At 39.1% G+C, this 57,671-nt stretch carries 48 protein-coding genes, 1 other RNA gene, 7 pseudogenes and 1 other annotated feature (1 of these 57 running past the window's edge); of the genes and pseudogenes, 10 read left to right on the plus strand and 46 right to left on the minus strand.

The window, feature by feature from the left end:
- Positions 1 to 284 precede the first annotated feature (284 nt).
- The 8 genes and pseudogenes from LFLEISCH_RS04170 to lepA all read right to left on the minus strand — a co-directional run bounded on the left by LFLEISCH_RS04170 (position 285) and on the right by lepA (position 10,003).
- Positions 285 to 1,043: a 16S rRNA (uracil(1498)-N(3))-methyltransferase gene (locus LFLEISCH_RS04170; protein WP_007473330.1), complete on the minus strand. Its 759-nt coding sequence runs from the start codon at positions 1,041 to 1,043 to the stop codon at positions 285 to 287.
- Between the two features lies 1 nt (position 1,044).
- Positions 1,045 to 1,986, minus strand: coding sequence for a 50S ribosomal protein L11 methyltransferase (gene prmA / locus LFLEISCH_RS04175; protein ID WP_007473332.1), 942 nt, complete (start codon positions 1,984 to 1,986; stop codon positions 1,045 to 1,047).
- Between the two features lie 69 nt (positions 1,987 to 2,055).
- Positions 2,056 to 3,192 (minus strand): molecular chaperone DnaJ, encoded by a 1,137-nt coding sequence (gene dnaJ / locus LFLEISCH_RS04180; RefSeq protein ID WP_007473334.1) that lies wholly within the window; start codon positions 3,190 to 3,192, stop codon positions 2,056 to 2,058.
- A gap of 120 nt (positions 3,193 to 3,312) precedes the next feature.
- Complete coding sequence (gene dnaK, locus LFLEISCH_RS04185; protein WP_007473336.1) at positions 3,313 to 5,160, minus strand: molecular chaperone DnaK; 1,848 nt, start codon at positions 5,158 to 5,160, stop codon at positions 3,313 to 3,315.
- 36 nt (positions 5,161 to 5,196) lie between these two features.
- The gene (gene grpE, locus LFLEISCH_RS04190) at positions 5,197 to 5,763 is read right to left on the minus strand and encodes a nucleotide exchange factor GrpE (RefSeq protein ID WP_007473338.1); all 567 of its coding nucleotides are present in this window, start codon (positions 5,761 to 5,763) and stop codon (positions 5,197 to 5,199) included.
- A 42-nt stretch (positions 5,764 to 5,805) separates the two neighbouring features.
- Positions 5,806 to 6,842 (minus strand): annotated as a pseudogene (gene hrcA, locus LFLEISCH_RS04195) (heat-inducible transcriptional repressor HrcA).
- A gap of 148 nt (positions 6,843 to 6,990) precedes the next feature.
- On the minus strand, positions 6,991 to 8,118 hold the full coding sequence (gene hemW / locus LFLEISCH_RS04200) for a radical SAM family heme chaperone HemW (RefSeq protein ID WP_007473344.1): 1,128 nt from the start codon (positions 8,116 to 8,118) through the stop codon (positions 6,991 to 6,993).
- A gap of 58 nt (positions 8,119 to 8,176) precedes the next feature.
- A complete protein-coding gene (lepA, locus tag LFLEISCH_RS04205) occupies positions 8,177 to 10,003 on the minus strand; it encodes a translation elongation factor 4 (RefSeq protein ID WP_007473346.1) in 1,827 nt (608 codons plus the stop codon).
- 239 nt (positions 10,004 to 10,242) lie between these two features.
- On the opposite strand from lepA, the gene rpsT reads away from it, so the two are divergent.
- Positions 10,243 to 10,494, plus strand: coding sequence for a 30S ribosomal protein S20 (rpsT, locus tag LFLEISCH_RS04210; protein WP_007473348.1), 252 nt, complete (start codon positions 10,243 to 10,245; stop codon positions 10,492 to 10,494).
- 81 nt (positions 10,495 to 10,575) lie between these two features.
- Here rpsT and holA read toward each other — a convergent pair whose 3' ends face one another.
- The 12 genes and pseudogenes from holA to LFLEISCH_RS04270 all read right to left on the minus strand — a co-directional run bounded on the left by holA (position 10,576) and on the right by LFLEISCH_RS04270 (position 20,212).
- Positions 10,576 to 11,616, minus strand: a complete 1,041-nt coding sequence (gene holA, locus LFLEISCH_RS04215) for a DNA polymerase III subunit delta (RefSeq protein WP_007473350.1) — start codon at positions 11,614 to 11,616, stop codon at positions 10,576 to 10,578.
- A 23-nt stretch (positions 11,617 to 11,639) separates the two neighbouring features.
- Positions 11,640 to 13,778, minus strand: a complete 2,139-nt coding sequence (locus LFLEISCH_RS04220; RefSeq protein ID WP_040504760.1) for a DNA internalization-related competence protein ComEC/Rec2 — start codon at positions 13,776 to 13,778, stop codon at positions 11,640 to 11,642.
- A gap of 224 nt (positions 13,779 to 14,002) precedes the next feature.
- Complete coding sequence (locus tag LFLEISCH_RS04225; protein WP_007473354.1) at positions 14,003 to 14,473, minus strand: ComE operon protein 2; 471 nt, start codon at positions 14,471 to 14,473, stop codon at positions 14,003 to 14,005.
- Between the two features lie 61 nt (positions 14,474 to 14,534).
- On the minus strand, positions 14,535 to 15,128 hold the full coding sequence (locus LFLEISCH_RS04230; protein WP_007473356.1) for a helix-hairpin-helix domain-containing protein: 594 nt from the start codon (positions 15,126 to 15,128) through the stop codon (positions 14,535 to 14,537).
- An 86-nt stretch (positions 15,129 to 15,214) separates the two neighbouring features.
- Positions 15,215 to 15,946 carry a class I SAM-dependent DNA methyltransferase gene (locus tag LFLEISCH_RS04235; protein WP_007473358.1) on the minus strand — a complete coding sequence of 244 codons (732 nt, stop codon included), beginning with the start codon at positions 15,944 to 15,946 and terminating at the stop codon, positions 15,215 to 15,217.
- Between the two features lie 14 nt (positions 15,947 to 15,960).
- Positions 15,961 to 16,317, minus strand: coding sequence for a ribosome silencing factor (rsfS, locus tag LFLEISCH_RS04240; RefSeq protein WP_007473360.1), 357 nt, complete (start codon positions 16,315 to 16,317; stop codon positions 15,961 to 15,963).
- Positions 16,318 to 16,320: 3 nt separating this feature from the next.
- The gene (yqeK, locus tag LFLEISCH_RS04245) at positions 16,321 to 16,896 is read right to left on the minus strand and encodes a bis(5'-nucleosyl)-tetraphosphatase (symmetrical) YqeK (RefSeq protein WP_007473362.1); all 576 of its coding nucleotides are present in this window, start codon (positions 16,894 to 16,896) and stop codon (positions 16,321 to 16,323) included.
- Positions 16,886 to 17,454: pseudogene (locus LFLEISCH_RS04250) on the minus strand (nicotinate-nucleotide adenylyltransferase). The gene yqeK and the pseudogene LFLEISCH_RS04250 overlap by 11 nt, the downstream one beginning before the upstream one ends.
- A 14-nt stretch (positions 17,455 to 17,468) precedes the next feature.
- Positions 17,469 to 17,759 (minus strand): ribosome assembly RNA-binding protein YhbY, encoded by a 291-nt coding sequence (yhbY, locus tag LFLEISCH_RS04255; protein ID WP_007473368.1) that lies wholly within the window; start codon positions 17,757 to 17,759, stop codon positions 17,469 to 17,471.
- A gap of 10 nt (positions 17,760 to 17,769) precedes the next feature.
- Positions 17,770 to 18,579: a shikimate dehydrogenase gene (gene aroE, locus LFLEISCH_RS04260; RefSeq protein ID WP_007473370.1), complete on the minus strand. Its 810-nt coding sequence runs from the start codon at positions 18,577 to 18,579 to the stop codon at positions 17,770 to 17,772.
- A 14-nt stretch (positions 18,580 to 18,593) separates the two neighbouring features.
- Positions 18,594 to 19,694: a ribosome biogenesis GTPase YqeH gene (yqeH, locus tag LFLEISCH_RS04265; RefSeq protein ID WP_007473372.1), complete on the minus strand. Its 1,101-nt coding sequence runs from the start codon at positions 19,692 to 19,694 to the stop codon at positions 18,594 to 18,596.
- Positions 19,691 to 20,212, minus strand: coding sequence for a YqeG family HAD IIIA-type phosphatase (locus LFLEISCH_RS04270; RefSeq protein ID WP_007473374.1), 522 nt, complete (start codon positions 20,210 to 20,212; stop codon positions 19,691 to 19,693). Before LFLEISCH_RS04270 ends, yqeH begins: the two co-directional genes overlap by 4 nt.
- A gap of 176 nt (positions 20,213 to 20,388) precedes the next feature.
- On the opposite strand from LFLEISCH_RS04270, the gene LFLEISCH_RS04275 reads away from it, so the two are divergent.
- On the plus strand, positions 20,389 to 22,191 hold the full coding sequence (locus LFLEISCH_RS04275) for a M3 family oligoendopeptidase (RefSeq protein ID WP_007473377.1): 1,803 nt from the start codon (positions 20,389 to 20,391) through the stop codon (positions 22,189 to 22,191).
- Positions 22,192 to 22,226: 35 nt separating this feature from the next.
- Here LFLEISCH_RS04275 and LFLEISCH_RS04280 read toward each other — a convergent pair.
- The 7 genes and pseudogenes from LFLEISCH_RS04280 to LFLEISCH_RS04310 all read right to left on the minus strand — a co-directional run bounded on the left by LFLEISCH_RS04280 (position 22,227) and on the right by LFLEISCH_RS04310 (position 27,060).
- Positions 22,227 to 22,933 (minus strand): annotated as a pseudogene (locus LFLEISCH_RS04280) (5'-methylthioadenosine/adenosylhomocysteine nucleosidase).
- A gap of 53 nt (positions 22,934 to 22,986) precedes the next feature.
- Positions 22,987 to 23,631: a YrrS family protein gene (locus LFLEISCH_RS04285; protein WP_007473378.1), complete on the minus strand. Its 645-nt coding sequence runs from the start codon at positions 23,629 to 23,631 to the stop codon at positions 22,987 to 22,989.
- A gap of 36 nt (positions 23,632 to 23,667) precedes the next feature.
- A complete protein-coding gene (greA, locus tag LFLEISCH_RS04290; protein ID WP_007473380.1) occupies positions 23,668 to 24,147 on the minus strand; it encodes a transcription elongation factor GreA in 480 nt (159 codons plus the stop codon).
- A 188-nt stretch (positions 24,148 to 24,335) separates the two neighbouring features.
- A complete protein-coding gene (udk, locus tag LFLEISCH_RS04295; RefSeq protein ID WP_007473382.1) occupies positions 24,336 to 24,968 on the minus strand; it encodes a uridine kinase in 633 nt (210 codons plus the stop codon).
- Positions 24,965 to 25,606 carry an O-methyltransferase gene (locus LFLEISCH_RS04300; protein ID WP_007473384.1) on the minus strand — a complete coding sequence of 214 codons (642 nt, stop codon included), beginning with the start codon at positions 25,604 to 25,606 and terminating at the stop codon, positions 24,965 to 24,967. Before LFLEISCH_RS04300 ends, udk begins: the two co-directional genes overlap by 4 nt.
- A gap of 31 nt (positions 25,607 to 25,637) precedes the next feature.
- A pseudogene (gene mltG, locus LFLEISCH_RS04305) lies at positions 25,638 to 26,713 on the minus strand (endolytic transglycosylase MltG).
- Between the two features lie 146 nt (positions 26,714 to 26,859).
- Positions 26,860 to 27,060, minus strand: coding sequence for a hypothetical protein (locus tag LFLEISCH_RS04310; protein ID WP_007473390.1), 201 nt, complete (start codon positions 27,058 to 27,060; stop codon positions 26,860 to 26,862).
- A gap of 164 nt (positions 27,061 to 27,224) precedes the next feature.
- On the opposite strand from LFLEISCH_RS04310, the gene LFLEISCH_RS04315 reads away from it, so the two are divergent.
- Positions 27,225 to 27,851: a DedA family protein gene (locus tag LFLEISCH_RS04315; protein WP_007473392.1), complete on the plus strand. Its 627-nt coding sequence runs from the start codon at positions 27,225 to 27,227 to the stop codon at positions 27,849 to 27,851.
- 45 nt (positions 27,852 to 27,896) lie between these two features.
- Here the strand turns inward: LFLEISCH_RS04315 and LFLEISCH_RS04320 are convergent, their stop codons facing one another.
- The 6 genes from LFLEISCH_RS04320 to LFLEISCH_RS04345 form a co-directional block, all read right to left on the minus strand.
- Positions 27,897 to 28,202, minus strand: coding sequence for a DUF1292 domain-containing protein (locus LFLEISCH_RS04320; protein WP_007473394.1), 306 nt, complete (start codon positions 28,200 to 28,202; stop codon positions 27,897 to 27,899).
- 13 nt (positions 28,203 to 28,215) lie between these two features.
- Positions 28,216 to 28,632, minus strand: a complete 417-nt coding sequence (ruvX, locus tag LFLEISCH_RS04325) for a Holliday junction resolvase RuvX (protein WP_007473395.1) — start codon at positions 28,630 to 28,632, stop codon at positions 28,216 to 28,218.
- Entirely contained in the window at positions 28,629 to 28,901 is a 273-nt protein-coding gene (locus tag LFLEISCH_RS04330) for an IreB family regulatory phosphoprotein (protein ID WP_007473397.1), read from the minus strand. The genes ruvX and LFLEISCH_RS04330 overlap by 4 nt, the downstream gene beginning before the upstream one ends.
- A gap of 168 nt (positions 28,902 to 29,069) precedes the next feature.
- Positions 29,070 to 31,703, minus strand: a complete 2,634-nt coding sequence (gene alaS / locus LFLEISCH_RS04335; protein WP_007473399.1) for an alanine--tRNA ligase — start codon at positions 31,701 to 31,703, stop codon at positions 29,070 to 29,072.
- 277 nt (positions 31,704 to 31,980) lie between these two features.
- Positions 31,981 to 32,673, minus strand: a complete 693-nt coding sequence (locus LFLEISCH_RS04340) for an ABC transporter ATP-binding protein (protein WP_007473402.1) — start codon at positions 32,671 to 32,673, stop codon at positions 31,981 to 31,983.
- 10 nt (positions 32,674 to 32,683) lie between these two features.
- A complete protein-coding gene (locus LFLEISCH_RS04345; RefSeq protein WP_007473404.1) occupies positions 32,684 to 34,198 on the minus strand; it encodes an ABC transporter permease in 1,515 nt (504 codons plus the stop codon).
- A gap of 152 nt (positions 34,199 to 34,350) precedes the next feature.
- Between LFLEISCH_RS04345 and pieR the strand changes: the two genes are divergently transcribed.
- A complete protein-coding gene (gene pieR, locus LFLEISCH_RS04350; protein ID WP_007473406.1) occupies positions 34,351 to 35,040 on the plus strand; it encodes a two component system response regulator PieR in 690 nt (229 codons plus the stop codon).
- Positions 35,037 to 36,539, plus strand: a pseudogene (gene pieS, locus LFLEISCH_RS04355) (two component system sensor histidine kinase PieS). Before pieR ends, pieS begins: the two are co-directional and overlap by 4 nt.
- A gap of 14 nt (positions 36,540 to 36,553) precedes the next feature.
- Here pieS and recD2 read toward each other — a convergent pair.
- The 7 genes from recD2 to LFLEISCH_RS04385 form a co-directional block, all read right to left on the minus strand.
- Positions 36,554 to 38,947, minus strand: a complete 2,394-nt coding sequence (gene recD2, locus LFLEISCH_RS04360) for an SF1B family DNA helicase RecD2 (RefSeq protein WP_007473411.1) — start codon at positions 38,945 to 38,947, stop codon at positions 36,554 to 36,556.
- Positions 38,948 to 38,976: 29 nt separating this feature from the next.
- Positions 38,977 to 39,645 (minus strand): tetratricopeptide repeat protein, encoded by a 669-nt coding sequence (locus LFLEISCH_RS04365; protein ID WP_007473413.1) that lies wholly within the window; start codon positions 39,643 to 39,645, stop codon positions 38,977 to 38,979.
- Positions 39,646 to 39,657: 12 nt separating this feature from the next.
- Positions 39,658 to 40,386 carry an alpha/beta hydrolase gene (locus tag LFLEISCH_RS04370; protein ID WP_007473416.1) on the minus strand — a complete coding sequence of 243 codons (729 nt, stop codon included), beginning with the start codon at positions 40,384 to 40,386 and terminating at the stop codon, positions 39,658 to 39,660.
- A 118-nt stretch (positions 40,387 to 40,504) separates the two neighbouring features.
- Complete coding sequence (mnmA, locus tag LFLEISCH_RS04375) at positions 40,505 to 41,623, minus strand: tRNA 2-thiouridine(34) synthase MnmA (protein ID WP_007473417.1); 1,119 nt, start codon at positions 41,621 to 41,623, stop codon at positions 40,505 to 40,507.
- On the minus strand, positions 41,620 to 42,783 hold the full coding sequence (locus LFLEISCH_RS04380; protein WP_007473419.1) for a cysteine desulfurase family protein: 1,164 nt from the start codon (positions 42,781 to 42,783) through the stop codon (positions 41,620 to 41,622). Before LFLEISCH_RS04380 ends, mnmA begins: the two co-directional genes overlap by 4 nt.
- A gap of 115 nt (positions 42,784 to 42,898) precedes the next feature.
- Positions 42,899 to 43,088: non-coding RNA, 6S RNA (ssrS, locus tag LFLEISCH_RS14965), on the minus strand.
- A 43-nt stretch (positions 43,089 to 43,131) separates the two neighbouring features.
- Positions 43,132 to 44,436, minus strand: a complete 1,305-nt coding sequence (locus LFLEISCH_RS04385) for a replication-associated recombination protein A (RefSeq protein ID WP_007473421.1) — start codon at positions 44,434 to 44,436, stop codon at positions 43,132 to 43,134.
- Positions 44,437 to 44,559: 123 nt separating this feature from the next.
- Between LFLEISCH_RS04385 and cymR the strand changes: the two genes are divergently transcribed.
- Positions 44,560 to 44,982, plus strand: a complete 423-nt coding sequence (cymR, locus tag LFLEISCH_RS04390) for a cysteine metabolism transcriptional regulator CymR (protein WP_007473423.1) — start codon at positions 44,560 to 44,562, stop codon at positions 44,980 to 44,982.
- A gap of 30 nt (positions 44,983 to 45,012) precedes the next feature.
- On the opposite strand, the pseudogene LFLEISCH_RS04395 reads toward cymR, so the two are convergent.
- Together LFLEISCH_RS04395 and LFLEISCH_RS04400 are read right to left on the minus strand one after the other, a co-directional pair.
- Positions 45,013 to 47,155 (minus strand): annotated as a pseudogene (locus LFLEISCH_RS04395) (MMPL family transporter).
- A gap of 93 nt (positions 47,156 to 47,248) precedes the next feature.
- Complete coding sequence (locus tag LFLEISCH_RS04400; RefSeq protein WP_007473428.1) at positions 47,249 to 47,854, minus strand: TetR/AcrR family transcriptional regulator; 606 nt, start codon at positions 47,852 to 47,854, stop codon at positions 47,249 to 47,251.
- Positions 47,855 to 48,154: 300 nt separating this feature from the next.
- Between LFLEISCH_RS04400 and LFLEISCH_RS04405 the strand changes: the two genes are divergently transcribed.
- The 3 genes from LFLEISCH_RS04405 (at position 48,155) to LFLEISCH_RS04415 (ending at position 50,253) form a co-directional block, all read left to right on the plus strand.
- On the plus strand, positions 48,155 to 49,360 hold the full coding sequence (locus LFLEISCH_RS04405; RefSeq protein WP_007473430.1) for an ammonium transporter: 1,206 nt from the start codon (positions 48,155 to 48,157) through the stop codon (positions 49,358 to 49,360).
- A 15-nt stretch (positions 49,361 to 49,375) separates the two neighbouring features.
- The gene (locus tag LFLEISCH_RS04410) at positions 49,376 to 49,744 is read left to right on the plus strand and encodes a P-II family nitrogen regulator (RefSeq protein ID WP_007473432.1); all 369 of its coding nucleotides are present in this window, start codon (positions 49,376 to 49,378) and stop codon (positions 49,742 to 49,744) included.
- A 128-nt stretch (positions 49,745 to 49,872) separates the two neighbouring features.
- A complete protein-coding gene (locus LFLEISCH_RS04415; protein ID WP_007473434.1) occupies positions 49,873 to 50,253 on the plus strand; it encodes a hypothetical protein in 381 nt (126 codons plus the stop codon).
- A gap of 82 nt (positions 50,254 to 50,335) precedes the next feature.
- Here LFLEISCH_RS04415 and aspS read toward each other — a convergent pair whose 3' ends face one another.
- Together aspS and hisS are read right to left on the minus strand one after the other, a co-directional pair.
- Complete coding sequence (gene aspS, locus LFLEISCH_RS04420) at positions 50,336 to 52,105, minus strand: aspartate--tRNA ligase (RefSeq protein ID WP_007473436.1); 1,770 nt, start codon at positions 52,103 to 52,105, stop codon at positions 50,336 to 50,338.
- Positions 52,072 to 53,382: pseudogene (hisS, locus tag LFLEISCH_RS04425) on the minus strand (histidine--tRNA ligase). Before hisS ends, aspS begins: the two are co-directional and overlap by 34 nt.
- A gap of 50 nt (positions 53,383 to 53,432) precedes the next feature.
- Positions 53,433 to 53,653 (minus strand) — a binding site (T-box leader).
- 152 nt (positions 53,654 to 53,805) lie between these two features.
- Between hisS and LFLEISCH_RS04430 the strand changes: the two are divergent.
- On the plus strand, positions 53,806 to 55,086 hold the full coding sequence (locus LFLEISCH_RS04430; protein WP_007473438.1) for an N-acetylmuramoyl-L-alanine amidase family protein: 1,281 nt from the start codon (positions 53,806 to 53,808) through the stop codon (positions 55,084 to 55,086).
- Positions 55,087 to 55,124: 38 nt separating this feature from the next.
- Here LFLEISCH_RS04430 and dtd read toward each other — a convergent pair whose 3' ends face one another.
- Both dtd and LFLEISCH_RS04440 read right to left on the minus strand, forming a co-directional pair.
- Positions 55,125 to 55,577, minus strand: a complete 453-nt coding sequence (dtd, locus tag LFLEISCH_RS04435; RefSeq protein ID WP_007473440.1) for a D-aminoacyl-tRNA deacylase — start codon at positions 55,575 to 55,577, stop codon at positions 55,125 to 55,127.
- Positions 55,578 to 55,589: 12 nt separating this feature from the next.
- Positions 55,590 to 57,671, minus strand: partial view of a RelA/SpoT family protein gene (locus tag LFLEISCH_RS04440; protein ID WP_007473442.1) — the 3' portion only. Its footprint extends 135 nt past the window's final position; the window shows 2,082 of its 2,217 coding nt (coding positions 136-2,217); the start codon falls outside the window, past its right edge; the stop codon is at positions 55,590 to 55,592.

A 57,671-nucleotide genomic window follows, 5' to 3' on the forward strand; every position in this document is an offset into this window, starting at 1 on the left:
TTCCGCAAAGTTCCACTTTTTTGGGAAAACCAGTATCAGTTTAAAGCGACGAAGAGTCATCTTCTTAAAGCGATTCGTTTTTATCGAACTACTGTTTTTGACATCTCTCTTTCCCTCCCTCCGACACTTACATGGACTAGTGAAAGTCCTTATAAGGCTTCAGAATGCTAGCGAACTGTTAGCGAGATTCTGAAAGCATAACAGGATAAGCATTCACTCACTTAAAATTATATATGAAACCTGTTTTTGCGTCAACATGAAATCGTTAACTTTACTAATTTTCTTTAAAAACTTTTTTCAAGCTCAAAATGATAAGAAGCGGCTGCTAAAAAATATAAAGGTGCTGTTTCCGTTCTTAAAATCCGCGAACCAAGCCCCGCAAAAAGCACATTCGCTTGTGTAAGTAACTTCACTTCCTTATCACCAACACCACCTTCTGGGCCAAAAATAACTAAAAGTTTTTCTCCAGGCTTCATTTTTTCAAATGTTGAAACTAGTGTCTTCGTCTCATTTAAACGCGCACTTTCTTCATACGCCAAAAGAACATAATCAAATTCAGCAAGCCTATTCATAAGCACCGTGAAACTCTCACAAAACGAAATAGTTGGAATATGCGTCCGGTGAGATTGTTCAGCTGCTTCCTTTGCAATTTTTTCTAAACGTTCTATTTTTTTACGCACTTTTTTCGTCTCCCACTTAGAGATAGAACGCTCTGCCGCAAAAGGAACAAAAGAAAATGCGCCTAGCTCGGTTGCCTTTTGCACAATTAAATCTAATTTATCACCCTTTGGCAAACCACTCGCAATCGTGATTTGTACAGGTAATTCAGGACTCTTTTCTATGTTTTCCTGTGCACTTAATTTGACCGCGCTCTCACCAATTTCAATCACTTCCGCAATAAACGCATTTTCCTCTTTGTCCACAATATACACTTTTTCTCCGGACTTCATACGCATCACGCGAGACATATGATGAAAGTCATCACCCGAAATAAAAAACGGCTCAAAAAGACTTAACTTTTCATTCGTAAAGTACCGTTGCATCTTAATTTTCGCCTCGTTTCGCAATAACCGCGACCCAGTCCCCTTGTACTTCCGTAGTAAGAACCGTTAACCCAGCCGCACGGATAGCCTCTCTCACAGTCTCCGCTTTTTCTGCAATAATTCCAGATGCAATAAATAGTCCGCCTGGTTTTAGCGTGTTATATACATCTTCTGGGAAAAGTAAAATCACCTCGGCTAAAATATTAGCCACAATAACATCAACCCGCTCGAAAACCCCATCGAGCAAATTATTTTGTCTCAGCGTAACAATTGCCTCCACATGATTTTGATTAATATTCTCCTCAGCCGCTCTAACAGCGACCTCATCTAAATCCATCGCAAGAACTTTTTCCGCGCCTAGTTTCGCACTTAAAATCGACAAAACACCAGATCCCGTCCCAACATCAATAACCGAATCATTTTTCTTTAAATAAGTTTCAAGTGCGCGCATACAAAGCTGTGTTGTAGGGTGTGTGCCCGTTCCAAAGGCCATCCCAGGATCTAGCTCAATGACAATTTCATTTTCCCTGCCTTGATAGTTTTCCCAAGTTGGTGCGACGGTGATTTGTTCCGTAATTTGAACAGGATGGTAATATTTTTTCCAAGCCGTCGCCCAATCATCATCATTCACATCGTTTACTTGGAAACTAAGATCGCCTAGTGCAATATCAAATTGCTTTAAATTTCGGATCGTTTGTTCCATTTCAGCTAATTGCGCCAGAAATTCATCCGTTTTTAAAAAATAAGCTTTAATGACTACTCCGTCTTCCGGATAATCAGCGGCGTTTAGCGCATAAATTTCACCGAATTTATCTTCTCGTTCTCTGTGAAAATCAATCGCATCCGTAATAGAAACGCCGCTAGCTCCGTATTCAGTCAATTGATTGGCTACGGGTTCCACCGCTTCATTTAATGTATGGATTTCAACCTCAGACCACTCCATTTTACTAACTCCTCCTATATAAAAAACCGTATGTTGAAAACCAATTTTTAGTCAACATACGGTCTTAAATTAGTCGCCTTTAAATGCTTTTTTCATTTTATCAAAAAAACCAGATGTCTGCTCATCCACTTTATCGCCTGTTGTGGTCGCAAACTCACGTAAAAGCTCTTTTTGTTTATCATCTAGTTTCTTCGGTACTATAACCTTAACAGACACGTGTTGATCTCCCGTACCGTTTCCGCGTAAGTGCGGCACACCTTTCCCGCGCATTCTAAATGTTGTACCTGTTTGGGTACCTGCTGGGATTTTAAGCCGTACTTTTCCGTGTACAGTTGGGACATCAATTTCATCGCCAAGTGCGGCTTGAACGAAAGTAAGCGGCACTTCTACAAAAATGTCATCTCCTTCGCGTTCGAAAAATTCATCTGGAATAATAACGAATACAACGAATAAATCGCCGTTTGGTCCTCCGTTAATTCCAGCTTCACCTTCACCTGCAACACGCATTTGTTGGCCATCATTAACACCTGCTGGAACTTTTAAGCTGATTTTTTTCGTTTTCTTCACGCGACCTGTTCCGTGACAAGTCGAACATTTGTCTTTGATTTCCTTGCCGGTTCCGTTACAGTAACTACATGTGCGTTTATTGACGATTCGTCCAAATGGTGTATTTTGTTCAACATTAATCGTTCCTTTTCCGTCACAGTGCGAACATTTTTCCGGGTGGGTTCCAGGTTTTGCACCTGAACCATGACATGTATCACACTCTTCCTCACGAGGAATTTCGATTTCAGCTTCTTTACCAAAAACGGCTTCTTTAAATTTAAGACGCATGGTATATTGCAAATCATTCCCTTGACGTGGTGCATTTGGATCTTGTCTAGCTCCTCCACCGCCAAAGAATGTATCAAAAATATCTTCAAAGCCAGAGAATCCGCCACCAGAGAAACCACCGGAAAATCCTCCGCCTCCGCCAAACCCTTGGTTAGGATCAACATGTCCGTACTGATCATATTGCGCACGTTTGTTTTCATCGCTCAATACTTCATAAGCTTCTGAAATTTCCTTGAATTTTTCGTCGGCGCCACTTTCTTTATTGATATCCGGATGGTACTTTTTGGACAGTTTCCGGTATGCTTTTTTTATTTCATCTGCTGAAGCGCTCTTTGAAACGCCAAGTACTTCATAATAATCGCGTTTGGCCATCCGCCATCACTCCTTTTCCATTATCCTTACGTATTGTATCACAAGAAAATCGATAAGAACAGTTCATAAGTTCGAAAAGGCCAAAGCCAGCAAGACTTTGACCCCTTCTTTTAAAACAACTTATTTATCTTCTTTTTTCTCGTCATCATTCACTTCTTCAAACTCTGCATCCACCACATCATCTGAAGCGCCAGCAGCTGCTTCTCCGTTTTCACCTTGAGCTGCTTGTTGTTCAGCTGCCGCTTGTTCGTAAAGTTTAACAGACAGATTTTGTACAATTTCGTTTAAAGCATCTGTTTTCGCTTGAATAGCTTCAAAATCTTCGCCTTTTAGTGCTTCTTGAAGTTCATCTCGCGCTGCTTCCGCTTTTTTCACTTCTTCTTCTTCCACTTTACCTTCTAACTCTTTAAGAGTTTTATCAACTGTAAATACAAGTTGGTCGGCATTGTTACGAAGTTCCGCATGTTCTTTATTTTTCTTATCTTCTTCTGCATTAGCTTCTGCATCTTTTACCATACGATCAATTTCTTCATCTGTTAAACCTGAAGAAGATTTAATCACGATGTTTTGCTCTTTACCAGTTCCAAGATCTTTAGCACGAACCGTTACGATACCATTTTTATCAATATCAAAGGATACTTCGATTTGTGGAATACCACGTGGTGCTGGTGGAATATCCGCAAGTTGGAAGCGGCCAAGTGTTTTGTTATCTTTTGCCATTGGGCGTTCACCTTGCAAGACATGAATATCAACAGCCGGTTGATTATCTGCTGCAGTTGAGAATGTTTGTGATTTAGAAGTTGGAATGGTTGTATTACGTTCAATCAAGACTGTAGATACACCGCCCATTGTTTCAATACCAAGTGATAACGGTGTTACATCAAGTAAAACAACGTCTTTTACATCACCAGTGATTACGCCACCTTGAATAGCGGCACCCATGGCAACTACTTCATCAGGGTTTACACCTTTATGAGGTTCTTTACCAAGTTCTTTTGTAATCGCTTCTTGAACAGCTGGGATACGCGTTGATCCACCAACTAAGATAACTTGATCAATATCGCTTGCAGAAAGTCCTGCATCTTTAAGCGCTTGACGAGTTGGGCCAATTGTACGGTCAACTAAATCGTGAGTTAATTCATCAAATTTCGCACGGGTTAAACTAACTTCCAAGTGAAGCGGACCGGCTTCGCCTGCTGTAATAAATGGTAAGGAAATTTGTGTGCTTGTGACACCAGATAAATCTTTTTTCGCTTTTTCAGCTGCGTCTTTCAAACGTTGTAATGCCATTTTATCTTTGGAAAGATCAATGCCATTTTCTTTTTTAAATTCGGCAACTAAATAGTCAATAATTTTTTGGTCGAAGTCATCCCCACCAAGATGGTTATCCCCAGCTGTAGAATGAACTTCAAATACACCATCACCTAATTCAAGGATAGATACGTCAAACGTACCACCACCAAGGTCAAATACTAAAATGGTTTGATCTTGTTCCGTTTTATCCATACCGTAAGCAAGGGCTGCTGCAGTAGGCTCATTAATAATACGTTCTACTTCAAGTCCTGCAATTTTACCTGCATCTTTAGTTGCTTGGCGTTCTGCGTCGTTGAAGTACGCAGGTACTGTGATAACTGCTTTATCTACTTTTTCACCTAAATAATCTTCTGCATAGCCTTTTAAATATTGTAAAATAATCGCACTAATTTCTTGTGGCGAATAATCTTTTCCTTCCACTGTTTCCTTGTAATCTGTTCCCATGTGACGTTTAATGGAACTTACAGTGTTTGGGTTTGTGATAGCAGCACGTTTTGCCACTTCACCTACTTGACGTTCTCCGTTTTTAAAACCGACAACAGATGGTGTTGTACGAGCACCTTCTGGATTTGGGATAATTTTAGCTTCTCCGCCTTCTAATACTGCAACTGCTGAGTTTGTAGTTCCTAAGTCAATACCAATAATTTTGCTCATAATTTAAATTCCTCCTGATATATAAAATTAAAGTTTTTATTCGTTTACTTTGACCATCGAAGGTCTAATGACCCGGTCTTTAATTTTGTAACCTTTTTGAAGTTCTGCTGTAATCTCATTACTTGCCGCATTTTCATCTTGATCTTGCATAATAGCTTGATGGAAATTGGGATCAAATTGTTCACCTAAAGCAGGAATACTTTCGATACCTTCTTTTTCAAAAGCTGTCATAATCTGGCTATAAACCATGTTCATGCCTTTTAATATCGCTTGTACTTCCTCATTATCAGATTCTGTATCAAGCGCCTTTTCAAAACTATCAAGCGCCGGTAAGAGATCCTCAGCTAAACTTTGAGAACGAAACTTTGTCGCTGCCTCACGTTCTGTTGTGTGGCGTTTTTTTACGTTTTCAAAATCAGCATGTAAACGCAAATAGCGATCTTCTTGCTTCGAAAGTTCTCTTTCAAGTTCTTCAATCTTTGTTTCCAAAGCTTTTACAGCTTCTTGATCTTTCATTTCAACTTCTACTTCATTAATCTCAACATCTGCTTCTTTTTGAATTTCTTCTTCCAATTTAGCTTGCTTATCTTTTTTCTCAGACAAAAGTGTCACCTCCTGAAAAAACGCTTGTTTCTCCAGCCCTTTCTATTTTTGATTCTCATGATAAAGTTTTGTTAAAACAGTCGTTAAATCTTGACTAAACACATCTACTAAGCCAAGCATTCGGCTATATTCCATCCTTGTTGGGCCTAGTAAGACAATCCCACCGACTCGCTCATCCGCAATTCGGTAAGTTGCTGTAATGATGCTTAAATCATCCATGAATTCATTATTTAGTTCACGGCCAAATTTGACCGAAACCCCATCAGGAATGTCACGGAATAAATCATAAAGAACATCTTCTGCTTCTACCAGTTGTAAGAAACCACGAATTTTCGCAACATCATGAAATTCAGGTTGATTTAAAATATTCGTTTTCCCTCCGAGATAAATGCGCTCTTTATTGACACGATGAAATGTATTTAATAAAATTTCGCTCATATACTCGGCATTTTCAACATGTTTGGTAAGAAGCTCCTCAACTTCATGTTCAATGCGGGTTTCCAGTGCGTCAAGCGGAACTCCGACCAAACGATCATTTAAAATATTCACTGTTCGTTCCATATCAGACGGTGTCACGCCAATTGGGAGTGTCACCAAATGATTATCCACATGCCCTTGATCCGTGATTAAAATCAGCATAGCTTGCTGGCGACTAATGGGCACAAAACGAAAGCCACTAAGTTTATTCACAGCTGAATTCGGCCCAAGTACAATGGATGTATAACTTGTTAATTCCGAAAGTAACGATGCTGAGTTTTGAATAACTTCTTCTGCCTCATCATAATCTGCCTGAAACACGGACTGAATAATCTGCCTATCCTCTTTGGAAAGTTTTTTCGGTTTTAATAAATAATCTACATAAAACCGGTATCCTTTTCAGACGGGACACGTCCAGAAGAGGAATGCGTTTTTTCAATGAATCCATATTCTTCAAGCACGCTCATTTCATTTCGAATTGTCGCAGAGCTGTATGGAAGGTCGCTTTCTTTTAATAGATTTTTTGAACCTACAGGCTGAACAGTCCAAGTGAAATGATCGATAATCGCTCGAAAAATCTGAAGCTGCCTTTCCGTCAACATACCTTTCACCTCTTTTTTTAGCACTCAAATCGTCCAAGTGCTAAATACAAGTATAAATTTACCAAACAAATCAGCTCTAGTCAACTGAAAACACTTCATTTCCGACTAAAGACTGACATGTTTGGTCAAAATTGGTCAACCATGCGATTTATAAGAACTCACGAAATACATTATTTCCTAAAAAACGACCTGCTTTTGTTAATTTTACATTTTCCTTTGTATTTTCTAACCATCCTTTTTCCGATGTCACTTGAATCGCTTCCTTAAAAGTAGTATCTAATTCTTGCCCAAACTTCTCAAAAAACCGTGCTTTACTAACACCACTCACTTTACGAAGCCCTAAGAACATTTCTTCTTCCATTTCTTCTTTTGGCGTTAAATCCTTGGTTTGAAAAACAGGAAGTCGATTTTCTTCAAGCGGCGTCATATATTGCTTAAGCGGACCAAAATTACTATACCTCGTATCACTTAAATAGCCATGTGCCCCTGCACCAAACCCAAAATAATGTTCATTGCTCCAATAAACGATATTATGGCGACTTTGAAAACCTTCTTTGGCAAAATTGCTGATTTCGTACTGTTTCTTTCCGTGACGCTCCATTTCATTCATCAAAAAGGCATACATATTCGCCTCCGCATCTTGAGTGGGCAAAATAAGTTGTCCTTTTTGCATCAAATTATAAAATATCGTTTTTGGTTCAATAATGAGCGAATACGCCGAATAATGTGGTAAATCCAGTGCTAACGCCTGATGTAACGTATCTTTAAAATCCGCTTCCGTTTGCCCTGGCAAGCTAAAAATTAAATCAATACTCACATTTTCAAAACCAACCTCTTCCATATTGCGAATGGATTGATAAACATCTTTTACAGTATGGATTCTACCAATTTTTTTAAGCAGTTCATTGTTAAAACTTTGAACCCCCATACTAATACGATTGACGCCACTTCGTTTCATCGCTTTTAATTTAGAAACAGAAAGATCTCCTGGGTTCGCCTCAAACGAAAATTCTACATTTTTAGAAAGGGGGAAGATGCGGTGAACAGATTCAGAAAGGCGCTCAATTTGTGATTCATTTAAAGTCGTTGGCGTCCCGCCCCCGACAAATACCGTTTCAACAGTATCAAGCGACCTCCCTTTTGTTTTCATCTCCATTTCTTTAATGAGTAAATCAACATAGTGGTCAACTGGCTGCCCTTCTAAAAATACTTTATTAAAATCACAATAGTAACAAATGTGTTCACAAAAAGGAATATGAATATATACAGCGGTCATTTGCGCCACTTCTTTCTTTAAAAAAGAGCCGCCAGAAAAGCGGCAACTCTTTCATTTTTTATTGATTGTCGTCCATTTTTAAAATTGCCATGAAAGCTTCTTGCGGCACTTCAACGGAACCGATTTGTTTCATTCGTTTCTTACCTTCTTTTTGTTTCTCTAAAAGTTTTCGTTTTCTTGAAACATCCCCGCCATAACATTTGGCAAGAACATTTTTACGTAATGCTTTAATCGTCGAGCGGGCCACAATTTTCGTACCAATCGCAGCTTGAATAGGCACTTCAAATTGTTGGCGCGGAATTAGTTCGCGTAATTTTTCAACAATAATTTTACCGCGTTCATAGGCAAAATCACGGTGAACAATAAAGCTAAGCGCATCTACTTTTTCCGCATTCAGTAAAATATCCATTTTAACGAGTTTCGAAGCCTGATAACCAAGCACTTCATAGTCAAACGAGGCATACCCTTTAGTACTTGATTTTAATTGGTCGAAGAAATCATATACGATTTCAGAAAGTGGAATTTCATAAATAATACTCACACGAATATCATCTAAATATTCCATCGTAATGAAATTGCCTCGTTTATTTTGCGCAAGTTCCATAACAGCACCAACATATTCATTTGGTACCATAACAGTTGCTTTTACATAAGGCTCTTCTACAGATAAAATAACACCCGGTTCTGGCATTTCTGCAGGATTATCCACAATAATTTGTTCCCCGTCTGTCAAATTCACATGGTAAATAACACTTGGTGCTGTTGTAATTAAGTCAATATTAAATTCTCGTTCAATTCGTTCCTGAATGATTTCCATATGCAAAAGACCTAAAAATCCAGAGCGGAATCCAAAACCTAATGCTTGAGAAGTTTCAGCTTCAAATTGCAGAGCTGAATCATTTAATTCTAGTTTTTCAAGTGCATCCCGTAAATCATTATATTTAGAGGAATCAATCGGATATAATCCGCAGTATACCATTGGATTTAACTTCCGGTACCCCGGTAACGCTTCAGATGCCGGATTGTTCGCAAGCGTAATAGTATCCCCGACACGCGTATCCCCAACATTTTTAATCGATGCTGTCAAATAACCTACATCGCCAACCATTAAAACATCTTGAGCAGTTGCTTTTGGTTTAAATACGCCTACTTCTGTTACTTCAAATTCTTTCCCATTAGACATTAAGCGAATTTTATCCCCCGCTTTTACGGTTCCTTCTACAATACGAATATTAGCAATAACTCCACGATAAGCATCAAATACAGAATCAAAAATGAGCGCTTTTAGCGGCGCGTTTAGGTCACCTTTTGGTGCTGGCACCTTTTCAACAATTTGTTCTAATATTTCTTCAATACCTATCCCAGCTTTTGCAGAAGCTAAAACAGCCTCGCTGGCATCCAGTCCAATAACATCTTCTATTTCCTCACGTACGCGCTCTGGATCTGCAGCAGGTAAATCAATTTTATTTATAACAGGTAAAATTTCAAGGTCATTATCAAGGGCTAAATAGACATTGGCTAACGTTTGTGCTTCAATGCCTTGCGCCGCATCTACAACTAAAACAGCGCCTTCACATGCAGCCAGACTACGCGATACTTCATACGTAAAATCGACATGCCCTGGTGTATCAATAAGATGGAAAGTATAGGTCTCGCCATCTTTTGCTGTATAATTCAATTGAACAGCATTTAGTTTTATTGTAATTCCACGTTCTCGTTCCAAATCCATTGAATCAAGTAGTTGATCCTTCATTTCACGATGCGTTAGTGCATGTGTTTTTTCTAAAATACGATCAGCTAAAGTTGACTTCCCATGGTCAATGTGAGCGATAATTGAAAAATTTCTTATTTTTCCTTGTCTTTCTAGCATTTCTTTTTTATTCATTATCCCAGCTCCTGATTTTGGCTCATCCCTTATAAGATGGCAAGCTAAGGTTGATTATATCAGTAGAAACATGATTATTCAATGACTTCTTTTAAAAATAAGCTTTTTTAAATAAAAATCAGAAAGTATTATTGCAAAACCGCCAATCTTTATGTATAATAGCATTTGTTCTGGTGTAATTTAAAAAGGTATGTTTTGAAATAAATAGTACCTCATTAGTTTGGACGGAGGTGAATGGAATGCCAAATATTAAATCTGCGATTAAACGTGTAAAAACAACTGAAACACGCAACAGCCGTAACGTTGCTCAACGTTCCGCAATGCGTACAGCCATTAAAAAAGTAGAAGAAGCTGCTGCTACTAACGCTGACAATAAAGAAGAATTATTTGTTGCTGCGAGCAAAAAAATCGATTCTGCTGTATCTAAAGGCTTGATTCATAAAAACAAAGCGGCTCGTAACAAATCTCGCTTAGCTGCAAAAGTAAAATAATTGCGGAAAACATCACGTTCGTGGTGTTTTTTATTTTGTTTAAAAACGCAGGTCGCATGCAACCTGCGTTTTATTTTTGTTTTAAATTAATCCTTTTTGTTTCTTACGATAATCTTCTAGCTCAAATAAAAACCACTCTAACTTCTGTTCACGATTACCAAAGCCTGTTTTTAGCTCTAAATCTATTTCTGAAACACGAAGTAGCGCAAAATTAAGTTCTTCTTGAGTAAAGCTTCTGGCCTGTTTAGCCGCAAGTTTCGCACGGAATGGATGGACTTTTAACATCCCCGCTGCCTGCTGAGAGCTATAGCCTTCTTTTTCTAAAATTTTAAGTTGATTTAATAAGCGAAACTGGCTACCAACTAAAGCCATTATCTTAATAGGTTCTTCTTTTTGCTTTAATAAATCATAATAAATCCGAAGTGCTCCCGCGATGTCTTGGGCAATCAATTTGTCGAGCAGTAAAAAAATATTTTGCTCCAAAGAGCGAACAACGATATTTTCTACATCTTGCAGAACCACTTTTTTTTCTTCAAACTTATAAAGCATTAATTTGTCTAATTCATTCATAGCTGTTGTCAGATTACCGCTTGTAAGTTCAAACAAGTGTAAAATGGCCTCTTGTTGCATCTCAAATTGATTTTCTTTAATTTTATTTTGGATCCAAGCGATAAACTCTTTCTCATTAGGTCGTTTCGCTTCAATGACAGTGGCTGTTTTTTTGAGCAACTTGGTTAATTTCTTACGTTCATCGAGCTTTTCAACATGAGCAACAATGCACAGAACGGAGTAATCAACTGGATTATTTAAGTAGGCCTCTAATTTTTCTGGTTGATGTTCCACTTTGCTTTTGTTCTTTTCAGTTGTTAAAAAGCTAGGGTTGCTTGCTAAAACAAGTCGCTTGTCGCCAAAAAATGGTAAGGTTTCAACCTCTTCAAGCGCTAATTGGATTGGCGTTTCGTCTAAGTCAAAATTGGCATAATTAAATTCTAATTCATCTTCAGAAAGAACATTCTCAAGTAGTCGTTTTTTGGTTTCGTTAATAATATAATCTTCCACCCCGATTATTAAATAAACGGATGCGATTTTTTTCTGTTCTATTCTTTTCCATTCCTCTATCAAAAGAACCACTCCTCCTTTTCATCCTAATCGAATTTTACGGTCTTTTCAAGCGTAAAGTGAAATCCTTTTTGAAAGGTATAGGTCATCATTCCATTCTCATCTGTACGTAAAATCGAAACTTGATTTTTATTCAAAGTGGATAAGGTTTCAGGATGTGGATGACCGAAACGATTATTTAAACCGGATGAAATTATCGCAATTTGTGGCTTTACAGCTTTAACAAAAGCATCGGTTGTGGAGGTTTTACTCCCGTGATGCGCTATTTTTAAAATATCAGCAGAAATATTTTGTTTGAGTAAGGCTTCCTCTGCATCTGCTTCAATATCGCCAGTAAATAACCAGACTAGGCCATCAAGGTGCGCTCGAATCACTAGTGAATCATTGTTACCTCCTTCTCCTTTTTGAGCAGGATAGATGACTTCTAGCCTATTTTCTCCGTACTGAAATGTTGCTCCTGCCAAGAGTTCTTTTACTGGAATTTCAGGTAAGTTCATTAGCATTTTGCTTAAAATAGCTTTTTGAGAGGATCCCGCTCCAATACAGATTTCTTCAATTTGAATTTCATCAGCTAACTCATCAAGTGCTTCCATATGATCTGCATCAGCATGCGTGACAAAAACTTTATCAAGTTGCCTAATTCCTCTTGCTTTTAAACTAGGCACAAGAACACTCGAGCCAACCAAATATTCTTTTCGTTTCTTCATCCACTCCTCTTTTTCAAAAGGTAGTGTTCCTCCGGTATCAATTAAAAAGGTTCCGGCGTTTTTGGGTAGTTGGATTAAAATGCTGTCGCCTTGTGATACATCAATGATTACGACTTCTCCATTTAAGGGAAAATGTTGCCAGTAGCACGCACTAAAATATACTACAACTAAAACTAATGCTCGTTTCGTATATCCTTTTTCTACAAAATAAAAAATAAAGTAGAGGCCGATGATAAAGGACCAAAGAAATAGGCTACTTGGTCTGCCAGAAATAATGCTTTTTACAGGAAAATTTGCCAATATTTGAGTCATCCATTCAGTAAATTGAAGCACTAGGGTAAGCATATAGTTTGGAACAAAAAATAAAACTGGGTGAATCGATGCGAAAAAGCTAATTAAAACAAGTGGCACAATAACAGCTGAAAACAGCGGGACATACACGATATTAAGTAAAATACCAACAATCGAAAACTCATAGAAATGGAACATCATCACAACGGAAGAGGCTAGCGTTGAGATAAGAGAAATATAAAATCCCAGTTGCCACTTATTGGATATAGTGTTTAAAATCCGCTTAGAGAGTATGATAGCAAAGGCTACGCTATAGGTTAATTGAAATCCTACTTCAAAAATAGTATAGGGGTTTAAGAGAACAAACAGAATGAAGGTTAGTGAAATCGCTGTGAGTGTGGATATTTTTTTTGCAGTAAGCAAGACTAAAAAACTCATCCCAGCTGCTCTTAAAACTGGTGGATTAAAACCAGCTAAGAGCGCATAGGCAGGGATTAAAAAAAGTAGAATAATTCGACTTGTCTCACGTGTTATCCCAAAGCGTAGTAAGGCACTATAAAATAAAGATACGAATAAATTGACATGCAAACCAGAAATAGCTAATAAATGGACCACGCCCAATTTTTGATATTGGCTAAATATCTGTTCGTCAAAAAGATCTTTCTCTCCCACCGTTAATGCAGCGATGTAGGGTGTGATTTCCGGATTAAAAGTTCGGTCAATATATTGGATAATCGAATGCCTCATATTTTCCACTCTTTGGAAAAAGGTAGGATGCTTCACAGAGCCTAGTGCGATATTCGAAGCCTTGGCGATATAATGAATACCTGAACGTTTTAAATAGGTTTGATAATTAAATTGAAAATCATTTCGATTTGGGGAAGGTTGTTCTAAGCTGGCAACAGCCGTAAAGGAAGTTCCCAGTTTCAAATTTTGAAAGGATGCTTTTTCTGCTTTTGTTTTGATTTGATAGGTGACCAAAATTTTTTCATCCTTGTAAGATGAAACAAATTGCATTTTATCCCCGTCTATTTTAAATTTTGATTCGATTGTAGCGTCTAACTGAATTTCTCCAGGTCGTAAACGAGACTCGTTTCGTTGTTCTATAAATGTCACATAAACGAATGTCATACACATAACCATAAAAAGAATTAAAAATTGTTTTATTCGCTAAACTAAGGTATACGCATAATAAAATACTAACAATAAAAAAAAGAGGAGTCCAAAAGACTCCCAAACTTGAAAAAATGATAACCAAGACCGAAAAAAATACATATCGTTCGATGGCTTTCACTCCATTTCTTAAGATAGTCTGTTTGTCATGTTTAAATAGAGTTTTTCTGCATATTCTTCTGGTATTTTTTCATCGATTGCGGCTTGTTTGATTTCATTTAATATCTCCGCTTTATTGATTTCCTCACCCCGGAAAATATGTGAATCAAACGGGATTTTTTTAAGTTCAACACCCGCTTGTTCAAATAATTCGATGGCATAAGGGTGATTTTTATAGTCTTCTGCATAACAAACGGTTTTATCCCAGCTTGAATAATAGATTTACAACATGCCACGCACGGGAAATGAGTCACATACATTTCTGCTTTATCTGTGGATGCACCAAATTTAGCACATTGTAAAATCGCGTTCATTTCGGCATGAATCGTGCGAATACAATGACCTTCCACGACTAAGCAGCCATGTTCAGCGCAGTGATCCCCTCCTGCAATTGAGCCATTATAGCCGCCTGCAATAATCCGCTTATCTCGCACAATGGTTGCTCCTACCATTAGACGTGTACATGTGCTTCTTGAAGAAATTAAATGGCTTTGTGCCATAAAAAACTGGTCCCAAGCAATACGTTTCATGATTCTACCTCACTTTCATCTTTAAGTATAAATTTGAACTTTTAGGTAGTCAATCAAAATTTTAGGCTTCTAAATACTCTTTTAATTTCTCGACGGTTTTTGCTCCAATCCCGCTCACATTTTTTAAGTCATCAATCGTTTGAAACAGCCCTTCTTTTTCGCGATAATCAAGAATAGCTTTTGCTTTCGCCTCTCCAATCCCCGGAACCTCTTGTAAATCACTAATAGAAGCCTGATTCACATTTATCTTTTGTTCTTTTTGATTAGACGTGTTTGCATTAGAAGCGATTTCCGTCTCGCCAATTTTAAACACTGTAATCACCATTTCATCTTTTAACTTTTCAGCCAAATTGATGGCATTTTTATCCGCTTCATCTGTAAATCCCCCTGAGACAGCAATCGCATCTTTCACTCTTCCATCAACCGCAATTTCATAAACTCCTGGCTTTTTAATCGCTCCTTTCACATCCACAATAACTGTTTGTTTTTTAGTATTTTCCACTTTTTCTACTTCTTGTTTTTCTGAAAGTGGTCTAATTTCTTCTTTTGCACTGCTATTTGGTGATTGTAACAACATATAGCCGACAAGAAGCAAAAACGCAATTCCTACACCAAGCCAAACCCACTTTGGAAATTTTTCATATAGTTCTTTCATTCTTTTTCTCCTTTTACTTTTACTTATTCGCCATAAACAGCCCTTTTCCTCGTCATTAACGAAAAAAAAGAAAGTAGCTTTTTAAACTACTTTCTTGCTAAAAAGAAGATTCTCTCACTTTTTTCATGTGGTTTTTCCAGTGAAAAATCTGCATAGACCTCTATTTTTTTGAATCCTGTTGCCATTAATTTATTTTCATAAACGTTTATGGGATAGGTGCGTTCTTTGTGAAGTTCGTCTTTTCTTGTATACGTGCCGTCCGCATTTTCAATAAAAAACGTTAATTCATGCTCAACAGAATGCGGCAGCTCCCCTACAAAAGAATTCCAAATCACAGAAACAGCACTATCACTATCGCCGTAGCTATAATCACGAAAGCCTACATCCACCTTGTACACGGAATGCACATCAAAAAGAAATACACCATCCTGATTAAGATGCTCATAAACTCGCTGAAACGTGGCCATAAGCTCTTCCTCGGTTTCTAAATAGTTAAGGGAATCGCAAAAACAGGTGACAACATCAAAAGCGCTTTTGGGATGAAAATAGGCCATATTTTCTTTTGAAAAAGAAATAGGTAAGTTAATCGCATTTATTTTATCTTGGGATACACGAACCATTTCCGCTGACAAATCAAGCCCTGTCACATCATAACCTAGAAAATGCATCCGAATCGCAAACTCGCCTGTTCCGCTTGCAAGATCAAGTAAGGCCCCTTTAGCTTGAGGCAATACTTGACGTGCAAAATCCGCCCATTCATCATACAATTCGGCATCCATCAGTTCATCATAAACAATCGGGAAAAATTCGTAACTCATCCGCATAGACCCCTTTAGGAAGTAAAGGCTTCTGATACATTTTCAAGTGGCGCATCGCCCCAAAGCTTCTCTAAATTATAATAAGAACGCTCATCGCGGTGGAATACATGAACAATCACTTCGCCTAAATCAATTAACACCCACTGTGCAGCATCTAAGCCCTCAAGTCTCTTAACTTCTATCTCATGAAGCTGTGCTTGTTCTTTAATTTCACGTGCAATGGCTTCCACTTGTTTATCAGAATTCCCGTGACAAATCACAAAATAATCCGCAAAACTAGATAAGCCTTTCATATTCAGCGCTAAAATATCTTCCGCGCGTTTATCATCAGCCGCTTTTGCAACTAACATCAGTACATCATAACTGTTCAAATTTCAAAACATCTCCTTCTTTATTGAAAACGCAAAATGATTATAAGCCGAGAAAGTATCCGGAAAAATAGGTTGCTCTTTACTTGCTAAATACCCAATTGTACGAGAAAGAGCAAACAACATCGCTTTATCTAAAGAAGCCGCGGTGATTTTTCTTGCTTCTTCTACGCCAGGAAAATCTCGACCGGGCTCCGTGTAGTCAGCCAAAAAAATAATTTTATCAAGTGTGGACATATTTTCTGTTCCAGTTGTATGCCATCTGATTGCATTTAAAATTTCGTTATCTGTAATCCCAAACTCATGCTCCGCCAAATAGGCGCCTATTGGGGCATGCCAAATGGCGTTATTATAATCTAAAAACTCCGGGTTCATTTTTTCTCGAATAATTAATTCGCGCGAAAGCTCATCATCATAATACTTGGCATAATCATGTAAAATCGCCGCAATACTCGCCTTTTCTTCGGATTCAAAATAGCGTTTTGCTAATTCTACAGCCGTTTTTTCAACACCAAGCGTATGAATAAATCTTTTTTCAGGCATAGCTAGGCGAACTTTTTCAAGCATTTCCTCACGTTTCATATAACTGATGCTCCTTCACATATGAGACAACCTCTTTTGGCAAAAGATAATCAATTGGTTTTTTTTGTGCGACACGTTCGCGTAAAAGTGAAGAAGAAACTGACATCTCCGGTACTTCTACATTCAAAACGGGATAAGGTGTTTGTAGGTCATATTTTGGCCGGTTTACACCTACAAATTGCACTAAGTTCACTAACTGGTCAATCTTATACCAATTTGGTAAATATTCTACATATCCCCACCAATAATAAAATAGTAGTCGATATCTGGATTTTCTTCCACCATTTCTTTCATCGTATCATAGGTATAGGATTTTCCGCTTCGAGTGAGTTCCCTCTCATCCAGTGCAAAAGAAGGGTTATCACAGATTGCTAATTTTAACATTTCAATGCGGTCTTCTGCCTTCGCGCTGCTTGCTTCTTTATGAGGTGGAACGGAGTTTGGGAGAAAAATAATTTTTGATAGTGAAAGCGCCACCCTCACCTCGTTTGCAATAATTAAATGCGCGATATGAGGCGGATCAAACGTTCCACCTAAAATACCAACCCGCTTTTTCATAGTTTCACCTCACATTAAGGTAATACAATTTGTTTTTTATTTTTCGATTCTTTGTATAAAATAATCGTGCGCCCAATCACTTGCACTAATTCAGCACCTGAACGGCTGGAAATCGTTTCAGCCACTTCTTCTTTTGGCACTTCGCAATTTTGTAAAATTGATACTTTAATAAGTTCACGCGCTTCAAGTGCCTCCGCAATTTGAATAATCATATTCGGTGTTACGCCACCTTTTCCCACTTGAAAAATGGGATGAAGAGAATGGGCGTTTTTACGTAAAAATCGTTTTTGTGGATTTGTTAACATTGTTTTCCTCCTATAATGAAGCCAGTACCGCTTTTTTCATTACGTCCGTACTTGGCTTCTGGCCTGTCCATAATCTAAAGGCTAGTGCCCCTTGATGTATAAACATTGGCAAACCATTTTGAATGATAGCTTGTCTTTTTTCCGCTTCTTTTAAAAATAATGTTTTCGCAGGGTTATAAATAATATCGCTGCAAATGGTGCCTGGTTTTAAATGATGGAGTGAAATTGGCGTTTCATCTATTGTTTTTGGCAGACCAATGGATGTTGTTTGAATCACGATTGTAAAACTTCCTAACTCCTCTTCCGCCATATCCAGTGAAATCGCTCGGTCATTTTCAAAATCGCGAATCATCTCCGCCGCTTTTTGGATAGTTCGGTTTGCAACGGTCACCTGACAACCCACTTTTTCCTTTAGCGCTAAATAAATGCCCTTACTTGCACCACCTGCTCCAATGAGTAAGACGTGGTCATTTTTATGGAGCGCTCTTTTTTCAGTAAGACCCAAAAGATAGCCAAGACCATCTGTATTATAGCCAACCCACTTCGAATTCCTGCGCACAATCGTATTGACCGCCCCGCACTTTCTTGCAAAATCGTCAAGTTCGTCCAAAAATGGAATGACTCTCTCTTTAAATGGAACCGTCACATTACAACCTTCTATTTTTTCCAAAAAAAGAGGGAATTCCGTGTCGAACTGTTCTATTGATAATCGCTTCCGCGTATAGTGGGCGTCTATTCCAAGATCCAAAATCGCAGCGTTGTGCATTTCCGGCGATAATGAATGTGAGATAGGATTTCCAATAACAGCAAAATTTTTCATGATGCCACCCCTCCCTAAATAAGCGGTTCGCGAATCGTTACGTTGACACCTTTTGGCACCCAAGCCGTCACTTTCACATGGCCATTTGGAACACAAACCCAGCCTAAACCTGAAAAAACAATATCCGCTTTCTCCCGGATCACAAACTGATGTGGAACAAGTTCAGGCAAATCAGCTAAATCTTCTTCACTTGGTGGGTTTAAAATTAAGCCTCGTTGTGTTTCATAAAGGTGATTCGCTTTTTCAAGCTTCGTCCGGTGCGGCTCAAGCTGATTCGACATATACACAATAAAGGAAGAACGCTCCCCTTCCGTGAAATCAAGACGTGCAAGCGCACCAAAGAATAGCGTTTGCGATTGATTTAATTGATAGACGACAGGCTTAATTTCCTTTTTAGGCGTAATTAGTTTTAATGTTTTCGGGCCTATAAAATGTGCCATTTGATGGTGGTTGATAATACCAGGAGTATCAACTAAAACGCGATTTCCTTCAAGCGGAATTTCAATTTTATCAAGTGTTGTTCCAGGGAACTGTGATGTTGTAATGACATTATTTTCACCAGTTGCAAATTTAATAATGCGATTGATTAACGTTGATTTTCCAACATTTGTACAACCTACTACAAAAACATCTGCGCCATCTCTAAGCTCTTCAATTTGCTCCATCAAGGACTCAAAACCATAACCCTTTTCAGCGCTAATAAGAGCCACATCAGTCGCACGCAAACCCAAATCTTTCGCACGAGTTCGCATATAACGTGTCAATTTATCACGTTTTAAAGATTTTGGTAATAAATCCGCTTTATTGCCGACTAAAAGTACAGGATTATTCCCAACAAAACGATGTAAGCCAGGTAACCAGCTACCATCGAAATCAAAAATATCCACAACGTAGACAATTAAAGCTTTTTGACTCCCCAAATCATTTAAGATTTTCAAAAAATCATCATCTGTTAAAGAAACATCTTGAATTTCATTATAATGTTTTAAGCGAAAGCAGCGCTGACAAATCACTTGTTCTTTTTCTAGTGAAGATTTTGGTGCATAACCTGGTTTTGATTTATCATCCGACTGAATAATCGCCCCGCACCCTATACATCTTAATTCTTCGGTCAAAGTGAATCCTCCCATTCCATTTTTTGCTTTTTAGCTAATCGTTTCAAAATAATACGTTCCATAAAACGATTAAACTTTGTCGCAAGCCCGTCCGTTTCCTTTACTGGGCGAACAAAAATCGTCATCAACTTTTGTCTATTCCCACCTAAAATATCCGTCATAATTTGGTCGCCAATCATAATGGTTTCCTCAGGCGCCGAGTCAAGCTCGCGAAGTGCTTTTTTAAAGTTTTTACTAAGTGGCTTTTTCGCTTTGGCTAAATACGGAATTCGTGTAGCGCGAGCAACCCGGTCCACACGTTCCTCTGAATTATTCGATAAAATCATCACTTTAATACCTTCTGCTTCAAGTAATGTAAACCAGTTCATAATTTCGTGCGTCGCATCCATCTCATCCCAAGCAAGTAAAGTATTGTCCAAATCTGTTAAAATTGTGGTTTTGCCTAAACTTCTAACATGTTCTGCCGTAATTCCAAACGGAGAGTTTAACATCCTGTCTGGTGAAAATTGCTTTAACACTCATTTGCACCCCATTTTATATAGTATAAATTCTGCAAGTACTATCATACCGTGATTTACAGAGATAATCTACAAATTTTACCATCTTTCTGCTTTTTTTACAAAAAAAGATGGATTTAATGCTATAATGATGGAGAAATATACTTCAATTAAGCGTATGATAGGGAGGAAAAACCATGTCAAAAGAGTATTCCCTTGTTTGGGACCTTGATTCAATTTATTCTGGTGGCAGTAGCTCAACAGAACTGCAAACTGCGCTAAAAGAAAATAAACAAGAGCTAGACCAATTTGTTCAAAATGTTAAGGATTGGCAAATACCGGAAAATACAGATGATGCCTCTACATTCCTCATTTTAATTAATCAAAATGCAGATGTTGCACGTGTTTTATTAACGGCAAGTTCCTACTTAGAATGTTTAGCCTCCGCTGATGTCATGGATGAGCGCGCCCTTGAATTAGCTGCCCTTGTCTACCAACATCAATCGATTTTAAAAACAGCAGAAGATGAATGGTATGAAAAGTTTGCACAAATTTCAGACCGAGTTTGGAAAGAAATTTTACAACAAAACGGTTTTGAACAAATTGCTTTTGTTTTAAACGAAGCGCGTACAAATCGTAAAAAGAAAGGCACAAAGGAAGTAGAAAAAACGATTAACGCCCTTTCTGTTGACGGGTACAGAGGTTGGTCTGATCATTATGATACAATCGTTTCAAAAGTTCGCGTAAAAGTAGAGATAGATGGCGAAATAAAAGACCTTTCGGCTGGTCAGGCTCTCAATATGTTAAACCATCCAAAACGCGAAGTTCGCCAAGCTGTGTTTAAAGCCTATTCGAATAGCTGGCAAGAAAATGGCCGCCTTTTTGCAGATACATTAAACCATTTAGCTGGTTTCCGCTTAGCTACATACGAGATGCGCAACTGGGAAAATGTGCTTGCTGAACCGCTTTCTATTAATCGAATGGAACAAGGGACACTTGATGCGATGTGGAATGTGATTCGCGAACATAAAAGTACTTTTGTTACGTTTCTAAATCGTAAGGCCAAATTACTTGGCATTCCTAAACTTAGTTTTTATGATGTTGAAGCTCCTCTCGTTTTCGAAGGCGAGTCCAAAAAATATAGTTTCCAAGAAGGTGCCGAATTCATTATTCAGCAGTTTCAAAAATTCAGCCCTAAAATGGCACATTTCGCAGAACATGCTTTTCAGAATCGCTGGATTGAGGCAGAAGATCGCGACAATAAACGCCCCGGCGGATTTTGCACTGATTTTCCGGTTGCAAAAGAGAGTCGCATTTTTATGACCTATGACGGAGCACCTGGTACTGTCGCGACACTGGCGCATGAGCTTGGGCACGCTTTTCATTCCTACGTAATCCGTGATGAACCATTTGAAAATACGGACTACGCGATGAATGTCGCAGAAACAGCTTCGACTTTCGCGGAAATGATTATCGCAGATGCTTCCGTGAAAGAAGCAACCTCAAAAGAAGAAAAAATTACCCTTCTTGAAGATAAAATTGGACGTAGTATTGCATTCTTTATGAATATTCATGCTCGTTTCTTATTTGAAACTAGATTTTATGAAGCGCGCAAAAAAGGTATTTTATCTGTTGATGCTCTTAATCGCTTAATGGAAGAAGCGCAGCGAGAAGCGTATTTAGATACACTGGATGAGTATCATCCACAATTCTGGGCTTCAAAACTCCATTTTTATATTTCAGAAGTACCATTTTATAACTTCCCTTACACGTTTGGCTACCTCTTCTCGCTTGGCATCTATCATAAAGCCATTCAAGAAGGCGATAGTTACGAAGACAAATATATCGCGCTATTAAAAGATACAGGTTCCATGACAACTGAAGAACTTGCAAAAAAACATCTGGGCGTGGACTTAACCAAACCTGATTTCTGGGAAAGTGCTGTCCAAATTACGGTTCAAGATGTCGAAGAATTTTTATCATTAACAGAAGACTTATAAAAAAACAGCCTGTCACTTTTGGTGACAGGCTGTTTTTATGCATCCCATTCTTTCAAAAGGGCTAAAATACAAGCAGATGATGCTTTGGCTGCTGTTTCTAAAAAAGCATCGAATGAAATGGCGGCCTCTTTATCCGCAACATCTGATAGTGCTCGAACAATTAAAACGGGCGTATCAAACTGATGAGCCACTTGAGCAATTGCGGTTGCCTCCATTTCGACAGCCTTTACCTCCGGGAAATATGTTTTAATAGCTTCACGTTTCTCATCGGTTGCGATAAATGAATCTGTTGTAACGATAAGGCCAAAAACGACTTTATTGGGTGATTCTTTCAATTGATTTATATAGACTTTTTCTGCCATATCTAATAGTTTTTTATCACTTTGATACATAGCTGGCATTTGCGGGACTTGTCCAAAAGCATATATCCAAAGGCTGTCGCATCCACATCCCCGTATGTAAGTTGACTAGAAATGATAACATCTGAAACATTTAAATCTGGACCAATTCCTCCTGCTGAACCTGTATTGATAATCCACTCAGGTTTATAATGGTCACATAAAATCGTTGTGGAGATAGCTGCATTTACTTTGCCGATACCTGATTGCAATAAGACAACTTCATGATTTTCTAACGTTCCTCGGTAAAATTTCGCTCCCGCAATCTCTTCTTCGAGTAGTAACGTCATTTGCTCTTTTAAAATTTTTACTTCTTCTTCCATGGCACCAATAATTCCAATCACAGGTACTAACCTCCTTTTTATAAAAAACAAAAACGCCGGGAAATTACCAGCGTTTATCGCTTATCGTTTTGCTTTAATTCTTCTACTTTCATCGGTTGCCAGCCCTCTCCGTCACGCCAAGCAATATATACGCGATACGCTTTATCAGGTGTGCTTTTTTCTGACACAGTTCCTATGGATTCTGTTGCAGGGTCAGCACCACGACCAACAAACCACAGTGTCATATTATCTGCTGAAATGCCTGTTGCATCTGAAAAGGCTTGGACTTTTTCTTTCCAATCTCGACTTGTGGCATCGTAGGAATTAACATGTTCCCCGCTTTGTTTTGTTCCAACTGGTTTCCAGTCTTTTGTAATCACGTTCGACACGTTAGGATCATCACTTTTCTCTGAAGATGCTTCTTCCTCTGCCTTTTGGTCGTCTTTTTCAGTTTGTTCACTTGCTTTTTCTTTTTCACGACTTGCTTTGGCATCTTCCTTTTTATTTGTAGAAGATGCCGTTTTTGTTTCTGTTGGGGTATCGGTATTATCGGTCGCTAAAATAACAAAATAAAGCGATACGATAATTAAAATCGATACAATGATGATAAGAATGTTTAGAATTAAATTCGTCTTTTTACGTTTCGTGTTTGACTCTAGTCTAGATCCTTCTACACTATTCTGTTTCACACGGCGATTCTTATTTTGCTTCGTCACCATATTTTTGAGTCTCACCACCTTGTTAAAAATACCAGATTATGCTTCGATTTTAACGATTTTAACCGTCATATCTCCGCCTGGTGTTTGAATGTTTACTTCTTCTCCGATAGAACGTCCGATTAAACCTTTTGCAATAGGAGAATCATTCGAAATACGGCCTTCAAATGGATCAGCCTCTGCACTACCTACAATCGTATAGGTTTCTTCATCACCATTTGGTACTTCAGCAAAGGTTACTTTTTTACCTAATGATACAGTATCGTTATCCACTTCGGATCCGTCAATAATATGCGCATTACGAAGCATATTTTCAATCGTTGTAATACGACCTTCAACAAACGCTTGCTCATCTTTTGCAGAATCATATTCCGAGTTCTCGGATAAATCTCCAAAACCACGCGCAATTTTAATTCGCTCAACGACTTCTTTACGTTTTACCGTTTTTAGTTCGTTTAATTCATTTTCTAATTTTGCTTTCCCATCAAGGGTCATTGGAAATACTTTTTCAGTTGCCAAAATAGTTTCTCTCCTTTTAGACGATTCTTTGTATAGAAAAGTACGGAGACTATCCCCGCACCATGATCGAATATTTACTTCATCAGAGAAAGATATCATGTCTTTCTACAAATAGCAAGCAAATCTCTTTCATTTCATAACGCAAATTTTACAGTAAATCAGGCGCTTTGACAAGCCCAACGAACCTATTATTCCATATTTTCTTGTAGTACACTAGCAATTTTAGTTGTCATTAAATCGATGGCCACATGATTTTGGCCGCCTTCTGGAATAATAATATCGGCATATTTCTTTGTTGGTTCAATAAATTCATTATGCATCGGCTTCACAACCGTTAAATACTGCTCAATAACAGAATCAAGTGAGCGCTCGCGCTCTTTAATGTCTCTTAATAAACGACGGATAATTCGAATATCATCATCTGTATCCACATATACTTTAATATCCATTAAATCGCGTAATCTTGGATCTTCTAAAATTAAGATTCCTTCTAAAATAATGACATCCCGCGGTTCTTGATGAATGAGCATGTCTGAGCGCGTATGTTTTGTATAATCGTAAACTGGTTTATCAATGGCTTCAAAGCGGAGCAACTGCTTCACATGTTCAATTAATAAATCGGTGTCAAAAGCTAATGGATGGTCATAATTTGTTTTTAAACGTTCCTCAAAAGATAATTCTGTTTGATCTTTATAATAAAAATCTTGTTCAATCATTAAAATGGAATGGCCATCAAAATGGTCAAATATTTTTTTGCAAACACTTGTTTTTCCAGAGCCAGATCCTCCGGTAACGCCAACAACAACTGGTTTTTTCTTCATGAAATTCCGCTCCTCCTCGTAATGGCAAGTCCGTCACCTAGTGGAATTGTAGTCGTTATAAAATTTTCTTGTTCCACTAAAAATTGATTAAAGTCTCGCATTTTACGAGCAACACGCGCCTTTTTTTTCACTTCATCCGGCTCATCAAGCGCTAAGCCTTTAAATAAGACATTATCGCTATATAAAACGCCTTCTTGACTTAAAACTTGTGTATAGATTTCAAAAAACTTTTCATATTGTGCTTTTGCTGCATCAATAAAAATCGCATCGTAAGGTCCTTTACTGACCAATTTATCTGCATCCAGTAAAGCATCTCCGAGTACAGCTTCCACTTGATTTTCCCCGTACCGTTTAAAATTCGAGATTGCCAGTTGATAGCGTTCCTCATCTCGCTCGATGGTGACGATTTCTGCATCAGGTAACACTTCTTGGATACGTAAAGCCGAATAGCCAATAGCCGTTCCAAGTTCAAGAATTCTTTTTGGCTTTTGAATCGCCATCACTTGTAACATCGCGTGTAACGAATCCACTTCCATAATAGGCACTTGATTTTCTTTTGCAAATTCTTCGATCTCTCTAAAAAAAGCGGATCTTTCAGGAATTTGTGCAACAAGATAATCATGAATGGTGTCTTTCATAAACTACCCCTCTTTAATAATAAACTTATCTTTATTCTTGATTATTTGTAATATGTTCTTCTTTTAAACGATTGTGTTCCTCTAATGTTTTTGAAAAATAAACTTTACCGGATTTTGTATTCGCTAAAAAGTATAGAAAATCAGTTTTTTCAGGATACAGGGCTGCTTCCATGGAGCTTTGGCCGCTGTTTGAGATTGGGCCGGGCGGTAAGCCGTTTACCCGGTAAGTGTTATACGGTGAATCCACTTTTAAATCCGAATAAAGTGTTCTATCCTTATGTTTCCCTAGCGCATATAGAACGGTAGGATCTGTTTGCAGGCGCATATTTTCTTCTAAACGATTATAAAAGACGCTGGCAATTTTTTTACGATCGACATTTTGCGTCGCTTCTTTTTCAATTATCGAGGACATGGTTAAAAACTCATGAACTGTTTTTTTTCTTTTTTTGCTAGCTCATCACGATAAGGCGCAAGGTTCATATCTGTTGCTTTAATCATTTCTTCAACAATTGCTTCTGCTGTTGCATTTGAGTCTTTTAGCGTGTAGGTTGCTGGATATAGATAGCCCTCTAGCGGATGTTTGATATCTTTGCCTAAAACAACATTTGTTAGAGTATCTGGATATTTTTGAATCATTTTTTTAACAAAAGTAGGGTCATCCATGACTTTTAAAACGTCAGCTTTTTTTAAATTTGGTTGGTAATTCACAATTCTATCCGCAATTTGATCGAGTGAATAACCTTCTGGTATTATTAATTTTTCTGGAGCTACAGTTTTACCATTTTTTAAAACTTTAACAATATCGTCTGTATCCATTGAAGGACTGAGTTGGTATTTTCCAGCTTTTAAATTATTCTCATTGGTATATTTGACGTAATAAGAAAAAACACGCCCACTATTAATAACATTCGCATCTTCTAAAATGGTTCCAATATCTTTCACATTTGATCCTGATGGAATTTCTACAATGATTTCCTTTTTACTTCCCGCATCTTTAGATTCTAGTTGACTTTGAACATAAAAATAACCTGAAAAGGTTGCGATTATGAGAACTAGAATGATGATTGAAATAATTAGGGTTATTTTTTTACCCTTCGACTTACTCAAGTGAACCCCTCGTTTCTTAACATTATCCCGTTTATTATACCGACTTTTTTCAGATTTATCTATGTGTATTTTTATTTTTAAACAAATTTTAATCTTTTACAAAAAAAATTCTGAAAGCAGAATCACTTTCAGAATTTTCGGCACTTTTATGCATCAGCAGATTCAACCGATTCAATGTTGCGTTTATATAAGCGTACAGAACAACCCTCATCATCATCAAGTAAGAATGTTCCTTCTCCTGTTGGTACGAGTGCTTCTGAAATGGCTTTTTTTTGCGTATCACTTTCAACTGTTTTACTATATGTACGACCGCTCACCATATGCACAGTGACAACAAATTTTTGCATAATACCCCTTCTTTCTCAATTTTGAATACTCCCATCATAACAAAGATTTTTATAAGCGTCACGCGATAAAACATATCAAAACCTTTTTCTTTTCTTAAAAATACCTCATTTATTTTCCTTGTGCTATAATAAAAAAGTTAATGGAATCTAGAAGGAGTCTTTATATGTTACATACAATTATTCAAAGCTTGCAAGACTTTGTGATGTATTTAATTGATACACTAGGTCATTTTGGTATATTTCTTGCTATGCTCATCGAGAGCGTCTGTATCCCCTTGCCAAGTGAAGTCATTATGCTATTCGGCGGTTTTATGGCCGAAGCTGGAAAACTAAATTTTTGGCTTGTCGTCCTTGCCGGAATTTTAGGAAATCTAGTAGGCTCACTCATTGCCTATTACATTGGAAAAGCTGGCGGACGCGCACTGGTGTTGAAATATGGTAAATATATCTTTTTAAATGTCAACCACTTAGATAAAGCAGAAATTTGGTTTAATCGCTATGGTGCAAGTGCTGTATTTTTTGGGCGCATCTTGCCTGTCATTCGCACATTTATCTCGCTCCCTGCTGGTATTGCGAAAATGAGTTTAACAAAATTTGTGCTCTATACCATTTTAGGATGCATTCCGTGGAACCTCTTTTTAACTTGGCTCGGATATACGCTAGGTTCCAACTGGTCAGTTGTTGAAAAATATACTCGTCCGATTTCCTACACAATGCTTGCGTTATGTATTCTGTTCGTTATCTGGCTGGCTTATAAAATTTGGAATAAAAAAGCACGAGCTAAACAGTAAAAAAAGGAAATGATAAGGTTTAAAACCTCTATCATTTCCTTTTTTCTATTCTTCGTCTTCGTCCGCTAAAAAAGTAGCCAAGATTTCTTCAATCATATCCCACTCATCATCTGTTTCGACCGGCATAAGTTGGCCTTCTTTTCCGTCTTCATCTTGTATGTATGAAGAAGCTAAAATTTCAATTTCTTCGTCTTCTCCTGCACCAGCCGGGAAGTATAGGACGTAAGATTTTTCAAACTCCTCGGAATCGAAGTTAAATAAAATTTCAAACTGCTCTTCCACGCCTTCTTCATTTACAATTGTAATAAAATTTTGTTCTTCCTCGTGATTATGATCATGCTTTTCTGACATATTGTCACCTCGTTTATTTATTTGCATCTAGATAAGATTGTAAAATCATGACAGCAGCAAGTTTATCAATCACTTGCTTTCGCTTCTTTCGACTCACGTCTGCTTCAAGTAGCGTGCGTTCCGCTGCTTGTGTCGTTAAACGTTCATCCCAGAGCAAAACTTCTATCCCTGTCCGATTTTGAAGCACTTCCGCATATTTCTTAGAACTTTCAGCGCGTGGGCCAAGTGTATTATTCATATTTTTAGGCAAGCCGACTATGATTTTTTCCACTTCATACGTACTCGCAAGTTCTGCGATACGGTTATAACCAAATTGTTTAGCATCTTCATTAATCGTAACCGTTTCAATGCCTTGTGCCGTCCATCCTAGTGCATCGCTTATCGCAACGCCGACTGTTTTAGAGCCGACATCTAAACCCATTATTCTCATTTTCCACCAATTTCGTTGTTTTTTAAATACGCGCGAACCAGTTCTTCGATGATTTCATCCCGTTCCAATTTACGAATTAAATTTCGTGCATCTAGATGACGCGGGATATAAGCAGGGTCACCCGAAAGCAAGTACCCGACAATTTGATTAACGGGATTATATCCTTTCTCTTCAAGTGCCGAATAAACTTGACTCATGATTTTCTTAACATCTTCCTCAATGGAGCCATCACCGAAATTGTAAAACATTGTTTGATCTTTCGTACCCATAACTCTATACACCTCAATTCCTTCGCTCTCCCACCTATTTTACACTACCCAGTCTAAATTGACAAAGAAATTATACAGGTTTAACACAATTTTAATATTGTTTAAAAGGAGTTTTAAAAAGGGATGAGTCTTGTGAATTGCTGCCTAAATCCCGCCTAGCGCGCCTAGTTATCTTAACTTCTGAACAATCGACGGCACCGCATTAAGTGCAGCAGCTAACTGATCCGGGTTTTTTCCGCCAGCTTGCGCAAGATCAGGCTTTCCGCCGCCGTTACCACCACAAAGTGCGGCCACTTCTTTAATAATTTTTCCAGCATGCAAGTTTTGTTCAATGGCATCTTTTGAGACCGCCGCAATTAAATTGACTTTTTCATCTGAAACGGCGCCTAAAACGAGCACACCACCAATTTTTTTATCTTTCCAGTTATCAGCAAATTGGCGCAAGCTGGCCATATCTTTTGCGTTTACCTGTTTATGAATGACTTTAATGCCATCAATTTGTTCGGCACTAGAGAAAATATCATCACTCGCAGCACTCGCAAGTTTGGCTTGTAAGGAATCATTTTCACGACGAATGTCACGCAACTCTTGTTGAAGCTGTTCAATTTTTTGCGGTACTTCAAGCGGTTTTGTTTTTAAGGCTTTTGCCGCTTCCTTTAATTTGTTTTCTTGTTCGGACACGAAATGATATGCCGCTTCGCCTGTTAAAGCTTCAATTCGGCGTGTGCCGGCACCGATGCCTGTTTCACTTTGAATCTTAAACAGGCCAATTTCCGCTGTGTTCTTAACGTGGACACCACCACAAAGTTCAATACTGTAGTCACCAATTTTAACAACACGAACCACTTCACCGTATTTTTCCCCGAAAAGAGCCATTGCCCCTAGCGCTTTTGCCTCTGCAATCGGCATTTCGCGAATGTCTACAGCGAGTTGCTCCCAAATTTTTTCGTTTACGATAGCTTCCATTTTGGAGAGTTCTTCATCTGTGATTTGGCCGAAATGTGAGAAGTCAAAACGCAAACGGTCCGGCGCTACTAGAGAGCCCGCTTGATTAACATGTTCCCCTAACACATCTTTTAGCGCTCGGTGTAGTAAGTGGGTTGCCGTATGGTTTTTCACAGTTTTCTTGCGGTCATATTCATCTACCGTTAGGCGCACTTTATCTTTTACTTTAATTACGCCTTCTTGTACAGTGATTTGGTGCAAGTTTTGCTTATTAGGCGCTTTTTGGACATCCCTTACAAAGGCTAGTCCAGATTCAGCTTGTACGGTTCCGTGATCCGCTACTTGCCCCCCACTTTCGGCATAAAATGGAGTTTCCGTGAAAATAACTTGAACCTCCGAACCGGCTTTCGCCTCATTGACAAGTTTATCCTCCATAATGATGTACAACACTTCTGCTTCCGCTTCTGTTTTTTCATAACCGACGAAAATGCTTTCGTCTTTAAGATTTGCAAGCAATTCCCCCTGCACTTGCATCGATTGGACGTCCGCTCGTGCCTCGCGTGCGCGGTCACGTTGTCTTTTCATTTCAGCTTCAAAACCTTCGTGGTCGATTTTTAAGCCATGGTCCTCTCCGTATTCCTCTGTGAGTTCAACTGGGAATCCGTAAGTATCATATAATTTAAAAATGTCTTTTCCGGAAATAACGCCCTCTCCGTTTTTAGCTTCATGTAAAATAGTTTCAAGAATAGCTAGTCCTTCATTTAATGTTTCATGGAAGCGTTCTTCTTCACTATGAATGACTTTTTCGATAAAGGCTTGTTGTTTTTCTACTTCAGGATAAAAAGCATTCATGATTTTGCCAACAGTAGGCACAAGTTTATACATAAAGGGCTCATTAATACCTAATTGTTTCGCATAACGAACGGCACGGCGTAGCAAACGACGAAGCACATAGCCACGTCCCTCATTTGAAGGTAACGCTCCGTCTCCGATCGCAAAAGCGACAGTCCGAATATGGTCAGCAATCACTTTAAACGCCACATCAAGCTCATCTGAAACGCCATATTTTTCACCAGAGATATGTTCGACATCGCGAATAATAGGCATAAAGAGGTCTGTTTCAAAATTTGTTTTAGCATCTTGAATAATTGAAACCATACGCTCAAGGCCCATTCCTGTATCAATGTTTTGTTTAGGAAGCGGGGTATATGTGCCGTCTGGATTGTGGTTAAACTGGGAGAAAACTAAATTCCAAATTTCTAAATAGCGTTCGTTCTCCCCACCCGGATAAAGTTCAGGATCACTTGAATCATTTCCAAATGCCTCTCCGCGGTCATAAAAAATTTCACTATCCGGCCCACATGGACCGCCGCCAATATCCCAGAAATTATCTTCAATTTCGACAATGTGGTCATCTGATAAACCAATTTTTTCTTTCCAAATTGCTTTTGCTTCAGTATCTTCTGGATAAACCGTTACATATAGTTTTTCCGGGTCAAAACCGATCCATTTAGGACTTGTTAAAAACTCCCAAGCAAAAATAATCGCGCCTTCTTTAAAATAATCGCCGATTGAAAAATTGCCAAGCATTTCAAAAAAAGTATGGTGCCTAGCCGTTTTCCCCACATTTTCAATATCATTTGTACGAATCGACTTTTGCGCATTCACAAGACGCGGATTATCAGGAATGACCGATCCGTCAAAATATTTTTTCATCGTTGCCACACCACTATTAATCCATAGGAGTGTTGGATCGTTTACTGGAACTAGAGGTGCACTAGGTTCAACCATATGCCCCTTCTCTTTAAAAAAATCAAGAAACATTTGTCTTACTTCACTACTCGTCAGTTGTTTCATTTTATTTTTCCTCCTTCAAAAAAAATAAGCCTTGAAATCGTTGCGACAGGGACGAAAATTTCGCGGTACCACCCTGTTTGCAACGATACAAGACTTGTATCATTACCTCTTTAGCATCTTTAACGCAGATGAACGGACTATTTTGTATAAGAGAGCCATTTTAGGTGCTTCTACTTTTCTTTCAGCCTAAGGAAAAGTTCTCTTCTTAAGAAAGCGTCTCTAAAAAGATATTCTTACATAGTCTACCTTATTCATCTAAATTATAGAGAAGAGGCACTTATCTGTCAACTGTTAATTTTATCTGTTCTTTTGACATGAATTGCCCATTTTTAAGCGTCAATTTCACATCGGATACTTTAGAAATTTCTGGGTCATGCGTTACCATAATCACACATTTTCCTTCTTTGTGCGCTAAATCTTGGAATAATCGCACCACTTCCTTACTCGTTCGCTCATCCAAATTCCCAGTCGGTTCATCGGCCACAATTAGCTCTGTTTCACAGCATAAAGCGCGCGCAATCGAGACACGTTGTTGTTGACCACCGCTCAGTGTTAAAACGCGCTGCTTAGCCATTTTTTCTGTAATACCAACCTTTTCGAGCATTTCTAAAGCAAATTCTTTACGGTTTGGATGTTTGACTTTTGTAATTTCCATCGCAGTGGTGACATTTTGAAGAGCGGTCATATAAGTGAGTAAATTATAACTTTGAAAAACAATCGATACATATTGATTTCGAAACGTTTGTAAACCCATTTCTTTTAAAGACTTTCCTTTATAAAAAATATCGCCTGATTTTGGTGAATCTAAGCCGCCAGCTAAGGAAAGAAAGGTGGTTTTCCCTGAACCAGAACTTCCGACAACCGTATAAAATACGCCTGCTTGAAATGTATAATTTATATCCGTTAAAATACTTTCTTCTTTTCTGTCATACCAATAATCAATATGTTCAAACTCTATTATTTTGGTCATCACAATCCCTCTATTCTTGTTTGGTTAAAATGGTTTTTGGATTCATACGTAGAATGGTCATTGCTGGAAGAAGTACTGAAATAAACGCAATTCCTACACCTATTCCTCCCATTTTCAACATATCCGCTAAAGTTACTTGAATATCTAGTTTTTTAATTTCTTCGGTATTTTGGGTTAAGCTTGAAATGCCATTTTGCATCCTATCTCGTGGACCTACTTGACCGTTTGAACCTCCAGGGCCAACATTTTCATTTTGCCCATTTGCACTCGTTGTTTGCGCCGTTTCATTTTGCTGACTGAGTAACTGGTTACCTGCTATTTGAGCCACATAATGGCTACTTAGTCCGGCTAGCATAAACGACATTACCGCGACCATTAAAATTTCTGTAAAAAATTGCAAAACTAATTTCATTCTACTTTCGCCAATCGCGAGTAAAACGCCCATTTCGTATTTCCGTTCTCGCACTTGCATCATAATCAGTAAAGCTAAGATTAAAGCGCCTGCAATCGTAACGATATAGACCACATTTTTTGAAAAAGAGGCCACATTATTAATCGGACCAATCATTTGCTGATAAAGCGTGTCGTTCGCATCTAATTTATACGTATCCCAATCCACTGAATCGATTTTTTCAGCTTGCTTTTCAAAGCTAGAAATATTGGAAGCATCATCCATTGTATACACAGCGGAATCCACCGTATTTTTATAATCAGAACCCTTTAATGTATTCGCGACCTCATACGGGACATACATTTTATTGTACGGATTTAAAAATGAGAAGTTGCTCGCCATATCACTACCTGAATCACTTGTTTTATAAACGCCGACGATTTCAAGTTCAACCGTCGTTTCCTCATCGCTCGACACAACACTAATTTTATCCCCAACTTGCCAGTCATTTTGATCTGCAAGCGTTTGTTCTACGAGGACAACTTTCTTTCCTACATCACTACTCGTTAGAGCCCGACCACTTTTAAGCACAGAAGTCCCACCGGAAAAATCTGTTGATGTTTTAGAATCCAGAACGCCACTAATACTAAGATCCGCTTGCGTCATCTGCCTACTTGAATTCTCTCCACCCATCTGCGGCATTTCGTTACTTCCTGCCCCAGACTCTTCTGTCCCCGCACTACTATCTCCTTCTGACTTCACCGGGTCAAAATCTTTCGCCAGTGCTTGCGTGCTTGAGTAATAATTGCAACTCGCAACATGGTCTAATTTCGCTAGACTCTCCGCATTCGCTAAAGAAATCGGCGTGCTCTGAAACGAAGGAGGCGTTCTTTCGCTGGCATTACTATTATTTTGTTCAGATTGTTGTTGTTTCATTTGCTTTTCTCTATCAACGGTCAATGTAACCGTTCCACCTAGTTGTTCTTTTGCCATTTCACTCGCCTTATTTGCTGCAGACTGAATTGTAAAGCCTGATAAAATAAGGACTGAAACAATGGTAAAGATAATAAGTTGTAAGGCAGTCCGACCTATTCTTGTTTTCATACTAAAAAAGGCCCGTTTTATAAAATTCATACTTTTTCCTCCATTCGCTGTTGCTATAACAAGATTAGTTTAAGAGTATGAACGAAATATGAACAAAGTATGATAGAGATTTTAAACTTTCCGTAAATACTTGCTAATTTTATTTTTTTGAGCTAATTTTATTGTAAGAGGAGTGGATTTTAGTGAGATTACTCATGATTGAAGATAACGAAAGTGTCTGTCAGATGATTGAAATGTTTTTTATGAAAGAAAATATAGAGGCGACATTTATTCATGATGGCAAACGAGGCTATGAAACTTTTTTAAGAGAAGATTTCGATATGATCATTATCGATTTAATGTTGCCGGGTATGGACGGGATGACAATTTGTAAAAAAATTCGTGAGACAAGCGATGTTCCGATTATCATTTTAACGGCAAAAGAATCCGAATCCGACCAAGTATTAGGACTTGAAATTGGGGCGGATGATTATGTTACAAAGCCGTTTAGTCCCCTTACCTTAATGGCACGTATTAAAGCGGTGGCTCGTCGTGGCCGCACTGCATCCCATTCAAATGATGCGGGGGATTCCATTTTACAAACTACCTATTTTAAAATTAGTAAAACAACACGTGAAATTTTCTATGAAGGTAAGTTATTAGAGGCGCTGACGCCAAAAGAATTTGATTTATTATACTTTTTAATGCAACACCCTCGCCAAGTTTTCTCACGTGAACAGCTTTTAGAACGTGTATGGGGCTATCAATTTTATGGTGATGAACGGACGGTGGATGTGCATATTAAACGCCTTCGTCAGAAGATTGCTACGGAAAACCACCCTTTTTTACATACGATTTGGGGTGTGGGGTATAAATTCGATGAAACGGAATGATGAGCGTGAAATTTAAATATATTTACCAATTATTTTTAACGCAATTTGTCATTTTACTCATTGCCTGCTTGATGATTGGGCTATCCATTTCGCATTTTTTAAAAGATTATTTTTTTGAGGAACAAGTGGGTATTTTAACTAAATACGGGGATACGATTTCTAATGACCTTAAATATTCGCCGGGAAATCAAACGGTTTCGGTATTAAATTCCTACCAGCGCATTTTAGATGTGAATAATATTCATTATACGATTATGAATAATGAGAATCAGACGATTTTTCCGAGTTCAAGTCGTCCACTCCCACCTGATTTTAAAATTTCAGACGCGGATATGAAAAAAATTAAAAAAAAGGTGAAACCGTGACGATTAAAGTGGACAGTCGTTTTAATCAGGAAATGTCTGTGGTTTATGTGCCTATTATGAACGGCGAAACCTATTTGGGCGCGGTTATTTTAAATGCTCCGATTAGTGGGACTGAAAAAGTGGTTGGGACGATTAATCAGTATATGTTCTATACGATTCTGATTTCCATTCTGGTAGCTTTGATTTTAAGTTTCCTTATGTCGAAGCTTCAAGTCAATCGAATTAATAAACTGCGTGACGCAACGAAGCGTGTGACGCGTGGGGATTATGAGACGCGGCTAAAAGAAAATAATGTGGATGAAATTGGCGAGCTTTCGCACGATTTTAACCTTATGACGGAAAATTTAGCGGAATCACGCGAAGAAATCGAGCGACAAGAGCGCCGCAGACGACAGTTTATCACAGATGTTTCCCATGAAATGCGCACACCACTCACAACGATTAGCGGCCTAACAGAAGGCCTTGTGAGTGATGTTATTCCTAAAAGTGAAACAAGTCGTGCTATCAAGTTAATTGATACGGAAGCTAAACGACTGACTAAACTGGTGAATGAAAACTTGGACTATGAGCGTATTCAGGCGAATAAAATCGTTTTATACCCAACAAAATTCGGTGTTCATGCTTTTCTTGATTTGCTTAGTGAACAGTTAGAGCCTTTAGCCAGTAAGAAAAAGGATAAACTCATTGTTGATGCGCCGCTTGATTTAGAGGTGTATGCTGATTATGACCGACTAACGCAAATTGTCATGAACATCGTGAAAAACAGTATTCAATTCACTGAAAATGGGACGATTACGCTTCGTGGCTATAAGGATTATAAAGAGACTATTTTGCAAATTCACGATACAGGTATCGGAATGGACACAGAAGAACTTGAACAAATTTGGGAACGATTCTATAAGGCAGATATTTCGCGCACCAACACTGCTTTTGGTGAATCTGGTATCGGACTTTCGATTGTGAGACAACTTGTAGAAATTCACGGAGGTAGTGTGACAGCTGAAAGCGAGCCGGGTTGCGGTTCAACCTTTACGATTCGCCTTCCTTTTTACGGAGATAACGATGTTTAAAAAAATCCAGTCAATGAGCCATTTATAAATGGACTTGACTGGATTTTTAATTTCCTTTTGTTAACGGGCCTTAACCCACTACGCAGACATAAACGTATACGGTGTTACATCCTCCATTCCGATCATCGGGTCAATATCCGCCATATTATCTTCCGTAAGTCGCTTCACGCTACTCACAAGCTCAAGTGCCTCATCCGATGTGAGGCGTTCAAGAAGTGTCGTTTGGCGCTTCGTCTCGTCTGTCCGCTCAATTCCCATTCGAAAAGCGTCTTCCTCACCGCATAAAATAAGAAATTGCTTACTTCGCGTTACCCCCGTATAAAGTAAATCTCGTCTTAACATGCGGTAGTAGCTACGAACAACCGGCATAATCACAATCGGAAATTCGCTCCCCTGTGCTTTATGAATGGAACAACAATACGCATGCGTAAGTTGATTAAACTCCTGCCGGTAATACGTGACTTCCGTTTGATCAAACAGCACAACAATCATATCTTGGTTCTCCGTATTTTCCTTCGCATACATAATCGAGACCACTTCACCAATATCGCCGTTAAACACATTTTTTTCGGGTTGATTGACGAGTTGAAGCACTTTGTCATCTACACGATACTTCACTTCCCCAAACGTAACTTCCTTCCTTTTCCCCGAATCATTTGGGTTAAAGATTTCTTGCAAGTTTTTATTTAGGACATTAATTCCTGCAGGGCCCCTATACATGGGGGCTAAAACTTGGATGTCCTTCGCACGAAAACCCTTCGATTTCGCGTTTTGCACAACCTGCTCCACCACTTCCGCAATTTGGTTAACATGGCAATGGAAAAACGAACGATCCTTGCGATTTTTCGTGAAGTCTTGTGGTAAAAAACCTTCCCGAATATCATGCGCCATTTCGATAATCGAAGATCCATCTTCTTGGCGATAAATATCCGTTAATTCAACCGTCGGAATAATTTTAGAATCTAAAATGTCTTTTAAAACTTGCCCAGGTCCAACAGATGGAAGCTGATCCTTATCGCCAACTAAAATGACTTGCATGTGACTTGGAAGCGCCCGGAACAATTGATTAGCTAACCAAATATCCACCATGGACATCTCATCCACAATGAGTAACCGCCCTTCAATGAGCCGCTCCGAATCATCATCTAGTTGTTCTTGGCCATTCATACCAAGCAAACGGTGAATGGTCATCGCCGGAAGGCCTGTGGACTCACTCATCCGTTTTGCCGCCCGACCAGTTGGTGCCGCAAGTAAAACAGGAAATTTATTCCCATCTTTATAGGCATGCGGATCAAGACTTACTCCATTTAATTCACTATACAGCTCCACAATCCCTTTAATAACCGTTGTTTTCCCAGTACCCGGCCCACCTGTTAAAACGAGCATCGGCGACTGAAGTGCCGTTTGGAGCGCTTCTTTTTGAGATTCGCCGTAGGATACACTTATCCGCTCTTCTAAATCACCAAGCGCAAGTAAGAATTCCGATTCTGGAAATTGTTCGGCATATTCCGTTTGACTCATTAGTCGTTTAATATGATGAGCAAAGCCATTCTCTGCAAAATATAAAGAAGGTAGATAAATGCGCGAATTTTCAATGATAATTTTATCACTATCACTTAAATAGGTGATTTCTCGGTCAATATTTTCCTCGTCAACAGGTGTGTGATCACTTTCCTCAAGCAAGTTCTTTACCGAACGAATTAAACTTTCACGCTCTAAATAAACATCACCATTTCGAATCGATTCTGCATCCATAACATATAAAATCCCTGCGCGAATTCGTTCAGGATGGGCACCACCAAGCCCTAATTTCCTCCCTAATTCATCCGCCCGTCCAAAGCCAATTCCTTTGACATCTTCAATCAATCGGTAGGGACTTTTTTCTAAAATATCTAACGCGCGTTCTTTATACACTTGAAAAATCTTCATAGAAAGTTGTGGGCCAAATCCGTATTCATTTAACCCAATCATCACATGCTCTAGCCCTTGATTTTCCCTGAGAGTATTAATAAGCGTATCCGCTGTATTTTTAGGCAGTTTCGGTACGTCACTTAGTCGGTCCGGATCCGCCATCATAATGGAAATCGCGTCTTCTCCCAACACGTCCACAATATTTTCCGCGGTCTTTTTTCCAATGCCTTTAAAAAGCTCTCCTGATAAATATTGTATAATGCCCGCTTTCGTTTGCGGCATCTCTTTTCTAAATTTTTCCGCCTTAAATTGCTCACCAAATTTAGCGTGTTCTGTAATTTTCCCGTAAAACATATACACTTCTTGCTCATGTAACTTTGGAAAAACCCCCGTCACAATAATATCTTTTTCATCCCAAGTCGTGTTCGTTTCCTTCACAAGAAGACGCACCACTGAAAATAAATTATCCGGATTGTGAAAAATAGTCGACATCACAGTGCCTTTCATATACCATTCATCATTTTCCGGCTGAAAAAGCGCAAGCGAATCTTGAGTCTCCATATTTTTCACCCCTCCTTAGAAAAAAACGCTTATTCCTGACTTTTCTCTAAATCTGAAATAGCCACAAGCGCGTTTTGTGCCAGCATATGATTAGAATCCACATTTACGGCACGTTCAAAATATCTTTTTGCAGTCACAATATCGCCTTGCCATGTTAAATACACAGCCCCTAAATTATAAAGCGCATCAGCATCTTCTTTTCGTAATGTAAGCACTCGCTCCAATTGAATCACGGCCTCTTCGTAAACCCCTTCTTTTGCGAGCGCAATACCGTACTGAAAAACAGCTTCTGCATCTTCTGGATTCAGTTCTGTACTCCGTAATAAATAAGGGAGTGCTAACGTAATTTGATCGGTGTTGACTAAACTTATACCAAGCATGAAAAATACATCGGCATTCTCCATCCCTTGTTTGATGGCATTTTGAAAAGCCCGAGTGGCTTCTCCGTAACGCTCTAGTTCAAAATAAAGCGTCCCTAGGCTATAAAAAGCAGCGGGCACCGTTTCATCTAGTTCTACTGCACGTTTAAAGAATAGCTCTGCGCGTTCGAAATCGTCCATCGAAAGGAGCACATTGCCAAAATTAATATAACCAACCGGGTCGTTTGGATGTTCTTCTATGACTTCCGTAAACATTTTAACAGCCTCTTCTAGTTTTCCTTCTTGCATCAGTTTAATACCTTCTCTATTTTTATCCATCCTAATCTCCTTCTAGTTTCCCGTATTTTCCAACCAATTGATAATAGCTGTTGCCGTTTCATCGGTCTGCGCTTTTTTCGAAATGCTCGCTTTACGATCTCCGTTTTGTTTCCCATATGAACCAAAACCAGCATGATTTCCACCTTTTATTTTAAGAAAAGTCGTTTCGTTCGATAAATATTTTTTATTTTCATTATACTTTTTCCAATTAAGTACACCATCATTTGTTGCTGTAATCGATAAAACGGGAAGATGGCTTCCCTTTAAAGAACCTTTTTTATCCGGATAACTGGCTAAGAAAAAGACCCCTTTTAAATCTGCCTTATTTTCATGTGCATATCTTGCCGCCATAACCCCACCTAAAGAATGACCACCAATGACAAACTGTTCACCATCGTTTTCATTCATAATCGCTTCTGCCTTATTTTTCCCAAAAACAGCTAAGTCAAAAGGCATTTCCACCACATAGGTTTTATGTCCAGCATCCGCAAGCTCTTTTGCAAGTGGCGCATAACTCAGTGCATTTACAAACGCACCCGGATATAATATCACACTTGTTTTCGCTTGAGACTTTTTCGGTTCAAAAATGAGCGTATTATTTTCCTCAAACACATCAACCGTTTTGCTTGAATTCGCAGCTTTTTCCGCTACTTCGCTTGGTGCCGTATTAAAGTAAAAATAGCCCCAAACAATTAAAATTAAAACAATCACTACGCTTGAAAAACCAATAATCTTTTTCATAATCACCCTCATTTCATTCGTTCGCTTCATATTTTACCATATTTGGGCTAAAAAATAACGATATCACTATAAAAAAACAGGAAAGCCGTCAAATTTGCGACTTTCCTGTTTTAAATTTTTAACCTACATAATCTAACGGCTTATCTGCTTTCCAAACTGCATCAATGGTTGCTCCGCCGATACATTCTTCGCCGTCATAAAAAACGACTGCTTGCCCAGGCGTAATGGCCCGGACAGGTGCATCAAATACAACTTCTGCCGTATTATCATCCCGCAAGTGTACCGTTACAGCAGAATCTTCTTGCCGGTAACGGAATTTAGCCGTACAGGTAAAATGTTTTTCTCGCACTTTATTCGATGTAAACGAAACGTCGGTTGCAACAAGGGAATTCGAATATAAACTGTCATGATGAAAACCTTGTTCAACAAAAAGGACATTTTCTTTTAAATCTTTTCCAACCACAAACCAAGGTTCACCGTCACCGCCAATACCTAAGCCGTGGCGCTGGCCAATAGTATAGTACATCAGGCCATCATGTTTTCCTATTTTTTTACCCGTAAGAGTTTTCATTTCTCCTGGTTTAGCCGGTAAATACTCACTTAAAAATTGCTTGAAGTTGCGTTCGCCAATAAAGCAGATTCCTGTTGAATCTTTTTTGTTAGCCGTTGCAAGACCCGCTTTTTGTGCAATCGCACGCACTTCACTTTTTTCCATCTCACCAAGTGGAAACATTACATGGGACAATTGTTCCTCTGATAATTGATTTAAAAAGTAAGTTTGGTCTTTATTACGATCTACACCACGCAGTAATTTAATTTCACCATTTTCACGACTAATTCGAGCATAATGTCCTGTTGCCACATAATCTGCTCCAAGACTTTCAGCATGTTCTAAAAACGCCTTAAATTTGATTTCTTTATTACACATCACATCAGGATTAGGCGTCCGGCCAAGCTTATATTCACGAAGGAAATACGTAAACACTTTGTCCCAATACTCTTTTTCAAAATTAACGGCATAATAAGGGATCCCAATTTGGTTCGCAACGCGAATGACATCCTCGTAATCTTCCGTTGCCGTGCAGACACCAAACTCGTCCGTATCATCCCAGTTTTTCATAAAAATACCTATAACGTCATAGCCTTGCTCTTTCAGTAAATAAGCTGTTACAGAAGAGTCAACACCGCCTGACATCCCTACCACTACACGAATATCTTTATTTTCTTTTGTTGTCACGCCTTTTGCTCCTTCCGTTTGACTAAGCGACTTACCACATCTGTGATTTTACTCGCCGCTAGCACTACTTCTTCATAGGTGTTACCGAGACCGAAACTAATCCGTATCGTTTCCGTTACACCAGGATGATTTTCACCAAACAAGGCCACTAACACATGTGACGGGTCTACTGTACCCGCCGTACATGCAGAACCACTTGAAACAGCTATCCCTTCCATGTCCAAATTCATAAGAAGCTGCTCTACTTGAACACCGTGAAAACGCACACTTAAAACATGCGGCAAACTAGGCCCATTTGCACAGTTCACTTCAAAAGCAAGTTCATTTTGGGTGAAAATTTCGACCATAGTGGACTTAAATTCCTCGTATTCTGCTATTTTCTCCGTTCGATTCGCTGCCATTAATTCGCCGGCCTTAGCAAAACCCGCAATACCAGCCAAGTTTTCCGTCCCCGCACGACGCGCACGTTCCTGTTCACCGCCGTGAAACGGAAACTCTAGTTTAGTTCCTTGTTTCACATACAGTAAACCTGTGCCACGTGGACCATTAATTTTATGCGCCGAAGCAGAAAGCAAATCTACACCAAGCGTTTTAACATCCATCTGCACAAGCCCAAAAGCCTGAACATAATCCGTATGAAATACCGCCTGATGTTCCTTTAAAAGTTCCCCAATTTCAGCAATCGGTTGGATCGTCCCCACCTCATTGTTCCCGTACATAATCGTTACTAAAATTGTATCTTCCTGTAACGCTTTACGCACGTCTGAAACGCGTACAAGGCCATTTTCATCAACAGGCAAATAAGTCACCGAAAAACCAAGAGATTCCAAATACATACACGATTTTAAAACCGCGTGATGTTCGATTTGCGATGTAACAATATGCTTCCCACGCTTTTGATTCGCAAGCGCTGTACCAATAATAGCCGTATTATCGCCCTCTGTACCACCGCTTGTGAAAATAATCTCTCGCTCATCCGCCCCAATCTGGCCCGCCATTTTTGAACGTGCCTCATCAAGCGTTTTGCGAGCAGAACGCCCAGCATAGTGGATGCTTGACGGATTTCCGTAATCATTTGTCATAACCCCAAGCATGGTCTGAACCACTTCAGGATGAATCGGACTCGTTGCAGCATGGTCTAGATAAATTTTATTTTCCATCGCATATCTCTTCCTTTTTTCGGCATAAAGCCTTTAATCGTTTCTTATTGTAACAACTATTAGTAGCGAAATCAAGCTGACTTCCTTACAAATAGTTAGTGGCTAAAAGACAAAAAGAAACCCCAATCGTACCGTTTGGAGTCCCTCCCTTTGAACCTGCTTAAAAACAGGTGGGTGCTCTGTCAGGCGGGTTGCAAGTCCTCGTGTTAAGGCATTTGCGCTGCGTCTGAACGCCAAGCTCCCAAGGTAATCATAATTGTTCGGTTCAAAAATATATGGCACTGTAACGAATACATTAGGGTTTCTTTTATTAACATTAGGATAGCATATCTAAAGTATTTTTTCAATTTAAGGGACTTTATTTTTTAATTTTTTTTCGCCCTTTTTATTTTGATTAATCTTTTCATAAACCGTAGCAAATGCCTGTTCAAATTTCGAGTTTTTTTTCGGTTCATAGTATTTTTTATTTTTGAGCGCATTCGGCAAATATTGTTGATTCACCCAGGCGTTCTCAAAATTATGGGGATATTTGTAGTCAATTGCTCGGCCGAGTTTTTCAGCCCCAGAATAATGCCCATCACGTAAATGATCAGGCACTTCACCACTTACACCTTTTCGAATATCCGAAAGGGCGGCATCAATCGCCATAATCGCAGAATTGGATTTAGGCGATAAACAGAGCTCGATGACAGCATTCGCAAGCGGAATACGCGCTTCCGGGAACCCTACTTTTTCGGCTGTTTGAATGGCCGATAATGTTCTCGCACAGGCTGCCGGATTTGCAAGACCCACATCCTCATACGCCATCACCAGTAAACGCCTTGAAATACTCACTAAATCCCCCGCCTCAATTAAACGCCCCATGTAATGAAGTGCCGCATTCACATCGCTTCCCCGCACCGATTTTTGAAAAGCGCTCAAGACATCGTAATGCGCGTCCCCATCTTTATCGTGCGCCAAACTTTTTCGTTGTAAACACTCTTCTGCAATCTCAAGTGTCACGTGAATTTTTCCTGTATCAGTCGGTTCTGACGAGACGACAGCAAGCTCGAGCGCATTCAGCGCGCTACGTACATCTCCACCACTTGCTGTTGCAAAGTGTGTTTTAGCGTCCTTGTCCAATTCAACTTCATATTCACCAAGTCCCCGTTCCGCATCAGAAAGCGCCAGGTCAATTGTCTTTTCAATATCTGAAACGGATAGCGGTTTTAATTCAAAAATTTGGGTTCGACTACGAATGGCTGGGTTAATGGCAATATATGGATTGCTCGTTGTGGCGCCAACTAAAATAATCGCACCGCTTTCTAAATGGGGCAATAAAAAATCTTGTTTGGCTTTATCAAGACGATGCACTTCATCAAGAAGTAAAATAACCGTACCACTCATCTTGGCCTCTGCCGCCACCACTTCCATGTCTTTTTTATTATTTGTCACCGCGTTTAATGTCCGAAAAGCGTATTTCGTACTACCTGCTATAGCGCTCGCGATAGATGTCTTTCCGATACCGGGCGGACCATATAAAATCATGGATGATAACTGTTTTGCTTTTACCATTCGATAAATAATTTTATCTTTTCCAACCAAATGACTTTGACCTACGATTTCATCTAAATTACGTGGCCGCATTCGGTAAGCTAAAGGTTGAATAGCCATAAACTCTCTTCCTCCTCTATTTCTGTCTCTATTATATCATACGCGGTGACTTCGTTGCGTGCACTTAGAACTTCCGTTATAATGAATCTAAATAAAGTCTAGCGGAATAGTGGAGGTTTAAGAATGAAAATCACAACAAAAGGGCGTTACGGTTTAACGATTACCCTTGAACTCGCGCGCCAAATCGGGACGGGACCTACTTCCCTTCGCAGTATTGCGGAGAAAAAGAATCTTTCAGAGCACTACTTAGAACAATTAATCGGCCCCTTGCGTAATGCCGGCATTGTCAAAAGTATTCGCGGTGCGCACGGAGGCTATATTTTAAATGCAGATCCAAGTGAAATTACTGCCGGAGATATTATTCGCACATTGGAAGGCCCTATTGTATTAGTGGAAAGTATGGAAGATGAAGAGGCCGCACAGCGCGAACTATGGACCATTATGCGTGATGCTGTCAGAAACGTTTTAGACAATACAACCTTAGCTGATTTACTCGCGAATGAAAGTAAAAGCGAACCTGATGACGGTTATATGTTTTATATTTAAAAAAGAACCCCTCCGAAAAGGGGTTCTTTTTTAGTCCTTGGACACGGTTTTATATTTCTTACCCGGCCAAAACGCCCATCTGCCAAATAGCGTTGTAACAGCTGGTACAAGTAGCGGTCGAACGAGGAATGTATCAAGTAAAATACCAATTGCTGTAATGAGTCCAAATTGAACGAGCAGATTAATAGGTAATGTGGTCAACACTAAAAAGGTAGCGGCTAAAATGACACCTGCAGATGTGATGACGCCACCTGTTTGGTGGACACCTTCTTGAACGGCTTTTCGTAGCGGCCATTTTTTTGTGTTCTTCCAAATACTAGAAATCATAAAGATATTATAATCCTCGCCGAGCGCGACGATAAATACAAACGCGTAAAGCGGTATGAGGCCTGAAATAGCCGTTACGCCAAAACCGTGATGTAAAATGAGCCAGCCAAGACCAATCGCTGAAGCATAGGAGATTAAAACGGACAAGACGAGATAGAGAGTTGCTGTCAGCGAGCGCAAATAAGTTAGTAAAAGGATGCTTATAAGCGCAATGACAAGTGGAATAATCACTTTTTCATCATGCTCGGTTACAGCCCTGCTATCATATTGTGCGGCAGTTTGACCTGCTACATATGCTTTTGTAGCTTCCTCCCCGCCTACTTTTTTGATTTTAGGAATTAAATTCATGGCCTCGTTACTATACGGGTTCATACTTAGAACGATATCGTATTTTACTATGTTTCTATTTTCTTTACTTTTTTCTGGAAAGCTAACGGTTTGAACGCCTTTTTATGTTTTGTAATTCTTGTTTGAGGTTATCTGTTGGATTTTCGGCAAGCACTTCTACTTTTGCCAAATAACCAGCGCCGTAATGGTCGCTTATGAGTTTAAAACCTTCGCGTGAGGGCATGTCTTCTGGGAAAGTAGATAATGTATCATATGTGTAAGCAACATTGGTCGTTTGAAGAGCCGCTCCTCCGAGTATCAAAAGTGCCAAAACGGTCACGATAATGGGATGTTTCGTCGCAAGTTTCCCAACACGGTTCCAAAATTGATTCTCTTTTTTATGTTTTTTAGTTGGATGCGGGATAAAAGGCCAGAACGAAACGCGGCCAAAGAGCCCAAGTAAAGCCGGGACAAGCGTAAGCGACGAAATCAGCATAATCAAAATAGCAAGGCTAAACGGAATCGCGAAATTATGAAATGAACCGTACTGTGCGGCAAGGAGCATTAAGAGGGCTATCATGACCGTCAGTCCACTAAGTAAAATAGCGCCCGCCGTACCACTAAACGCTACTTTGAAAGCCTTAAAGCGGTTTTCTTCATGGCGTAAAACGGAACGATAACGGGTGATAAGGAATAAACAGTAATCGGTCCCCGCCCCGAATAAGAGAACGGTCATTATGGAAAGTCCTTGTGATCCGTATGTTATAAAGCCTTGTTCCCCTAAAAAGCCGAGTAGTGGTGTAATAATCAAATAGGCAAACCCAACTGCGATAAGTGGGATTAGCGCTAAGATGGGTGAGCGATAAATGACGAGTAAAATAATTAAGACAATCAGTACTGTTGCAATGAGGAGCGAAACATCCGCATCTTGGAAAAGCCCCGTTGCATCTACACTTATCCCTGCTGGCCCTGTAGTCCGTGCAACAAGATCGCTTGTATTCGTTACTTTTTTATTAAAAGGGTTCTCACCAAATATCCCTTCCGCACGCGTTTCGATTTCATCCATACCCGTTTTAAGTTCGTCAGCTGTGGCTGATTCATCCATTAAAATGGTTTGAATAAAAGTCGTTTGATCCTTTGAAAGTTGTTGTTTTAGCACAATGGGTGGCATTTTCTCAATTGGAATGGTCGCTTCTTGGCTCGCAACAGGTTTTTTCGTTAGCGAGGCATTCAAGCTTTGAATCTCTCCTAGTTGTTCGTTCGTTAGTCCTGTTTGACTGTACCATGTGATGAGTAACGGCGTACCTGCTTGAGAGCCAAAATATTCTTTTATCTTTTTATCCGCTACAACAGATGGTTCACTAGCTTTAAGATCGCTTGCTGCATCATCCTTATACTCATTTGCGCTTGGTAAAAAGAGCTGTAATAAAATGACAGCAAGTATCCAAATCGTAAGTGTTATAAAACGCCCTTTCTTACCTCCAACTCCATCCGCTATTTTTTCCAAAAAGTGATGCATTTTCTGTTCCCCCTTCGTTTATCAATCGATAAATAGAATAGCATAATTTCACTTATCATTCGATAAATTTGCTCCAAAAAAAGAGATAGTACATTATACCTCTTTTTTGCATAGCCCAAACAAAATAAAATCAATGGTTTCTGCTACTCGAACACTTGTTGGTTCGGCCGTTTCAAATTTGCTCATTTCTGAGAAAAGTGGGCTGATTGCGGATAGGAAAAAACGTGCCGCACGTAAAGCACTTATCCCAGATTGCAGCTCACCTTTTTCTTCAAATTGTTCAAAAACACGTTCAAAAGGGCGCAAATACGTATCACGCCAAAGTGTATAGAGTAAAAATTGATTTTCTTCTTTTAGCTCATTTAAAATATCATGAATCATCAGTAAAATATTGGTGGGATGTTTCTCAATTAACATAACAACCATCTCGTTTAAGCTTTCTTCAAGGGGCAAGTTTTTTTCAGTTAACTCACTCATGTCAGCTTGGATACTCGTTGTAAGCTGTTTGACAACTTCCAGATAGAGCATCTCCTTATCTTTAAAATGATGATAAAGCGCTGGTTGTGTAATGCCAGCGATAACAGCAATTTCACGCGTTGACACACTCCGATAACCTTTTTCCATAAATAAATCTCGACTAGCATCTAAGATTTTTTTCCGCGTTATCAAAAATTCTTCCGCACGACTTCTTTTCACCATGTCAAACGCTCCTTTTCCCTAGATAGTTTTATTCTATCATCATTCCAAGTCATCAAACAAGGTTTTTTCATCTCCCTGATAGTTTTTTGGTTAAAACTAACATGATTTTCTAGAAAAAGCTATTTTTTCTTCCAAATCCAATTTCCAAATGTCAAATTGAAAGCGTTATTTGTTAGATAATCTAACAAAATTTGTTGATTTTTAAAAAAAAGTCTTGCAATTCTATTTTTTTTTATGTATTATAGTGGCATAAATGAATTATTAAATGTTAGTTTATCTAACATAAAAGGAGAGTTGGCTATGGAATCTGTGTTTATGTTTTTTTGTACGTTGTTAGTTTGGCTTATGACACCAGGAATTGCTTTGTTCTATGGTGGAATGGTTAGAAGAAAAAATGTTTTAAGTACAGCGATGTATAGTTTTGCTTCGATGGCAGTTATATCTATTCTTTGGGTAATTGTAGGCTACTCCCTTGCCTTCGCACCAAATAACGGCTTTATTGGTAGTTTTGACTGGAGCTTTTTAAACCAAGTTGGATTCCTGCCTAACGATTTATATAGTGATTCGATTCCTCACATTCTATTTATGATGTTTCAAATGACTTTTGCTGTTTTAACAGTTGCTATTATTTCAGGTGCTTTTGCAGAACGTATGAATTTTGCGGCTTATCTTGTTTTTATTATTCTTTGGTCGTTACTCGTTTATTCTCCTGTTGCACACTGGGTATGGGGAGATGGCGGTTTTCTACGGAATTTAGGTGCGCTTGATTTTGCAGGCGGAAATGTGGTTCATATCAGTTCTGGCGCTACAGGTCTTGTGCTCGCTATCATGCTCGGAAGACGGAAGGAAGTGGATACAGCCTCTCCGCATAACCTCCCGCTTGCTCTAATCGGTGGTATTCTCGTTTGGTTCGGTTGGTACGGTTTTAATGTAGGTAGCGCCCTCACAATTGATAATGTTGCCATGGCTGCTTTTGTTAATACAAATACTGCTGCTTCTGCCGGCATCATCGGCTGGTGCCTCGTGGAATGGTTAACAAATAAACGTCCTACCATGCTTGGAACAATCTCTGGTGCTATCGCCGGACTCGTTTCCATCACACCAGCAGCTGGCTTTGTCACCGTACCTGCCTCTATGCTCATCGGATTCCTCGGCGGAGCCCTTTGCTTTTGGGGCGTATACTGGCTAAAAGGGAAAATCAAATATGACGACGCGCTTGATGCTTTTGGCCTTCACGGCATTGGCGGTATTTGGGGCGGCATTGCTACCGGCTTATTTGCAACAACTAAAATTAACGAGGCCGGAGCAAACGGATTATTCTACGGAAATCCCGCTCTTCTTCTTAAACAACTAGCCGCTATTTCCATCACTATCGTCTTTGTTGTGATTGCAACAATCATCATTGTTTCACTTATTAAACTGTTTCTACCTATTCGCGTGAGTGAGGAGCAAGAATATAAAGGGCTCGACCTAACCCTTCACGGCGAAAAAGCTTATCAGGATTAAAAAGGAGGTTCTACCATGACAAATTTAACGAAAATTGAAATTATTACGCGCCCTAACCGTTTTGAAGCTTTTCAAAAAGAACTAGCCAAAATTGGCGTAAGTGGTCTCACGGTAACCAAAGCGCTAGGAACTGGTTTAGAAAAAGGCTTTATCGAGTTATATCGTGGAAAAAAGAAAGAGAATAATATTCATGAACGAATGAAAATTGAAATTGTTGTCAGTACGGTTCCAGTAGAAAGTGTTTTACGTGTCGTTGAAGCGACTCTTAGGACCGGTGAACCAGGCGATGGGAAAGTTTTTATTTATCCGCTTAGCGAGGTCATTAAAATTAGCACAGGCGAAACTGGACAAGATGCGCTTCAAGATTCTCCATCACAAAATTAAAATTAGCCAAATAAATCCCTCCTTTTCTAAAAAAATCATGAGAAATTGCCTTTTCCCCTTTACTAAAAGAGGAATACAGCTATAATTGATAGTGAGATGTATTTAGATTGGAGGCGCGAGCTCATTTTATGCGTAAGATTCCCATTTTTACCATCATCGCTGTTTTGCTAATTGGTGGCGGATATTTTTATTATCAACATATGGATTCAAAAGTGGATATCACTTTTAACTTCACACCCACTAAAAAAGCAGCGGATTATACTGTTAGTGGCACTATTGACGGCGCTGGTGATGAAGTTGTAACATTACCGCTCTCGAAAGAAATGTGGAAAACAGTCAAAAAGGGTAATCATTATAATGTAGAAGCGACTTTCTACAATAAAAATAAAGTTAGCAAAGAAGCTTCGCAAAAATTAAAAGGCCCGTTCTGGGAAAACGAAGCAAACCAAGGTCTCCTCGTTAATGATATAAAAGTAGCTAACATCGAGGCCATTACGGCAGGATTTTAAAAAAGTGGAGTGAAATTTAATTTTGCTCCACTTTTTCATTGCGCTAAATAAAAAAGCAGCGGACAGGTCTGTCCGCTGCTTTTTATTCTTTTTCTTGGATGTTTAAACCTAGTTCATCCAGTTGCGCAAGGCTTACTTCACCAGGCGCGTTTGTAAGTGGATCAACAGCACTTCCTGTTTTAGGGAATGCAATTGTATCACGTAAGTTTGTTTTTCCGGCTAAAATCATTACAATGCGGTCAAGGCCAAGGGCGATACCTCCATGTGGTGGCGTGCCGTAATCAAGCGCGTCCATTAAGAAACCAAATTGTTCTTCAGCTGATTCATCTGTAAAACCGAGCGCGCGGAACATTTTTTGTTGCACTTCTTTTTGATAGATACGTAAAGATCCGCCACCAATTTCATAGCCGTTAAGGACAATATCATAGGCTTCTGCCATCGCTTTCTCCGGTTTTTCTTCCAAAAGAGGAATATCTTCTGCTCTTGGTAAAGTGAAAGGATGGTGCGCGGAAACATAGCGATTCGCATCTTCATCATATTCAAATAGCGGCCAGTCTGTTACCCATAAGAAGGCAAGCTCGCTCTCGTCAATAAGCTCTAATTCTTTACCAAGTTTGACACGCAAGGCACCAAGAGAAGCTGCTACAACCGACTCACTATCGGCTGCAAAAAGAAGTAAGTCCCCTGCTTCCGCCCCAAGTGCAGCACGAAGTTCCACTTGTTTAGCCTCATCGAAAAATTTCGCAATCGGCCCTTTTAATTCATTTTCTTCTACTTTAAGCCAAGCCAGACCTTTAGCACCGTAAGTACCAACAAATTCGCCAAGTGCATCAATTTCCTTACGTGAATATTTATCTGCTGCTTGTTTCGCGTTAATCGCTTTTACAACGCCACCCGCTTCAATAGCAGATGTAAATACTTTAAACGGTACGTCGCGCACAATATCCGAAATCATGACAAGCTCTAAACCAAAGCGTACATCCGGTTTATCACTCCCAAAACGAGCCATCGCTTCATGATAGGTCATACGCTGGAATGGCGTTTGTACCTTTATTCCTTTTGCTTCTTGCACCACATTTACAAGCATCTCTTCTGTTATGGCCTGTATTTCTTCTTTGGATAAAAAGCTAGTTTCAAGGTCAACTTGAGTAAATTCAGGTTGACGGTCGCCTCTTAAATCTTCATCGCGGAAACAACGAACAATCTGGTAATACTTGTCAAAACCAGCTGTCATTAAAAGCTGTTTTAAAATTTGTGGGGACTGCGGTAAGGCATAAAAACTCCCAGGATAAACACGACTTGGTACTAAATAATCTCTAGCCCCTTCAGGCGTACTTTTAGTTAAATAAGGCGTTTCAATATCATAAAAACCTTGTTTATTTAAAGTTTCACGGAAAACACGTGTGACCGTGTGACGCATTTTAAAAGTCTCAGCCATTTCAGGTCGACGAAGATCTAAATAACGATATTTTAATCGTAATTCATCAGAAACATTCACCCCATCTTCAATATAAAACGGAGGTGTTTTCGAACGATTTAAAATCGTAACCTCTGAAGCAACAATTTCCACTTTCCCAGTCGCAATTTTAGTATTAATAACGGATTCATCGCGCGCTGCTACTTTTCCTTTGACAGTAATAACAAATTCTGAACGAATCGACTCAGCAACTTGCAGGGCACTAAGAGAGAATTCTGGGTTAAAAACGACTTGTACAATCCCTTCGCGGTCACGCAAATCAACAAAGATAAGCCCTCCTAAATCACGACGTTTTTGTACCCAACCATGTAAAATGACTTCTTGACCAATAAATTTTTCTGTTATTTCTCCACAATATGCGGTTCTTTTCTCCATATTTTTTCCTCCTTAAGCGTTTTCGAAATGTTGAACGATTTCTTTAACAGATGCTAAAACTTGTTCGCCCGATTCCATATTTTTAAACGGATATTTTCCTGTTTTCAGCTCATCTTCACCTATTATCACAGTGTATTTTGCTTCTTTACGATTGGCATCTTTCATTTGTGCCTTAAATTTACGATTTTGATAATCCTTGTCCGCGCTAATTCCCGCACGGCGAAGACTATCTATGCATTTAACTGCTTCAAGCTCCGCCGCCTCACTTGCGACAATCACATAACAATCTAATGCCTTATCTTTCGGAATAGTAATATTTGCCGCCATAAGCGCGAGCAAGACACGTTCGACGCCCATTGCAAAACCAATCCCAGGCGTAGCAGGTCCATCAAATTCCTCAACAAGACCATGGTAACGACCGCCGCCACATAATGTCGTTTTAGCCCCAAAGCCCTCTTCCTCACTCATAATTTCAAAAGTAGTATGATTATAATAATCAAGCCCTCGCACAAGTGTTGGATCCACAACAAACGGAATTCCAATAGCCTCTAAAAAGCCTTTTACTTGGCTAAAATAAAGCGAGATTCTTCATTTAAGAAATCTAAAATAGAAGGCGCAGTGGCGACAAGCGGATGTTCGTGGTCCGTTTTACAATCTAAAATACGAAGCGGATTTTTATGCAGACGATTTTGACAATCTGAACAAAATTCATCAATACGTGGTTCAAAATGCGCGATAAGCGCCTCCCGATGCTTTAAACGACTTTCTTTGTCGCCTAGACTATTAATCGTTAAAGAAATATTTTTAAGACCAATAGAATGAAAAAAGTTCATCGCAAGTGAAATGATTTCTGCATCAATCGCAGGATCAAAACTCCCAATTGCCTCCACGCCAATTTGCGTAAACTGACGCTGGCGCCCACCTTGAGGACGTTCATAACGGAACATTGGACCATTATAATAGAGCTTGACAGGTTGATTCACATCACCAAACATTTTATGTTCAACAAATGCCCGCACAACCGATGCCGTTCCTTCTGGACGTAAAGTCAAACTGCGATTTTTTTTATCGTGAAATGTATACATCTCTTTTGACACAATATCTGTCGAGTCGCCTACACCGCGCTCAAAAAGCTCTGTATGTTCAAAAATTGGCGTACGAATTTCTGCGTAACGATAGTTCTCACAAATCTCACGAAATTTATCTTCAAGAAAATGCCATTTTTGTACCTCTTCAGGTAAAATATCTCGTGTCCCTCGTGGTAATTGAATTTTCATCACATTTCCTCCTTTTTTATAATAAAAAATCCCTCGTCACTTGTTCGAAAACAAGGGACGAGAGATGTAGATTCACCCGTGGTACCACCCTAATTGGAATTTTAAAATTCCCGCTCTTCCGTTAACGCCGGAATACGTTTCGACCTACTTATTTCGATCAAAACCTCGAAAGTGTCTTTCCAAAAAGTATCACCATGAATTTCTCTCAGCGAATGAAATTCTCTCTTTTATGGGAGGGATTTTTTGTACTTTTCTTTGTCATCAGTTTAAAATATGAATTATTTCTAGAGTACTAAAAAAAGCCAACAAAGTCAATATCGTTTTCTTTTTTCAAAAAATGGCAGTTAACGGTTTCAAGAAAGCGCATTTTATGGTAACATTTTAATGACCTGAAGAAGTTAATAAAGGTGGTGTAACCATTTAGTGAAAAATAAATTTTTATTTATAACCGTTTTATCCGCGTTACTCATTGCAGCAGGGATTATTACAACAATTGCAATGGCAAATGCGAATGCAGTTCGCGTTCAGGCTGAAGTTTTAAACGTGAGAAACGGTCCGGGACTGGCGTATGACGTTACGAGTCAAGTCCGAAAAGGAGAAGTACTTCGTGTCATTGGAGAAGAAAACAAATGGTATAAAGTCCGATTAGATAACGGCAATAGCGGTTGGGTAGCAAGTTGGCTCGTTGAAAATACCGATGTGAGTGCAGCGAGTAACAGTGTGGCTATCGTCAATTCTGAAGATGGCTTAAATGTCCGGTCAAAACCGTCAACAGACAGTAGTTCCCTCGGTATATTAAATACTGGCGACCAAATTAATGTCGTGAGTGAACAAAATGGTTGGGCTCAAATCCAGTACAAAGGACAAAATGCTTGGGTTAATGCGAGTTACATAACCATTCGCGAATCCACAACCAAAGTGGATCAATCTGATTTACAAAGTTTAACAATCCGTGACGATTCTACGAACATTAGAAGCAAGCCTGATTTAAGCGGGCAAGTAATCGAAAAAGCAAACTCTGGCAACTCCTATGAAATTCAAGGTGTGCAAGGCGACTGGTACCAAGTTCAAACAACAAAAGGACAAACAGGTTATGTTGCGAACTGGGTAGTAGATGTTGGAACGAAGAGCGAAAAACCGACTAAGTCAAAAACAACTAAGCTTTCTGAAGCGACCATCGTTTTAGATCCTGGCCACGGGGGAAATGACCCGGGTGCTAAAGGCGCAAATGGCACAATTGAAAAGAAAGCAACCTTAAAAACGGCGAAAGCCATTAAAACGCGACTTGAACAAACAGGCGCCAAAGTCATTCTAACACGTGATCATGATGAATATATCTCTTTACGTGGTCGTACAAAAGTGGCTTCTAAACATAACGCTGATGCTTTTGTCAGCCTTCACTTTGATAGTTTAGAGAATGAGGACGAAAACGTAAGCGGGCAAACCACTTACTATTATAGTAGTGCTGATAAAGGTCTTGCGAAAAGTATTAATAAAAGCTTAGGAAATACCCTTCCAACTACGAATCGCGGCGCACGCGTTGGCGACTTTTATGTTGTTCGGGAAAATTCACAACCTGCTGTCTTACTTGAACTTGGCTATTTAAGTTCAAAAGCAGATGAAAATAATATTAATTCCAGTTCCTACCGCACTCAAATTGCTGAAGGCGTAACAGAAGGCTTAGCAAATTACTTCGCCAATTAAAAAAAATCGGAAAATCAATTGATGATTTTCCGATTTTTCTATTTTACCAAATCAACAGAATCTAAGAAAATGGTTACCGGCCCGTCATTAATGAGTGAGACTTGCATATCTGCACCAAAAACACCAACTTCAACGCCAAAACCAGCTTCCTCAAGCTTTTTATTAAATAAATTATATAGTTTTTCTGCTTCTTGACCAGGTGCAGAATCAGTAAAACTAGGTCTACGCCCTTTTCTTACATCTGCATAAAGCGTAAACTGCGAAACACTAAGTAGACTTCCAGCGACATCTTGAATCGATAAATTCATTTTTTGATTCTCATCTTCAAAAATACGTAAGTTTACAATTTTTTGAACCAAGCTGTCAATTTCACGTTCTGTGTCTGTATGAGTAAATCCTACTAATAGCAAAAATCCCCGAGGAATCTCTGCTATAATTTCTTCATCTATCGAGACACTTGCACTTTTTACACGTTGAAGAAGTACACGCATATCGCTAACCTCCTAGCTCATAAGACGTCTAACTGTGTAGACATCTGGAATTTGCTTAATTTTATCCACTACACGTTGTAAATGATTAATATTATGAATTTGAAGCGTTAAAACAAGTGTGGCCATTTTATTATTATCTACTTTGGCATTTACCCCATTAATATTGGATGTCAAACTATTAATAACTTGCAAAATATCATTTAAGAGGCCATTGCGGTTATACCCATATATCTCAATATCCACATTGTAATCATTTTTAGCCTGAAAATCAGCATCCTCCCACTCTACATCAATCAAACGTTCATCTTCAATAGACTGGACATTAGGACAATCAGAGCGGTGAATGGAAATCCCACGCCCTTTCGTAATATAGCCAACAATTTGATCACCGGGAACCGGATTACAACAACGCGACAAACGAATTAATAAATTTCCAACACCTTGCACAACAACACCCGCATTGTGCTTAATCTTAAGTTTTTCGTTGTTTGCCTCCGCCGTATTATTACGCGCTTCTGCTTGCGTGAGTAATTTTTCCGTTTGCTCCTCCTGCTCTCGCTCTTTCCGCTCTTTCTCCGTCAAACGATTGGCTACCTGAAGCGCCGTAATGCCGTTATACCCAACAGCTGCAAATAAATCATCTTCATGGGCAAAATTCAGCTTTTCAAGGAGGCGTCCGAGATTTTCGTTCGTCATAATCTTTTTCGGTTCAAAATCCAATTGACGAAGTTCTTTTTCAACCAAATCCCGGCCTTTTTCGACATTTTCTTCTTTCGCTTGCCGTTTGAAGAATTGACGGATTTTATTACGCGCTTGAGATGTCTGGACAAGTTTTAACCAATCACGACTTGGGCCATAGGAATGTTTCGACGTTAAAATGTCGATGATATCCCCCGTTTTCAGCTTATAATCTAAGGTTACAATCTTGCCATTCACTTTAGCCCCAATCGTTTTATTCCCAATTTCCGTATGAATGCGGTAGGCGAAATCAAGCGGAACAGATCCGTTTGGCAGCTCGTAAACATCGCCTTTTGGAGTAAAGACATAGACAACATCTGCAAATAAATCTAGCTTTAATGACTCCATAAACTCTTCCGCATTATCAGACTCATTTTGGTACTCTAAAATTTCACGGAACCATGTCATTTTATTATCAAAAGAAGTTTTGGAATTTACGACTTTGCCTTCTTTGTACGCCCAGTGCGCCGCAACCCCGTATTCAGCAATTTGATGCATCTCATGGGTCCGAATCTGGACTTCAAGAGGTTCACCTTGGGGACCAATTACCGTCGTATGAAGCGATTGATACATATTGGATTTTGGCATCGCAATATAATCTTTGAACCGGCCAGGCATCGGTTTCCATCGTGTGTGGATAACACCTAAAACCGCATAACAATCTTTAATACTGCTTACTAAAATTCGAACCGCTAATAAATCATAAATTTCATTAAATTGTTTATGTTGCTCGGACATTTTACGATAGATTGAATAAATGTGTTTAGGTCTACCAGATATATCCGCTTCAATGTGTAACTCATCTAAATTCTCTGAAACCCCGTCAATCACATCTTGTAAATAACGCTCTCTAGCACCGCGCTTTTGTTTCATCAAATGAACAATTCGGTAATACTGCTGCGGATTTAAATAGCGTAATGCTGTATCCTCAAGCTCCCATTTCACTCGGCTAATCCCAAGTCGATGCGCAAGCGGTGCAAAAATTTCAAGCGTTTCAGTCGAAATCCGACGCTGTTTTTCAACAGGTAAGTGTTTAAGTGTACGCATATTGTGCAGACGGTCAGCTAATTTGATTAAAATGACACGAATATCTTGTGCCATCGCAATGAACATTTTACGATGATTTTCAGCTTGTTGCTCCTCATGCGATTTATATTTAATTTTTCCAAGTTTAGTTACCCCATCAACGAGCATAGCCACTTCGGCACCAAATGCTTCTGATAAGTCTTCTAATGTTACCTCTGTATCTTCCACAACATCATGTAAAAAGCCAGCTGCGACCGTTTCAGGATCCATTCTAAGCTCCACAAGAATCCCCGCTACTTGTATTGGATGAATAATGTATGGCTCTCCCGA

The sequence above is a fragment of the Listeria fleischmannii subsp. fleischmannii LU2006-1 genome (assembly GCF_000344175.1).
Lineage (GTDB): Bacteria > Bacillota > Bacilli > Lactobacillales > Listeriaceae > Listeria > Listeria fleischmannii.

Coding starts and splice junctions, on each gene's coding strand:
- rpsT (WP_007473348.1), top strand. CDS start 10,243: ATGCCAAATATTAAATCTGCGATTAAACGTGTAAAAACAACTGAAACA.
- dtd (WP_007473440.1), bottom strand. CDS start 55,577: ATGCGTGTACTTCTTCAACGTGTAAAAAGTGCAAGTGTCTCGATAGAT.
- aroE (WP_007473370.1), bottom strand. CDS start 18,579: ATGAAAAATTTTGCTGTTATTGGAAATCCTATCTCACATTCATTATCG.
- dnaK (WP_007473336.1), bottom strand. CDS start 5,160: ATGAGCAAAATTATTGGTATTGACTTAGGAACTACAAACTCAGCAGTT.
- LFLEISCH_RS04340 (WP_007473402.1), bottom strand. CDS start 32,673: ATGACCAAAATAATAGAGTTTGAACATATTGATTATTGGTATGACAGA.
- alaS (WP_007473399.1), bottom strand. CDS start 31,703: ATGAAACAACTGACGAGTAGTGAAGTAAGACAAATGTTTCTTGATTTT.
- hemW (WP_007473344.1), bottom strand. CDS start 8,118: ATGACCGCTGTATATATTCATATTCCTTTTTGTGAACACATTTGTTAC.
- cymR (WP_007473423.1), top strand. CDS start 44,560: ATGAAAATCACAACAAAAGGGCGTTACGGTTTAACGATTACCCTTGAA.
- LFLEISCH_RS04415 (WP_007473434.1), top strand. CDS start 49,873: ATGCGTAAGATTCCCATTTTTACCATCATCGCTGTTTTGCTAATTGGT.
- LFLEISCH_RS04400 (WP_007473428.1), bottom strand. CDS start 47,854: ATGGTGAAAAGAAGTCGTGCGGAAGAATTTTTGATAACGCGGAAAAAA.
- LFLEISCH_RS04405 (WP_007473430.1), top strand. CDS start 48,155: ATGGAATCTGTGTTTATGTTTTTTTGTACGTTGTTAGTTTGGCTTATG.
- LFLEISCH_RS04285 (WP_007473378.1), bottom strand. CDS start 23,631: ATGGTGACGAAGCAAAATAAGAATCGCCGTGTGAAACAGAATAGTGTA.
- LFLEISCH_RS04230 (WP_007473356.1), bottom strand. CDS start 15,128: ATGAAAGAACTATATGAAAAATTTCCAAAGTGGGTTTGGCTTGGTGTA.
- LFLEISCH_RS04380 (WP_007473419.1), bottom strand. CDS start 42,783: ATGGAAAATAAAATTTATCTAGACCATGCTGCAACGAGTCCGATTCAT.
- LFLEISCH_RS04370 (WP_007473416.1), bottom strand. CDS start 40,386: ATGAAAAAGATTATTGGTTTTTCAAGCGTAGTGATTGTTTTAATTTTA.
- lepA (WP_007473346.1), bottom strand. CDS start 10,003: ATGAATAAAAAAGAAATGCTAGAAAGACAAGGAAAAATAAGAAATTTT.
- LFLEISCH_RS04385 (WP_007473421.1), bottom strand. CDS start 44,436: ATGGCTATTCAACCTTTAGCTTACCGAATGCGGCCACGTAATTTAGAT.
- LFLEISCH_RS04300 (WP_007473384.1), bottom strand. CDS start 25,606: ATGAAAGACACCATTCATGATTATCTTGTTGCACAAATTCCTGAAAGA.
- udk (WP_007473382.1), bottom strand. CDS start 24,968: ATGAAGAAAAAACCAGTTGTTGTTGGCGTTACCGGAGGATCTGGCTCT.
- LFLEISCH_RS04320 (WP_007473394.1), bottom strand. CDS start 28,202: ATGTCAGAAAAGCATGATCATAATCACGAGGAAGAACAAAATTTTATT.
- yhbY (WP_007473368.1), bottom strand. CDS start 17,759: ATGTTAACAAATCCACAAAAACGATTTTTACGTAAAAACGCCCATTCT.
- dnaJ (WP_007473334.1), bottom strand. CDS start 3,192: ATGGCCAAACGCGATTATTATGAAGTACTTGGCGTTTCAAAGAGCGCT.
- LFLEISCH_RS04235 (WP_007473358.1), bottom strand. CDS start 15,946: ATGAGTTACGAATTTTTCCCGATTGTTTATGATGAACTGATGGATGCC.
- LFLEISCH_RS04310 (WP_007473390.1), bottom strand. CDS start 27,060: ATGCAAAAATTTGTTGTCACTGTGCATATGGTGAGCGGTCGTACATAT.
- LFLEISCH_RS04315 (WP_007473392.1), top strand. CDS start 27,225: ATGTTACATACAATTATTCAAAGCTTGCAAGACTTTGTGATGTATTTA.
- aspS (WP_007473436.1), bottom strand. CDS start 52,105: ATGGAGAAAAGAACCGCATATTGTGGAGAAATAACAGAAAAATTTATT.
- recD2 (WP_007473411.1), bottom strand. CDS start 38,947: ATGGAGACTCAAGATTCGCTTGCGCTTTTTCAGCCGGAAAATGATGAA.
- LFLEISCH_RS04170 (WP_007473330.1), bottom strand. CDS start 1,043: ATGCAACGGTACTTTACGAATGAAAAGTTAAGTCTTTTTGAGCCGTTT.
- LFLEISCH_RS04410 (WP_007473432.1), top strand. CDS start 49,376: ATGACAAATTTAACGAAAATTGAAATTATTACGCGCCCTAACCGTTTT.
- yqeK (WP_007473362.1), bottom strand. CDS start 16,896: ATGAAACGTGAGGAAATGCTTGAAAAAGTTCGCCTAGCTATGCCTGAA.
- LFLEISCH_RS04275 (WP_007473377.1), top strand. CDS start 20,389: ATGTCAAAAGAGTATTCCCTTGTTTGGGACCTTGATTCAATTTATTCT.
- LFLEISCH_RS04345 (WP_007473404.1), bottom strand. CDS start 34,198: ATGAATTTTATAAAACGGGCCTTTTTTAGTATGAAAACAAGAATAGGT.
- prmA (WP_007473332.1), bottom strand. CDS start 1,986: ATGGAGTGGTCTGAGGTTGAAATCCATACATTAAATGAAGCGGTGGAA.
- LFLEISCH_RS04365 (WP_007473413.1), bottom strand. CDS start 39,645: ATGGATAAAAATAGAGAAGGTATTAAACTGATGCAAGAAGGAAAACTA.
- ruvX (WP_007473395.1), bottom strand. CDS start 28,632: ATGAGAATAATGGGTTTAGATGTCGGCTCTAAAACAGTCGGCGTTGCG.
- LFLEISCH_RS04225 (WP_007473354.1), bottom strand. CDS start 14,473: ATGAAACGTATTGCTTGGGACCAGTTTTTTATGGCACAAAGCCATTTA.
- LFLEISCH_RS04330 (WP_007473397.1), bottom strand. CDS start 28,901: ATGGGTACGAAAGATCAAACAATGTTTTACAATTTCGGTGATGGCTCC.